Annotated in this window: 46 protein-coding genes and 1 pseudogene (1 of these 47 only partly in view); 19 read left to right on the top strand and 28 right to left on the bottom strand. The window is 70.4% G+C overall.

All coding sequences use genetic code 11. The features are described 5' to 3' along the window. The first annotated feature begins 54 nt into the window (after positions 1 to 54). A complete protein-coding gene (locus tag FOH10_RS12830) occupies positions 55 to 549 on the top strand; it encodes a phosphoribosyltransferase (protein WP_029927867.1) in 495 nt (164 codons plus the stop codon). A gap of 89 nt (positions 550 to 638) precedes the next feature. Here the strand turns inward: FOH10_RS12830 and FOH10_RS12825 are convergent, their stop codons facing one another. From FOH10_RS12825 to FOH10_RS12785, 8 genes are all read right to left on the bottom strand, one after another. Further along, positions 639 to 1,130, bottom strand: a complete 492-nt coding sequence (locus FOH10_RS12825) for a peptidylprolyl isomerase (protein WP_143980866.1) — start codon at positions 1,128 to 1,130, stop codon at positions 639 to 641. A 174-nt stretch (positions 1,131 to 1,304) separates the two neighbouring features. Beyond that, positions 1,305 to 1,691 carry an SMU1112c/YaeR family gloxylase I-like metalloprotein gene (gloA2, locus tag FOH10_RS12820; protein WP_143980865.1) on the bottom strand — a complete coding sequence of 129 codons (387 nt, stop codon included), beginning with the start codon at positions 1,689 to 1,691 and terminating at the stop codon, positions 1,305 to 1,307. Between the two features lie 51 nt (positions 1,692 to 1,742). Continuing rightward, positions 1,743 to 2,555 (bottom strand): VOC family protein, encoded by an 813-nt coding sequence (locus FOH10_RS12815; RefSeq protein ID WP_143980864.1) that lies wholly within the window; start codon positions 2,553 to 2,555, stop codon positions 1,743 to 1,745. Positions 2,556 to 2,772: 217 nt separating this feature from the next. Then, positions 2,773 to 3,501 (bottom strand): fructosamine kinase family protein, encoded by a 729-nt coding sequence (locus FOH10_RS12810; protein WP_244962073.1) that lies wholly within the window; start codon positions 3,499 to 3,501, stop codon positions 2,773 to 2,775. Positions 3,502 to 3,891: 390 nt separating this feature from the next. Beyond that, the gene (locus FOH10_RS12800; RefSeq protein WP_143980863.1) at positions 3,892 to 4,683 is read right to left on the bottom strand and encodes a helix-turn-helix domain-containing protein; all 792 of its coding nucleotides are present in this window, start codon (positions 4,681 to 4,683) and stop codon (positions 3,892 to 3,894) included. Positions 4,684 to 4,767: 84 nt separating this feature from the next. Further along, entirely contained in the window at positions 4,768 to 5,619 is an 852-nt protein-coding gene (locus tag FOH10_RS12795; RefSeq protein ID WP_186000819.1) for an RNA polymerase sigma factor, read from the bottom strand. Continuing rightward, the gene (locus FOH10_RS12790; RefSeq protein ID WP_039814434.1) at positions 5,612 to 5,908 is read right to left on the bottom strand and encodes an antibiotic biosynthesis monooxygenase; all 297 of its coding nucleotides are present in this window, start codon (positions 5,906 to 5,908) and stop codon (positions 5,612 to 5,614) included. The genes FOH10_RS12795 and FOH10_RS12790 overlap by 8 nt, the downstream gene beginning before the upstream one ends. A 97-nt stretch (positions 5,909 to 6,005) precedes the next feature. Next, positions 6,006 to 6,875 (bottom strand): NAD(P)H-binding protein, encoded by an 870-nt coding sequence (locus FOH10_RS12785; protein ID WP_143980861.1) that lies wholly within the window; start codon positions 6,873 to 6,875, stop codon positions 6,006 to 6,008. A gap of 243 nt (positions 6,876 to 7,118) precedes the next feature. On the opposite strand from FOH10_RS12785, the gene FOH10_RS12780 reads away from it, so the two are divergent. Then, positions 7,119 to 7,955: an SDR family NAD(P)-dependent oxidoreductase gene (locus tag FOH10_RS12780; protein ID WP_143980860.1), complete on the top strand. Its 837-nt coding sequence runs from the start codon at positions 7,119 to 7,121 to the stop codon at positions 7,953 to 7,955. Between the two features lie 10 nt (positions 7,956 to 7,965). On the opposite strand, the gene FOH10_RS12775 is transcribed toward FOH10_RS12780, so the two are convergent. Next, the gene (locus tag FOH10_RS12775; protein ID WP_425326140.1) at positions 7,966 to 8,532 is read right to left on the bottom strand and encodes a sugar O-acetyltransferase; all 567 of its coding nucleotides are present in this window, start codon (positions 8,530 to 8,532) and stop codon (positions 7,966 to 7,968) included. 260 nt (positions 8,533 to 8,792) lie between these two features. Between FOH10_RS12775 and FOH10_RS12770 the strand changes: the two genes are divergently transcribed. The 3 genes from FOH10_RS12770 to FOH10_RS12760 all read left to right on the top strand — a co-directional run bounded on the left by FOH10_RS12770 (position 8,793) and on the right by FOH10_RS12760 (position 11,257). Continuing rightward, positions 8,793 to 9,596, top strand: coding sequence for an SGNH/GDSL hydrolase family protein (locus FOH10_RS12770; protein ID WP_143980858.1), 804 nt, complete (start codon positions 8,793 to 8,795; stop codon positions 9,594 to 9,596). 312 nt (positions 9,597 to 9,908) lie between these two features. Then, positions 9,909 to 10,808, top strand: coding sequence for a TIGR03619 family F420-dependent LLM class oxidoreductase (locus FOH10_RS12765; RefSeq protein WP_143980857.1), 900 nt, complete (start codon positions 9,909 to 9,911; stop codon positions 10,806 to 10,808). Between the two features lie 59 nt (positions 10,809 to 10,867). After that, on the top strand, positions 10,868 to 11,257 hold the full coding sequence (locus tag FOH10_RS12760) for a nuclear transport factor 2 family protein (protein ID WP_143980856.1): 390 nt from the start codon (positions 10,868 to 10,870) through the stop codon (positions 11,255 to 11,257). Positions 11,258 to 11,262: 5 nt separating this feature from the next. On the opposite strand, the gene FOH10_RS35600 is transcribed toward FOH10_RS12760, so the two are convergent. From FOH10_RS35600 to FOH10_RS12745, 3 genes are all read right to left on the bottom strand, one after another. After that, complete coding sequence (locus tag FOH10_RS35600; RefSeq protein ID WP_244961936.1) at positions 11,263 to 13,233, bottom strand: DUF4153 domain-containing protein; 1,971 nt, start codon at positions 13,231 to 13,233, stop codon at positions 11,263 to 11,265. 105 nt (positions 13,234 to 13,338) lie between these two features. Further along, positions 13,339 to 14,391: a sensor histidine kinase gene (locus FOH10_RS12750; protein WP_244961934.1), complete on the bottom strand. Its 1,053-nt coding sequence runs from the start codon at positions 14,389 to 14,391 to the stop codon at positions 13,339 to 13,341. A 364-nt stretch (positions 14,392 to 14,755) separates the two neighbouring features. Next, complete coding sequence (locus FOH10_RS12745) at positions 14,756 to 15,442, bottom strand: response regulator transcription factor (RefSeq protein WP_029927883.1); 687 nt, start codon at positions 15,440 to 15,442, stop codon at positions 14,756 to 14,758. Between the two features lie 118 nt (positions 15,443 to 15,560). Between FOH10_RS12745 and FOH10_RS12740 the strand changes: the two genes are divergently transcribed. After that, positions 15,561 to 16,394, top strand: a complete 834-nt coding sequence (locus tag FOH10_RS12740; protein WP_143980855.1) for an SGNH/GDSL hydrolase family protein — start codon at positions 15,561 to 15,563, stop codon at positions 16,392 to 16,394. Here FOH10_RS12740 and FOH10_RS12735 read toward each other — a convergent pair. Further along, a pseudogene (locus FOH10_RS12735) lies at positions 16,391 to 16,675 on the bottom strand (arsenate reductase/protein-tyrosine-phosphatase family protein); the annotation flags it as partial. The gene FOH10_RS12740 and the pseudogene FOH10_RS12735 sit on opposite strands and share 4 nt — an antisense overlap. A gap of 69 nt (positions 16,676 to 16,744) precedes the next feature. Here FOH10_RS12735 and FOH10_RS12730 point away from each other — a divergent pair. From FOH10_RS12730 to FOH10_RS12715, 4 genes are all read left to right on the top strand, one after another. Next, positions 16,745 to 17,287 (top strand): hypothetical protein, encoded by a 543-nt coding sequence (locus tag FOH10_RS12730; protein ID WP_143980853.1) that lies wholly within the window; start codon positions 16,745 to 16,747, stop codon positions 17,285 to 17,287. 163 nt (positions 17,288 to 17,450) lie between these two features. Further along, positions 17,451 to 18,011, top strand: coding sequence for a copper chaperone PCu(A)C (locus tag FOH10_RS12725; protein WP_143980852.1), 561 nt, complete (start codon positions 17,451 to 17,453; stop codon positions 18,009 to 18,011). Beyond that, on the top strand, positions 18,004 to 19,209 hold the full coding sequence (locus tag FOH10_RS12720; protein ID WP_143980851.1) for a Dyp-type peroxidase: 1,206 nt from the start codon (positions 18,004 to 18,006) through the stop codon (positions 19,207 to 19,209). The genes FOH10_RS12725 and FOH10_RS12720 overlap by 8 nt, the downstream gene beginning before the upstream one ends. 100 nt (positions 19,210 to 19,309) lie before the next feature. Then, positions 19,310 to 19,645: a YnfA family protein gene (locus FOH10_RS12715; RefSeq protein WP_039809622.1), complete on the top strand. Its 336-nt coding sequence runs from the start codon at positions 19,310 to 19,312 to the stop codon at positions 19,643 to 19,645. A gap of 44 nt (positions 19,646 to 19,689) precedes the next feature. On the opposite strand, the gene FOH10_RS12710 is transcribed toward FOH10_RS12715, so the two are convergent. Further along, the gene (locus FOH10_RS12710; protein ID WP_143980850.1) at positions 19,690 to 20,310 is read right to left on the bottom strand and encodes a TetR/AcrR family transcriptional regulator; all 621 of its coding nucleotides are present in this window, start codon (positions 20,308 to 20,310) and stop codon (positions 19,690 to 19,692) included. 127 nt (positions 20,311 to 20,437) lie between these two features. Between FOH10_RS12710 and FOH10_RS12705 the strand changes: the two genes are divergently transcribed. Then, complete coding sequence (locus tag FOH10_RS12705) at positions 20,438 to 21,121, top strand: SGNH/GDSL hydrolase family protein (RefSeq protein ID WP_244961929.1); 684 nt, start codon at positions 20,438 to 20,440, stop codon at positions 21,119 to 21,121. Positions 21,122 to 21,401: 280 nt separating this feature from the next. Beyond that, positions 21,402 to 22,295: an oxygenase MpaB family protein gene (locus FOH10_RS12700; protein WP_186000818.1), complete on the top strand. Its 894-nt coding sequence runs from the start codon at positions 21,402 to 21,404 to the stop codon at positions 22,293 to 22,295. Positions 22,296 to 22,361: 66 nt separating this feature from the next. Here FOH10_RS12700 and FOH10_RS12695 read toward each other — a convergent pair whose 3' ends face one another. Continuing rightward, the gene (locus FOH10_RS12695) at positions 22,362 to 22,712 is read right to left on the bottom strand and encodes a hypothetical protein (RefSeq protein ID WP_143980848.1); all 351 of its coding nucleotides are present in this window, start codon (positions 22,710 to 22,712) and stop codon (positions 22,362 to 22,364) included. Positions 22,713 to 22,781: 69 nt separating this feature from the next. Beyond that, entirely contained in the window at positions 22,782 to 23,777 is a 996-nt protein-coding gene (locus tag FOH10_RS12690; protein ID WP_186000817.1) for a hypothetical protein, read from the bottom strand. 249 nt (positions 23,778 to 24,026) lie between these two features. Here FOH10_RS12690 and FOH10_RS12685 point away from each other — a divergent pair, with 249 nt between their 5' ends. Next, a complete protein-coding gene (locus tag FOH10_RS12685; RefSeq protein WP_063821433.1) occupies positions 24,027 to 25,019 on the top strand; it encodes a glycosyltransferase family 9 protein in 993 nt (330 codons plus the stop codon). Positions 25,020 to 25,034: 15 nt separating this feature from the next. On the opposite strand, the gene FOH10_RS12680 is transcribed toward FOH10_RS12685, so the two are convergent. Then, complete coding sequence (locus FOH10_RS12680) at positions 25,035 to 25,367, bottom strand: ArsR/SmtB family transcription factor (RefSeq protein ID WP_039809616.1); 333 nt, start codon at positions 25,365 to 25,367, stop codon at positions 25,035 to 25,037. A 183-nt stretch (positions 25,368 to 25,550) separates the two neighbouring features. On the opposite strand from FOH10_RS12680, the gene FOH10_RS12675 reads away from it, so the two are divergent. Both FOH10_RS12675 and FOH10_RS12670 read left to right on the top strand, forming a co-directional pair. Then, a complete protein-coding gene (locus FOH10_RS12675; protein ID WP_052373053.1) occupies positions 25,551 to 26,231 on the top strand; it encodes a M23 family metallopeptidase in 681 nt (226 codons plus the stop codon). Positions 26,232 to 26,411: 180 nt separating this feature from the next. Then, positions 26,412 to 27,494 (top strand): hypothetical protein, encoded by a 1,083-nt coding sequence (locus tag FOH10_RS12670; protein ID WP_186000816.1) that lies wholly within the window; start codon positions 26,412 to 26,414, stop codon positions 27,492 to 27,494. Here the strand turns inward: FOH10_RS12670 and FOH10_RS12665 are convergent. Next, positions 27,445 to 27,771, bottom strand: a complete 327-nt coding sequence (locus tag FOH10_RS12665; protein ID WP_029927897.1) for a hypothetical protein — start codon at positions 27,769 to 27,771, stop codon at positions 27,445 to 27,447. The two genes, FOH10_RS12670 and FOH10_RS12665, sit on opposite strands and share 50 nt — an antisense overlap. A gap of 189 nt (positions 27,772 to 27,960) precedes the next feature. Between FOH10_RS12665 and FOH10_RS12660 the strand changes: the two genes are divergently transcribed. Further along, positions 27,961 to 28,296, top strand: a complete 336-nt coding sequence (locus FOH10_RS12660; protein ID WP_029927898.1) for an RNA polymerase-binding protein RbpA — start codon at positions 27,961 to 27,963, stop codon at positions 28,294 to 28,296. Positions 28,297 to 28,323: 27 nt separating this feature from the next. Here FOH10_RS12660 and ctaD read toward each other — a convergent pair whose 3' ends face one another. The 6 genes from ctaD to FOH10_RS12630 all read right to left on the bottom strand — a co-directional run bounded on the left by ctaD (position 28,324) and on the right by FOH10_RS12630 (position 50,035). Next, positions 28,324 to 30,060: an aa3-type cytochrome oxidase subunit I gene (gene ctaD / locus FOH10_RS12655; protein ID WP_186000815.1), complete on the bottom strand. Its 1,737-nt coding sequence runs from the start codon at positions 30,058 to 30,060 to the stop codon at positions 28,324 to 28,326. Between the two features lie 102 nt (positions 30,061 to 30,162). Continuing rightward, a complete protein-coding gene (locus FOH10_RS12650) occupies positions 30,163 to 31,050 on the bottom strand; it encodes an ABC transporter permease (protein ID WP_143980847.1) in 888 nt (295 codons plus the stop codon). Between the two features lie 67 nt (positions 31,051 to 31,117). Continuing rightward, positions 31,118 to 32,104, bottom strand: coding sequence for an ATP-binding cassette domain-containing protein (locus FOH10_RS12645; RefSeq protein WP_143980846.1), 987 nt, complete (start codon positions 32,102 to 32,104; stop codon positions 31,118 to 31,120). Further along, on the bottom strand, positions 32,101 to 45,726 hold the full coding sequence (locus FOH10_RS12640) for a non-ribosomal peptide synthetase (RefSeq protein WP_143980845.1): 13,626 nt from the start codon (positions 45,724 to 45,726) through the stop codon (positions 32,101 to 32,103). The genes FOH10_RS12645 and FOH10_RS12640 overlap by 4 nt, the downstream gene beginning before the upstream one ends. A 424-nt stretch (positions 45,727 to 46,150) precedes the next feature. Further along, complete coding sequence (gene lnt / locus FOH10_RS12635) at positions 46,151 to 47,812, bottom strand: apolipoprotein N-acyltransferase (protein WP_244962072.1); 1,662 nt, start codon at positions 47,810 to 47,812, stop codon at positions 46,151 to 46,153. 627 nt (positions 47,813 to 48,439) lie between these two features. After that, complete coding sequence (locus FOH10_RS12630; RefSeq protein WP_186000814.1) at positions 48,440 to 50,035, bottom strand: amidohydrolase; 1,596 nt, start codon at positions 50,033 to 50,035, stop codon at positions 48,440 to 48,442. Between the two features lie 158 nt (positions 50,036 to 50,193). Between FOH10_RS12630 and FOH10_RS12625 the strand changes: the two genes are divergently transcribed. Further along, positions 50,194 to 50,688, top strand: coding sequence for an FxsA family protein (locus tag FOH10_RS12625; RefSeq protein ID WP_039809601.1), 495 nt, complete (start codon positions 50,194 to 50,196; stop codon positions 50,686 to 50,688). Positions 50,689 to 50,750: 62 nt separating this feature from the next. Here the strand turns inward: FOH10_RS12625 and FOH10_RS12620 are convergent, their stop codons facing one another. The 3 genes from FOH10_RS12620 to FOH10_RS12610 form a co-directional block, all read right to left on the bottom strand. Then, complete coding sequence (locus FOH10_RS12620) at positions 50,751 to 52,178, bottom strand: RNA-guided endonuclease TnpB family protein (protein ID WP_186000813.1); 1,428 nt, start codon at positions 52,176 to 52,178, stop codon at positions 50,751 to 50,753. 181 nt (positions 52,179 to 52,359) lie between these two features. After that, positions 52,360 to 53,022, bottom strand: a complete 663-nt coding sequence (locus FOH10_RS12615) for a response regulator (RefSeq protein WP_143980842.1) — start codon at positions 53,020 to 53,022, stop codon at positions 52,360 to 52,362. 31 nt (positions 53,023 to 53,053) lie between these two features. Further along, the gene (locus FOH10_RS12610; protein WP_143980841.1) at positions 53,054 to 54,283 is read right to left on the bottom strand and encodes a sensor histidine kinase; all 1,230 of its coding nucleotides are present in this window, start codon (positions 54,281 to 54,283) and stop codon (positions 53,054 to 53,056) included. A 124-nt stretch (positions 54,284 to 54,407) separates the two neighbouring features. Here FOH10_RS12610 and FOH10_RS12605 point away from each other — a divergent pair, with 124 nt between their 5' ends. Further along, positions 54,408 to 55,175 (top strand): TSUP family transporter, encoded by a 768-nt coding sequence (locus FOH10_RS12605; RefSeq protein ID WP_143980840.1) that lies wholly within the window; start codon positions 54,408 to 54,410, stop codon positions 55,173 to 55,175. A 180-nt stretch (positions 55,176 to 55,355) separates the two neighbouring features. Here the strand turns inward: FOH10_RS12605 and FOH10_RS35595 are convergent, their stop codons facing one another. Then, on the bottom strand, positions 55,356 to 56,756 hold the full coding sequence (locus FOH10_RS35595) for a TetR/AcrR family transcriptional regulator (RefSeq protein ID WP_244961928.1): 1,401 nt from the start codon (positions 56,754 to 56,756) through the stop codon (positions 55,356 to 55,358). 188 nt (positions 56,757 to 56,944) lie between these two features. Between FOH10_RS35595 and FOH10_RS12595 the strand changes: the two genes are divergently transcribed. After that, a protein-coding gene (locus FOH10_RS12595; protein WP_143980839.1) for a TldD/PmbA family protein crosses the window boundary here: on the top strand, positions 56,945 to 57,671 show its 5' portion. It continues 800 nt past the right edge of the window; the window shows 727 of its 1,527 coding nt (coding positions 1-727); the start codon lies at positions 56,945 to 56,947; the stop codon falls past the right edge of the window.

Here is a 57,671-nt window from a genome sequence, read left to right as displayed (position 1 = left end):
GGTGCCATATCGTGTAACGGCAATCCCACAGCGACAGCGAAAGGCGAGGAACGGATGGCGGAGCGGGAAGAACTCACCTGGGAGCTGTTCGGCGACGCCAGTCGCGAACTGGCCACCGCCATCGCCGACGACGGCTTCGAACCCGACCTCATCCTCTCCATCGCCCGCGGCGGCCTCTTCGTCGCCGGAGCCCTCGGCTACGCCCTCGACGTGAAGAACCTCCACGTCATGAACGTGGAGTTCTACACCGGCGTCGACCAGCGCCTCGACATGCCCGTCATGCTGCCGCCGGTCCCCGCGCCCATCGACCTGGCCGGAGCCACCGTCCTGGTCGCCGACGACGTCGCCGACACCGGCAAGACGCTCAAACTGGTCCGCGACTTCTGCAGCGACCACGTCAAAGAGGTGCGCTGCGCGGTCGTCTACCAGAAGCCGCACTCCGAGGTGGACTGCGAATACGTGTGGAAGCGCACCGACAAGTGGATCAACTTCCCGTGGTCGGTGCTGCCGCCCGTGGTCAAACGCGAGAAGCAGGTGCTCGACGCCTGAGCGCCGCCCGAACACCGAAGCGGCCCGGAACCTGATGGTTCCGGGCCGCTTTCGCGTCGAGGCGTCGACGCCGCGTCAACCGACGATCGTCAGACCAGCTCGGCCGACAGGATCGTGACGGCCTCGACCGGCACATCCTGATGCCCGGCCTTGGAGCCGGTGCGCACGCCCTCGATGGCGTCCACCACGTCGGTGCCCTCGACGACCTTGCCGAACGAGGCGTAACCCCAGCCGTCCTGGCCCGGGTAGTTCAGGAAGTCGTTGTTGTTGGTGTTGATGAAGAACTGCGCGCTGGCCGAATGCGGATCCATCGTCCGCGCCATCGCCACGGTGTACTTGTCGTTGCGGAGACCGTTGTTCGCCTCGTTCTCGACACGGTTCGGCGCCGGCTTCTGCGCCATATCGGCGGTCATGCCGCCGCCCTGGATCATGAAGCCCCGGATCACCCGATGGAACACGGTGTCCGTGTAGTGGCCCGCCTTGACGTAGTCGACGAAGTTCGCGACGGTCTTGGGCGCCTTGGCCTCGTCCAGTTCCAGGGTGATATCCCCGGCGGAGGTCTTCAGGAGCACTTTGGTCATGCAGGCCATCCTATGGGAGGCGCCCCTCCCCTCTCGTCGGGGCTGTGAAAGTGCTTGGGCCGGAACGTGCGGCTTGTTGTTTGGCAAGTTCAGGAGATATGAGGTTGGATTAAACATGTCTAGATGCGCATATTTCCATTTTTTAATTACGGAAATACCGCCACAGCTACGGACTCACGCTTCGTACAGCTCCAGCGGCAACTCGTCGGGATCGAAGAAGAACGCGAAACGCTTCCCCGTGTACTCGTCGACCCGCATCTCCTCCACACGCACACCCCGGTCCCCCAGCTCGGCCAGCGCCGCCGCCACATCCGGCACCACGAAGGCCAGATGCCGCAGGCCCGCGGCCTCCGGGCGCGAGGGCCGCGGCGGCGGGTCGGGGAAGGAGAACAGCTCCAACCGGCCGCCGTCCGGCAGCTCCAAATCCAGCTTGTACGAGCGTCTTTCGGCGCGATAATGCTCGGCCAGCACCCGCAGGCCGAGCACCTCGGTATAGAACGCCCTGGACCGTTCGTAGTCCGACGCGATGAGCGCCACGTGATGGATCCGCCGCAGTTCCATGCGCGCGACGCTATCCCACGGGTCCGACAACCACTCCCCTCCCCCGCCGGGTCAGGAGGCATTGCCTCCGATGCTGAAATGCGCGCCCGTCGGGTCGGCGACACCGGCCATCCGGCCGAACGGCGTATCCATGACCGGCGCGATCACCGAGCCGCCCAGCTCCACGACTCGCCGCACCGCCTGGTCGACATCGTCGGCGCCGAAGTAGACCCGCCAGCCGCCGGGCGAATCCGGCGGCAGGAAGGCGTGCGCGTCCATGACGCCCCCGAGCATCGGCGTCTCGGAGTGGATGGTGGTGTACCCGATATCGCCCTCCCCGGGAATCGCGACCCGGAAGGGGTCCTGCCAGCCGAAGACATCGGTGTAGAAGATCAGCGCCTTGTCGTAGTGCGGCGTCTGCAACTCGAACCAGGACGGCACGCCGACATGCCCGCTCCAGTGGCCGCCCGTGGCGATGCCGATCGCTTCGAAGCCGCGGTGCGTGCCCGGCTGCCACACCCCGATCCCCGCACCCGACGGATCACCGAGAATCGCCATCGTGCCGAGTTCCCCCACGTCCATGGCGGGCACCACGATCGACCCGCCCTCCCGCACCGCCTGCTCCGCGGTCGCACGCGCGTCATCGGACCGGAGGTACACCGTCCACTGGTCGGGCCCCTGAATCCCGTCCTCGGTCTTGCCCATTCCCCCGGCCACCGCCTGCCCGTCCTTGCGGAAGGTGATGTAGCCGCCGAACTCCTCCCCCGCCCGCTCGGCCGTCCAGCCGAAGAGGTCGCCGTAGAAGGCGATGCTGACATCCGGATCCGCGGTGAAGAGATCGATCCAGACGGGATCGCCCACGCGGAAGGTCGGCACTGTGGTCATGACACGCTCCTGAAGGTCTCGAAGGGCATTCACCCGTGTAGACGAGGCAGGTCGATGAATCTCATCGAGAATCGAGCCTGCTCCTCCTCTGTGCGTCTTGTATCGGCATGGAGACCGCCGCGTTCGATGCGACACGAGGTCGCAACATGTGTAGATGCGCATATTTCCATGTAGGTATTCTTGGATCTGCGAATATCAACGGGTCCGGCTCCGGCTGCTACGCCGCGAGGGCGGCTACCGCGGCATCGGCAGTCATCGCGCTGTACGCGCCGCCGAAGAGGACGACATGGATGAGCAGCGGGTGGAGTTGATGCAGCGGAATGCGTTGCCGCCAGCCCTCTCCCAGCGGTGCGTACTCGTCGTACGCGGCGCGGATGCGGTCCAGGTGCGGTGCGCCGAAGAGGGCGAGCATGGCCAGGTCGGTTTCCCGGTGGCCGCCGTGGGCGGCCGGGTCGATGAGCATCGCGTGGCCGTCGGTCCAGTGCACATTGCCCGACCACAGGTCGCCGTGGATCCGGCTGGGTGGTTCGGCGGGACCGGCGAGCGTGCCGATGCGGTCGATGACGGTTTCGATCAGGCGGACGCCGTCGCGGCCCAGGTGGGGTGCGGCGGCGGGTAGGCAGGGCGCGAGGCGGCGCTCGGCGTACCAGGGGCCCCACTCCCCCGCCGTCGGCGTGTTGTCCAGGGGCAGGGTGGCGATGCGGCCGGGCCAGGGCGCGCCGAAGTGGTCCGGTGTGGCGGCGTGCAGGGCGGCCAGGTCGCGGCCGAAGCGTTCGGCGGCGGCCGGGGACGCCGATTCCGGTGGCAGCCACGGCAGTACGAGCACGCGGGCGTCGACTGCGAGCACGGCGGGAACGAGACCGCCGGGATCCGCGGCGGCGAGCCAGCGCAGTCCGGCCGCTTCCGCGCCGAAGACGCCACTCCCCTCCCCCACGCCCGGCCTGATCGCGCCGCCGTCGGGTGCGTTGTGGCCCGGGACTCTCCCGGTCGAGCTGTCGTCGGGTGCGCTGTCATCCGGAACTCCCCCGGCCTCGCCGTCGTCGAGCGCGCTGTCACCGGGGACTTCCTTGATCTCACCGCCGTCGGGCGCGTTGCCACCGGGGACTTCCTTGATCTCACCGCCGTCGGGCGCGTTGCCACCAGGGACTCTGTGGTCCTGGGCATCGCCGTCCGGGATGTCGTCCGGGGCGTCGTCGTCGAGGGCTTTGACGAAAATGGTTCGGCCGTCGGCGGTTTCACCGCGATACAGGCTCCATGCGTGGCTGTGCCCGATCCGCCGCAGTGCGACGGATGCCCGCAGGAGGTCGGCTACGTGCGCGGTCACATCCATGGTGAGTCATTGTGCGGCGACGGCGATGCGGTCGCGCAGCAGGGTCGCGGTGGCCGGATCGGCGGGAAAGAAGGCTTCGATGGCGAGTTCGGCGACGGTGACGTTCATGGGGGTGCCGAAGACGGTGGTGATGCTGATGAGCGACAGGTCGTGGCCGTCCAGGTGCAGTCGCAGCGGGACCACGGCCTGGTCGGGATCGGGTAGCCCGGGGTGTTCCTCACCGCCCGGGTAGGCGCGCAGTTCGTCGCGCAGCGCGGTGAGTTCGGGTGCGCCGCTGACGTCGATCTGGCGTTGCAGGCGTTCGAGGATGTGGCCGCGCCATTCGGGGAGATTGGTGATGCGGGGGGCGAGGCCGTCGGGGTGCAGGCTCAGCCGTAGCGCGTTGACGGGTTGGGTGAGCAGTGCCGGGTCGACACCGTCGAGGAAGAGGGCGATGCCGGCGTTGGCGTCGACCATGTTCCAGGTGGCGTCGACGGCGAGGGCGGGGTGGGGTTCGTGGCCGGTGAGGATCTGGCGGAGCACGGTGCGGATGGGCGCCATGGCGGGGTTGTCGAGCGCCGGTTCGGTGTAGACGGGGGCGTAGCCGGCGGCGAGCAGCATGCGGTTGCGTTCCCGCAGGGGGATGTCGAGTTCGTCGGCGAGGTGCAGCAGCATGGCGCGGCTGGGGGTGGCGCGGCCGGTTTCGATGAAGGAGAGGTGGCGGGTGGAGGTTTCGGCGCGGCCCGCCAGTTCGAGTTGGCTGAGGCGGCGGGTGGTGCGCCAGTGCCGGAGCAGGTCGCCTGCGGTCTGCGTTGCCATGGGTTCGATCGTACGAATCGGTCAGCGGCGCGACCATTGCCCGGCGGGTGGGTGGGTGGCGGCGCGTGCCGTCACCCACCCGGTTCAGCCGGTGAGGGCGGGGCAGGCGCGTTGCAGGGTCTCCCAGACGCGTTCGGGCGCCCGGAATTCGGGGTCGGAGCGGTAGATCTCGGCGATGGCCGTGGCGGTGTCGAGTTGGCGGGCGGCGGTGTCGAGCGTGTCGGCGGGGATGGGTGGGTGCGCGCCCGGCAGGGTGCTGAAGGTGGGGTGGGCGGGGTCGAGGATGCCGTAGTCGATGCTGGAGTCGATCTGGCGGTCGCAGCGGCACGGGTTGGCGCGGTCGACGAGTCCGCAGCGGTCGGCGATGATGCTCCGCATGGTGCGGCGGGCGCGGGCCAGGCGCTGCCGGTAGGCGGCGCGGGTGATGCCCAGGGCTTGTGCGCCTTCGGTGTCGGGGAGGCCGATGAGGTCGCCGAGCAGGTAGGTGATGCGCAGGTCGCGGGTGAGGGCGAGCAGCATGCCGTAGGTGCAGGCGAGTCGGACTTCGCCGGCGAGCAGCCGGAAGGTGGCTTCGTCGAAGTGGTCGGCGGGGGTGGGGGCGAGGTTGCGGTCGATCCAGTCGGCGAAGGGTTCGGGTCCGGCGACGCTGAGTTCGATCGGGCCGCGCACGGTGCGCAGCAGGTAGCGCGAGGCGATGGTGTACACCCAGGTGGTGAGTTTGGAGCGGCCTTCGAATTCCGACAGGTGGGTGACGACGAGGATGAGGATTTCCTGGGTGGCGTCGGCGGCGGCTTCCGGGTCGGAGCTGAAGCGCAGGGCGAGCCGGTAGATCAGGTCCTGGAGTTCGCGGCAGAGCTGTTCGAGGGCGTCGGCGTCTCCGGCGACGGCCCGGGCGGCCAGACCCTCGAGGTCCGGCCGCCCCGCCGCCTCAGGCATCGGCGAACTCGACGGTCGCGTGTTCCATCGACACCATCTCCTTGATGAACGCGAAGGCGGCGGCGCATTCGGGCACCGCGCCGATTCCGGCCGCCGCGGCGTCGGCGGCGGCGCGGTCTCGCCATTCCACCACATCCATCCAGGTGCGTTCGTCGAGCCGGACGAGTCGCAGCGAGACGAAGCCGTCGAATTTCTCGCGCAGGGCGGTGAGCATTGCCGGGCGGGCGGCCAGCATGGTGTCGACGTCGGTGGGGTCGACGGTGAAGCGGGCCAGTTCCATGACGGTCATTCGGGTCTCCTCGTGTGTTGTGTTTCGGACACAAGGTGAGAGACCGGGTGGTGGCCGGGTGTGACAGCGGTCGGGTGGTGACGGTGGTCACATGGTGTCAGTGGGAGCGGGTGCGGTGGGCGGCGTAGTCGGCGAGGGTGATGGGCGGGTGGCCGCCGTACTGCTGGATGGCGGGGGTGACCTGGTAGAGGCCGGTGCCCTCGCCGAGCAGGCGGAAGATCTCCCAGAGTTTGGTGAGGTGGGCGGCGGCGTGTGGGCTGCCGTAGAAGTCGAGGGCCCAGCGGTGCCAGGTGTCGGGGTCGATGTCGCGGTAGCCGCGGCCGAGGGTGCGGGCGGCGTCGCCGATGGTTTGGATGTCGCCGGTGAGGAGGATGACCGGTTCGGCCTTGGTGGTGGGGTCGGCGAGTAGTCCGGCGGCGACGCGGGCGACGTCGGCGGCGGCGACCAGGGGCAGGGTGGTGGTGTCGGGGCCCATGGGGAGGGTGAGCAGGTCGCCGTCGCCGGTGTCGGCGATGCGGGCGAGGTTCTCGTGGAAGACGGCGGCGCGCAGGTGGATGGCGCCGATTCCGGCCCAGTCGAGGATTTGTTCGACGACCCAGTGTTGGCGCATGCGCGGGGTGAGTGCCTGGGGTCCGGCGGCGAGTTGGGAGACGGCGACGACGCGTTCGACGCCGGTCTCGCGGGCGGCGACGGCGAAGGCGCCGGCGGCGTCGACGAAGCCGTCGATGACGGGGTAGGTGAAGTAGGCGGCGCGGATGCCGTCGAGTGCGGCGCGGACGGTCTCGAGGTCGCGCAGGTCGCCGACGCGGACGTCGGCGCCGAGGGCGCGCAGCGGGGCGGCGCGTTCGTCGTCGGTGTGGATCAGGGCGCGGACGGGGACGCCGCGGCCGAGCAGTTGTGCGGTGAGGTGCCGGCCGGTGGATCCTTGGCGTCCCCCGGCGGCACCGGTGACCAGTACCGGCTCCATCGTTCTAAGGTACGGCCGGGTTCGGCGGGGGTGGGAGCTTTCGGGCAATGGGCCGGTTGGGTGGCGGGTCGCGGGCGCGGTTCGGTGGCGCGCGATTGACCGATCCCGCCGCCTCGAGTGCGGGCGCGCTGCCCCGCTGTCGCGTTAGAGTGTTGTGGGGCAATCTTTTTCGCAATGGGGCGGCTTCGGAATGCTACCGCGGTAGGAAGACAGCGCGGCGTCGATATGGCAGGGTGGGCGGGCATGAAAACGATCCTGATCACAGGGGCTACGTCAGGGATCGGTCTGGCTGCGGCGCGGCAGCTCGGCTCCCAGGGACATCATCTGGTCCTCGTCGGCCGCAATCCCGAGAAGCTGTCCGCGACGGCCGCATCGGTGCGGGAGTGCGGGGCGGGCGCGGTCGACACCCTCGAGTGCGATATGGGCAGTCTGGCGCAGGTGCGGCGGTTGGCGAAGACCGTGCAGGCCAACTATTCCCGGCTGGATGTGCTGGCGAACAACGCGGGCGGCTTTCACCTGCGGCGCACCGAGACCGAGGACGGTTTCGAGACCACGTTCGCGGTCAATCATCTGGCCGGTTTCCTGCTCACCGAACTGCTGATGGATCTGCTGCTGCACTCCTCCCCCGCGCGGATCCTGTTCACCTCCTCGGTCATGCACTACGGCTCGCAGGTGAAGCTGGACGATCTCGGGTTGCGGCGCGGATACACCGGGGCGCGGGCGTACGGGGCGTCGAAGCTGGCGAACATCCTGTACGTGCGGGATCTGGAGCGGCGGTTGCGGGGTACGGGCGTGACCGCCAACGCCTTCCATCCGGGCGCGGTCGCCACCCATATCTGGGATGAGGCGCCGTGGTTCGTCAAGCCCGCCATGGAGTTGGTCAAGCGCATTTTCATGATCACCCCGGAGCAGGGGGCGGAGGCGCTCACCTATCTGGCGACCGATCCGGATGTGGCGGCGGTGTCGGGATGCTATTTCCAGCGCAATCGGGTGAAGGCGCCCTCGCGCGCCGCGCAGGACGACGCGATGGCGCGGGAGCTGTACCGGGTGTGCGCGGAGCTGGCCGGATTGCCGGACTGAGGTTGTGACGTCAGAGTGTCCGGATGACGCGGCAGGGGTTGCCCGCAGCGAATACACGTTCGGGGATGTCGCGGGTGACGACGCTGCCCGCGCCGATCACGGTGTTCGCGCCGATGCTCACCCCCGGGCAGACGATGACGCCGCCGCCGAGCCAGACATTGTCGCCGATGGTGATGGGCGCGGCGGTCTCCCAGCGTTGGCGGCGCAGTTCGTGGTCGGCCATGGGGTGCAGGGCGGTGAGCAGTTGCGCGCGCGGGCCGATGGACACGTCGTCGCCGATGGTGACGGGTGCGCAGTCGAGGATGATGGCGTCGTAGTTGAGGAAGCTGTTGGCGCCGATGCGGATGAGTGAGCCGTAGTCGCATTGGAAGCGCGGCATGATCCAGGAGCCCGCGCCGATCTCGCCGAGCAGTTCCGCCAGCAGGGCGCGGCGGTGGTCGTCCTGGCCCGCGCCGGTGGCGTTGAACGTGTCCAGCAGGCGCTGGCAGTGCTGGCGTTCGGCGACGAGTTCGGGATCGTTGTCGCGGTAGAGCTCGCCGCGGAGCATGCGTTGTTTGTGATCACCCACGTCCGCCATCCTGCGGGAGGTTGCGCGATCGCGCAGAAACGCCTGGACAGGCGGGGTTGCCGGGGACGGGTTGGTCGCGGTCGGGAATTCTCGGGTAGACCGGACGAATCGGTCCGTCCTGTGGCGCAACGACTCTCGGCGCCGGGGGTGCACCGGAGGCGGAAGGGTCGCGGGGCGCGCACTTGCGCTTCCGGGCACGGACCGTCAGGCTGCGGGATTGGTCGGGATTGGGTGTCGAGGGAGTGCCCGGCCGTGAGATGAGGTGACGGATGTTCGAAGAGGCGGCCCGTAAGACCGGGGCGTGGCGTGGGAAGAACTATGTGGCGCTGGGCAGTTCGTTCGCGGCCGGACCGGGGATCGCGCCGCGTGCACCGGGGGTGTCGCGGCGGGTGGGGCGGTCGCGTGGGAACTATCCGCATCTGGTGGCCGCGGCGGCGGGGCTGGAGTTGACCGACGCCACGTGCAGCGGGGCCACCTGCGACCATATTCTGCGGGATTCGCTGTTCGGTATGCCGCCGCAGTTGACGGCCGTGCGGCCGGATACCGATCTGGTGACGGTGACCGTGGGCGGCAACGATATCGGGCTCACCCAGTATCTGCTGGCGCGGCGTGCGCCCGCACCGCTGCGGCTGCTGCCCGCGGTGGCGCGCGCCGCCGACGCCGAGGCGGCGCTGCGGCGGGTCGACGGTGTCGAGGAGCGGATCGTGGAAGTGCTGGAGGCGGTGCAGGCGCGGGCGCCGTGGGCGCGGGTGCTGGTGGTGAACTATCTGTCCGTGGTCGGGCCGGAGTCGCCGCGCGACAGCGTGGTGGACCGCACCTATCGGGTGCTCGCCGAGGAGTTGGCGGCGCGCACCGAGGCCGCGGCGGCGCGGGCGGGGGTGGAACTGATCGATGTGCGCACCCCGAGCCTGGACCATCCGCACGGCTCCCGCGATCCGTGGACCGTCGACTTCTATGTGCCGCTGCCCGGTCAACATTATCCCGGTGCGCCGTGTCATCCGACCGCCGCGGGAATGGCCGCCGCGGCGGCGCTGGTGCTCGATCGGCTCATCGACGTCCCGCCCGTGCGCTGAGCGGATCCGGCCGTCTGGCCGCATGCCGGGACGCCGACCGCTCGCCGGGCCGCTCGCCGAGTGCCGCAGCGCCGGACGATGAGCACCCCGAGCAGGCACGCCCGGGTAGCGGGGATCCGATCGGGTATCGCACCGCCGAGTACCCGCTGCCCTTCGGCGGCGACCCTGCGACCCCGGTGATAGGCAACCATCGCACGTCGGTGTGTACACGATGCCGCCGTCGCGTCCCGCCCGGGCGACGGTGACCGGCCTTGTCGGCACCGTGCCCGCGCACGGGACGTGCGGCGGCGCGGGCTCTGGTATCCAGGAGAGGTGAAAATCGGTTTCGCACTTCCGCAATACGGTCCGCAGGCCGCGGAGGCGGCGCGGGTGACCGAGTTCGCGGCCGCGTTGGAGGCGGCGGGGGCGGACAGTCTGTGGGTGGGCGAACGGCTCATCGCCGCCACGAATCCGACGGTGGGGTACGCGGGGACGGACACCATTCCGGCGGAGTTCAACGCGGTGCTCGATCCGTTCCTGCTGCTGGGACTGGCGGCCGCGGGCACCGAGCGGGTGCGGTTGGGTACGAATGTGCTGATCGCGCCGCTGTATCGGCCCGCGCTGCTGGCCCGGTCGCTCACCACCTTGGATATCGCGAGCGGCGGGCGGCTGGTGCCCGGTTTCGGGATCGGCTGGTCGCCGGAGGAGTACGCGGCGGCGGGGGTGCCGTTCACGCGGCGCGGGGCGCGGTTGGACGAGACGCTGGACGCGTTGGAGACCATCTGGACCACGGATCCGGCGAGCTATACGGGCCGGTATGTGAGCGTGCCGTCGCATCGCAGTGAGTTGCGGCCGGTGCGGCGGCCGCGGCCGCCGATCTGGTTGGGGGCGTTCAGCGCGGAGGGGTTGGCGCGGATCGGGCGGCGGGCGGACGGCTGGCTGCCGGTGCTGCCGGTGCCGGGTCCGCCCGGGTGGGGCGCACGACTGACCGAGCTGCGCGGCGTGATCGAACGGGCCGCCGCGATCGCCGGGCGGGACCCGGCGACCATCGGGACGACCGTGCGGGTCAATGTGGCGGCCGGAACCGATCCGGAGCTCATTGTCACGGCCGTCGAGAAGGTCGCGGCCGACACCGGATTCGACGACTTCTTCGTCGACCTCATGTACGTCACGCGCTCGGTCGACCGGATGCGCGATACCGCGCTCGCGCTGTTGGAGCGCCTGCGCGGGTAGCCGCGGCGGGTTCCCATTCGTCCAAGCCACCGGGGCGCGTGCGGCGCGAGGCTTGCCGGATGGACGCGCAGCGAGAATTCCAGTCGATCATGGACGAATGGGCGAGCGCCATCGTCGACAACGACGCCGACAAGATCGGCTGGTTCGCCACTCCGGATTGGCTGCTGTTGGGTCCCGAGGGCGGGATCGGGCACCGTGACCGGTTCCTCACGCTCGTCGCGGCGGGCGAACTGGTGCACACCGCGATGGAGCTCGAGGTGCTGGAGGTGCGGGTGTTCGGCGATGCGGCGGTGGTCATCACGCACGGCACCAATGCGGGCACCTGGCAGGGGCACCCGTTCGGGGCCGATGAATGGGCCACGAACGTCTTCGTGCGGCGCGACGGCCGCTGGTTGGGTTCGGTCACCGCGCTCACCCCGAACTACGCCGCATCGCCGCGCCGCACCTGAGCGAACTACCGGGCGTTGGCGCGGGACAGGTTCCAGTCCCGCCAGGTGTCGTCGTCGAGCCGCAGGACGATCGGCCCGACCACCTCGCGGCGCAGCGCGTCCGGCAGCCGGTCCGCGGCGGGCAGCACATCGGCGGACAGGTCGTTCAAATAGTCGGTGTCCAGGCTCTTTCCGGCTTCCCAGCGGTCGATATTGCGGTCGGCGATGAGCCGTTCCGGATTCATGATCGCCAATGCCAGCAGGGTGGCGGCGGCCGCGCCGACCGCCGCGCGCGGCAGCCACCCCTGTCGCAGCCGCACCAGACTGGCCAGCACCAGCAGGTAGACCGCGGCGATCCACAGTTCGAACACCTCCACCAGCAGTCGCAGCACGGTGAATCCGTACGCCTGCTGATAGGTCCACATGCGCGACAGCGCCGACGCCACGATGACCAGGGTCAGCACACTCACCGCCGCCAGCGCGGCCCGCAGCCAGGCCCGGTCGGCGGCGGTGTCGCGGGCGGCCCACCGTTGGACGACCGTGATGACGGCGAGGGTGAGGACGCTGACCGCCGACAGCTGCCAGAATCCGCTGCGCGCGTACTCGGCGTAGGTGAGGTCGGCGGTGCGCTGCACATAGTCGTCGCCGCCGAACAGCACCGCCAACTGGGTGCCCACGAACACCGCGAACAGGATGGTCAGCGCGCCCACCGGCAGCGCCCACTCCAGCCGTGTCAGCCGCCGCGACACCCGCTGCCGCACCACCGTGCCCGCGGCCGGGGGCGGGGCCGCCAGTAGGTACAGCGCACCCGCCGTACCCAGCGCCGCGAGCAGGAACAGCAGCACCCACCGCCACAGCTCGGCCGCGTCCATACTGGGCAGCACACCGTCCACCAGGGTCGCGAAGACCGCGTCCGCGCCGGCCAGCAGCGGTACGAACACCACCAGCAGTGCGACGGTCACCAGCGCCGACCACCACACCCGCTGCTGCGAGGACATCCGAGCCCGCCGCACCCGCGTCACCCCGTGATACAGCCACGGCACCGCGAACAGCATCGCCGTCAGCGGCACGGCCGCCATCTCGAACACCACACCGTGCGCGGAGCGTCGCACCACGGCCAGCGAGGCGACCACACCGGCGGTGAGGACACACAGGATGAACAGCCATTCCGAGGCGCGGAACGCACCGACCGCCAGCAGTGCCAGCGCGAGCGCCGACCACCACACCCGAGCCCCGAACCGGAACGGTGATGCGCCCGCCCCGACCTCGGGCTGCTCAGTGCCCGATGTGGGAGTTGTTGTGCGAATGTGGGTTTCAGCCACGTTCGATGAAGACGCCGCCCCGTCGGTGGTGCGAGTGGATGCACCGCCCGCGAGTGCAGCGGCAGGTGGGCGCTCGGAATCGGCAACCCGCACGGCGGACCCCGACGTTTCGGCTGGTTTCGGCTGGGCCGTGCTTGTCGAGGCGTCGGATTCCGGGGCGCGCTCCACGGCTTCGATCACCGTATCGGCGAGAGCACCATCGCCGGTCGTCCGCCGGGACCGGTTCGTCGAACGCCGCGCCGTGTAGTCCACCGTGACGATGGCGGCCGCGACGATCAGTCCGGTGAGCAGCCAGCCGATGCCCGGACGGTCCAGCGGGATGAACAGCGCCGCCGCCACACCGCTCAGGACCGTGGCGGACAGAACGCCCCGCGGGAACGCCACCCGGGCAGCGGTCGGGGGTTGCTTCGCGGCGGAGTCGACCGCGGTCCCGGTGACGCCCGTACCGCTGTTCGATGCGGGAGTGCCCACCGCGGGGCGATGTCCGGTCGCCGCAACGGTGGCGGACGGTGAGTCGGCGCGAGCTGCGTCCGCCGATGCGGCATGCCGCTCGACCGCCGCCGCACCGACGATCCGGTCTCCGTCCGATTCCGTCGTGGCGACGACGGTCGGCTCGGCGGCAACGGTCTCGCGGCCGTTGCCGGATGCGGTCGAGTCATTCTGTTCGACAGGCACTGTCGAGCTGTCGTCGGCTGGATTCTCCGGCATGGATATCCCCTCCCAGGGTGTGCGGGACCGCCCCGGACGCGAGGTTGCGGCGGGTTCGCGGTCGAGTGCGGGTCAGTTGGGTGTGGTGATTCGAGGGTCGGGCAGGGTGATGCGGATGCGGGAGCCCGGGTCGGCGACGGTGATGGTGCCGCCGTGCAGGTCCACGATCCAGCGGGCGATGGCGAGACCGAGGCCGGTGCCGCCGCCGTCGGTGGCGCCGCCGCGGGTGAAGCGTTCGAAGATGCGGGAGCGCTGCGCCGGGGGGATGCCGGGGCCGTCGTCGCGGACCTCGATGGTGAGCTGGCCGCGGCCCGGCCGCGCACTGACCCGCACTTCACCGCCGACCGGACCGTGCCGGATGGCGTTGTCGCACAGGTTGATCAGCACCTGGTGCAGGCGGGCCGGATCGGCGAGCACGGTGAGGTCGGGGTCCACGTCGACGGTGAAGCGGGTGTCGCGGTCGACGGCGGTGGCGACCACCTCGGCCTCGGCGACGACCTCCTTCACCAGCGGGGCGAGCGGAACCCGTTCGATATCCAGTCGCACCGCGCCCGCCTCCACGCTGGACAGCGCGAGCAGCTCCGAGACCAGCAGGCTCAACCGCTCGGTCTGGGCGAGGGCGGTGCGCAGCGTCGCCGGATCGGGTTCGGAGACGCCGTCCACCAGGTTCTCCAGCACCGCGCCCAGGGCCGTGATCGGGGTGCGCAGCTCGTGCGACACATTGGCGATGAAGTCGCGGCGCTGCTGGTCGGCGGCGGCGAGATCGGCGGCCATCTGGTTGAACGCCTCCGCCAACTGCCCCACCTCGTCCCGGGAGGTGGCGCGCACCCGGCGCGAATAGTCGCCCTGGGCCATGCGTTTGGCGGCGGCGGTCATCTCCCGCAGCGGGCGCGTCATCCCGTGCGCCAGCACCTGCGACAGGGCCAGCGCGATCAGGGTCGCGGCGATGGTGGTGCGCGGCGGCAGCCAGCCGATGCGCACCGCGAAGAACCCGAACGCCACCGCCCCCGAACCGACCATCAGAATCGCGAGCTTCAGCTTGATCGACCGCACCCGGTCCAGCGGGCGCGGCAGCCGCTCCCCCAGCCGGTCGGTGAACTCCCGCAGCCGCGCCGCGCTACTCACGACCGCGCCCGTTCCCGGCGCGGACGCGCGCACACCCGCGACTCCCCGGCGCGGCGGGGCGAATTCGCCGCTACAGGATCGTTTCCCCGCGGCGATGCGGCCGCGGCGGCGGTTGGGTCGGCAGCGCCGATGCCGGTGCCGCCGGTATCACGGAGCGATCCACCGGTGGCAGGGGTATCACCGGCCGCTCCACCCGTGGCAGCGAAATCACGGGGCGCTTTCGCGGTGGCAGCGGTCTCGGGGGGCGCTGCGTCGGTGACATCGCCATCGACACCGGAGCGGTAGCGCACGACGACCCGGCGGGTCACGCGCAGACGTGCCGGGTCGACGCCCCACCCGGCCGCGCAGCTCGCGCCGATGCGACTCATCGTGCCTCCAACGCGTATCCGACACCGTGCACGGTGCGAATGAGATCCGCGCCGAGTTTGCGGCGCAGGGCCTTGATATGGCTGTCGACCGCGCGGGTGCCGGAGGCGTCGGCCCACCCCCACACCTCGCTGAGCAGGCGTTCGCGGGCCAGGACGGCGCGCGGGCGGCGGGCGAGGTGCACCAGCAGTTCGAATTCCAGTGGGGTGAGCTGGGTTTCGGCGTCCGCGCGCCACACCCGCCGCTGGTCGACATCGATGCGCAGATCGCCGACCAGGATGGTGGCGCCGCGCTCGGCGGTGCGGTCCACGCGGCGCAGCAGGGCGTGCACGCGCGCGGTCAGCACCCGCATGGAGAACGGTTTCGTCAGGTAGTCGTCCGCGCCGACGCCGAGGCCGACGAGCATATCGGTCTCGTCGGCGCGGGCGGTGAGCATGAGCACCGGCACCGGCCGCCGCGCCTGCACCCGCCGGCACACCTCCAGCCCGTCGAAGCCGGGGAGCATGACATCGAGCACGATCAGATCCGGGTCCAGGCGTTCGGCGCTGCTCACCGCGGCCGGCCCGTCGTGGGCCAGGTCCACGGTGAACCCCTCGGCGCGCAACCGCACCGCGATGGATTCCGCGATCGTCGGCTCGTCCTCCACCACGAGGATGCGCCGCCCGCCCCGCTGCTGCTGTTCCATGCAGGTGACCCTATGCAGTCGCCGTGGAGATGGTTCGCACCGCATGTGAAGATCTTGTGGAGACGATGTCGCCCTCGCCTGCGTATTCTGTTCGCGCACCCGCTTCGAAGGAGCGACGATGGACCGGACACTCCACGCGCCAACACCCTTCACCCGCTTCGTCGCCCTGGGAGACAGCCAGACCGAGGGGATCGGCGACCCCGACGGTATGGGCGGATTCCGCGGCTGGGCCGACCGGTTCGCGGCCCTGCTCGCCGCGAGCACACCGGACGTGCACTACGCCAATCTGGCCGTGCGCGGTCGGCTGGCGGCCCGCATCCGCGCCGAACAACTCGCCCCCGCGCTGGCCCTGCGCCCCGATCTGGCCACCGTCATGGCCGGGATGAACGACCTGGTGCGACCGTCCTTCGCCATGGACGCGACCCTCGCCGACATCGAGGCCATGATCACCGCGCTGCGGGCGGTGGGCGCGCACGTGGTCACCTTCACCTATCCCGATATCGGCGCGATCACCCCGATCGCACGCCCGCTGTCGGGCCGCATCCGCGCCATGAACGCCGCCGTGCGCACCCTGGCCGCCCGCCACGCCGTCACCCTGGTGGACTTCGAACCGGTGGCCGCCACCACCCATCGGCGGGTGTGGGCCGAGGACCGCCTGCATCTGAGCCCGCTCGGCCACGACCTGGTCGCCCGCGCCCTCGCCGACACCCTGCGCCTGCCCGGCGCGGACAGCACCTGGCGAGACCCGCTACCCCCGGAGCAGCGCGGTATCGACGCCCTGCTCGCCGCCGAATTCCGTTGGACCGCCTACCATTTCGCGCCGTGGGTGGCGCGTCGACTACGCGGCCGCTCCTCCGGCGACGTCGTCACCGCCAAACGCCCCACCCTCACCCCGGTCCACCCGCATCCGCCCGCGGCCCAGCGTGCGGAGACACTCGACGCGCAACACTAGGTGCGTCGGTCCGCGACGGTGACACCGAGTTCGCCGAGCAGCCGCCGCACCCGCTGCTCGATCTCGTCGCGGATCGGTCGAACCGCGGCGACATCGGCACCGGCCGGATCGTCGAGCACCCATTCCTCGTAGCGGCGACCGGGATAGACCGGGCAGGCGTCACCGCAACCCATGGTGACGACGACATCGGCCGCCCGCACGATCTCCTCGGTCCACGGTGTGGGGAACTCGCCGGAGATGTCGATGCCGACCTCGGCCATGGCCGCGACGGCCGCCGGGTGTCAAGCCGGAAGACCGGTCGGGTCGGCCTGCGGTGAAGTCGACAGTGGCGAGGTCGGTAGCATGTTCGGGTGCTGTCACCGACCGATCACGCCGCGCGCCTGCGAGGGGCCGCCGTCGGTACGGCGTCGGGGGCGGTGGCCGTGGCCGCCCACGGGCTCGGGGGTGGGAGCACTGACGTCGGGGGGTCGGCGCTGGCGCTGTTGATCGTGGCGTGCGGGTTGATCGGCGTGGTGGTGGCCTCGGTGCGGCCGCGGGCCGGGGTGCTGTCGACCATGGGCATGCTGGCGGTCGGGCAGAGCGTCGGGCACGAAGCGCTGTCGCTGGCTCCGCAGCAGCATCAGCACGGGCTGAGCGCGGCCATGGTAGCGGCGCATCTGGTGGCGATTCCGGTCGGCGCGTTCGCGATTCGGGCGGCCGAGGTGGGGTTGCGGCGCGCCGTGACGAGCGTGCGCCGGTTCATCGTCGCGCTCGGGCCGATGCCGGTGGCACCCGGACGGGTACTGCCCGTCGCCTTCGATGAGCGGCCGGTACCGGCGCGACTGCTGGTGAGTTCCGGAGTCGGACGCCGGGGGCCGCCGCGTCGGATACGCCTCCCCCTCGCTCCCGCGTGACCACGCGGTCCCCACTCCGGATTCGGATGTCCCGCGCCGACGGCTGAGCGGCGTCGACTGCGATCACGCATCGGCGGCCCGCCCCCGCGGCGCGCTACCTCGTCGGATCGTGGCGGTTCTCGCCGGAGCGAATCACTCTTCCTTCGACGATCGGAGTTCCGTCATGTCCGTATTCCCCCCTGCCCGCAGCCGGGCGACCGGTAGGGTCCGCCGCCTGGGTGCGGTGGCCGCCGTCTCCGCGCTGGCCCTGCTGCCCCTGGGCTGTTCCTCGTCCTCCTCCGACGCCCCGGCCGCGTCCGCCGACGCAGTGCGGATGAGCGATCAGTGGATCAAGGCCGCCGACAGCGGGATGTCCGCCGCGTTCGGCGTGCTCGAGAATTCGAGCGATCAGGACGTCACGCTGGTGGCGGCGTCCAGTCCGGCCTCGAACACCGTCGAGATCCACGAGGTGGTCGCCGACGCCCAGGGCGACAAGACCATGCGCGAGAAGGAAGGCGGGCTCACCATTCCCGCGCACGGGTCGGCCACGCTGAAGCCGGGCGGTGAGCACCTGATGTTCATCGGACTGAAGGAGCCGCTGCGCACCGGCGCGGAAACGCCGATCACGCTGACCTTCGCCGACGGTTCCAGCACCACCGTCTCCGCGCAGGTGCGCGACTTCGTGGGCGGTAAGGAGAACTACGAGCCGTCGGGTGCGACCACGGCCCCCGCGCACGGTGGCTGAGCGGCCGCTACCGCGCCCCACCCGGCTGTCCCGGCGACGGCTGCTCGGCGGTAGCGCCGCGGCGGCCGGCGCCGCCGGGCTCGGGTGGGGCGCGGCCACGCTCACCCATCGCGACCACCACGACGATCCGGCGGCCGAGACGGTGCCGTTCTTCGGCGTCCATCAGGCCGGTATCGCCACCGCACCGCAGGATCAGGCGGCGTTCGTGGGATTCGACCTCGCCCCCGGGGTGAACCGCGAGGACATCGTCGGCCTGCTGCGGATCTGGACCGACGACGCGCAACGGCTCACCCAGGGTCGGCCCGCACTGGCCGATACCGAGGCGGAGCTGGCGGCCCGGCCCGCCCGGCTGACCATCACGGTCGGTTTCGGGCCGGGCCTGTTCACCGCCGCCGGGCTGGACCGGCAGCGGCCGGAGTGGTTGAAACCGTTGCCGCCGTTCACCATCGACCGCTTGGAGGACGCCTACACCGGGGCGGACCTGCTGCTGCAGATCTGTGCGGACGAGGCCACCACGGTCTCGCACGCGGTGCGGGTGCTGTGCAAGAACGTCACCTCACTGGTGCGGGTGCGGTGGGTGCAGCGCGGATTCCGCAACGCGTCCAAGGGCCAGACCATGCGCAATCTCATGGGCCAGGTGGACGGCACCGTCAATATCGCACCCGGCGTCGAAATGGACCGGCTGGTGTGGGACGACGGCGCGCGGCGGGCGTGGCTGGCGGGCGGCACCTCCATGGTGCTGCGCCGCATCGCCATGAATCTCGACACCTGGGACGAACTCGACGATGACGCCCGGGAGCTCACCGTCGGCCGCCGGGTGTCGAACGGCGCGCCGCTCACCGGTACCCGCGAATTCGACGAGGCCGATTTCGCGGCGGTGGACGACACCGGCATTCCGGTGATCCCGCCGTCCTCGCATATCGCCCGCGCCCATCACACCCACGACGGCGAACGGTTCCTGCGGCGTGGCTACAACTACGACGACGCGCCCGCACCCGGAACCGTCTCGAATTCGGGTCTGCTGTTCGCCTGCTTCCAGCGTGATGTCGACGCCCAGTTCCTGCCGGTGCAGCAGCGACTGGCCGAATTCGACGCGCTCAACCAGTGGACGACACCGATCGGATCGGCGGTGTTCGCCATCCCGCCGGGTGTGTCCGCACCCGGCGGCTATCTGGGCCAGCCGCTGTTCGAGGCGTGAGCCGGGTCGCCGCACCCGCTGCCACCATGCAGCGGGTGCGGCGACACGGCCCCGACCGTGCACACGGGCGCGGCGGCCTCGGACCGTACAGTGCGTGCCCATGACCGTTGTGCGTTCGATTCTGCTGTTCGGGCTGGCGGCGATCGCCGAGATCGGTGGCGCGTGGCTGATCTGGCAGGGTGTGCGCGAACATCGCGGCTGGGTGTGGATGGGGGCGGGCGTGATCGCGCTCGGCCTGTACGGGTTCGTCGCCACCCTGCAACCGGATGCGAACTTCGGCCGCATCCTGGCCGCCTACGGTGGTGTTTTCGTCGCGGGCTCGCTCGCCTGGGGGATGGTGGCCGACGGGTATCGCCCCGACCGCTGGGATATCGCGGGGGCGCTCATCTGCCTGATCGGCGTGGCCGTGATCATGTACGCCCCGCGCGCGGCCTGAGCGGCGGCGGTCCGGGGCGAGCCGATCGACCGCCGCTGTGAGCGTCACCGCTCCGGCGTCGCCCCGAGCAGTTCGTCGATGATCGCGCGCACGGTGGGGACGGCGGTCTCGTCGCCGAGGCGGGCGGCCACATTGGCGGCTCCGACGAGGGCGTCGAGCTGGAAGGCCAGCCGGTGCGGGTCGCGCCCGGTCATGTATCCCTGCTCCTGGGCGCGCTGGATCTCGCGCTCCAGCAGGGCGAACCAGTCGTCACGGTCGGCGGCGAGCGCATCGCGGACCGGCCCGGGCCGGGAGTCGAACTCCACGGTTCCGGCCACCCGGAAACAGCCACCGGGAAAGACCGGTTCCCGCACGTAGTCCAGCCAGTGGGTGATGAGGGCACGCAGGCGGGGCCAGCCCTCGGGTTCGGTGTGCGCGGGCCGCACGACGGTGTCGACGAACACCTCCCGCGCGGAGCGCACGGCCGCGAGTTGCAGATTCTCCTTGCTGCCGAACAGGGTCGCGACCCCGCTCTTGCTCAATCCCAGATCGCTGGCGAGCCGTCCGAGGCTCAGTCCCGTCAAACCCTCCGCGGAGGCGACATCGGCGGCGTGCCGGGCGATGGCCGCCCGTGCGCGCGCGCCCTTGAGCAGTCGCTGATCGGAGATCTCCGTCTGATCGGCCATGGCTCCATCCTTTCATCCCCTTGCGGAAATGAACGATCGGTCGTACGTTCATAAATACGAACGATCGTACGTTCTGTTTTCCTTCCCGCATCGAAAAGTCGCCCACCACCAGCAAGGAGATCACCCGATGAATCGACACGTGACGACCGAGGCCGACGACCCCATGGTGCTGTCGGCCGAGGCCATCCGCGATCTGCTCGCACCGCTGCCGTGGCGACGATTCGCCGTGCTCGGCGATTCCACCGCGGCGGGGACCGGCGATCCGTGGCCGGGTTACGAGACCCTGCCGTGGCCGGAGCGGCTCGCGCGGGCGCTGCGCGCGGCCCATCCGGAGGCCGAGTACCTGAATACCGCGGTGATGGGCGCGAGCATCGCGACGGTCCGCGACGGTCAGTTGCGGCGCGTACTCGACTTCCGTCCGGATCTGGTCCATCTCAGCTGCGGTGGCAACGACCTACTCCAGCCCGATGCCGATCTCGCGAGGGTGGAGCGCGATCTCGACGAGCTGTGCGCGGCGCTGACGGCCACGGGGGCGCGGCTGTCGCTGTTCACCTTCGCCGACGCCTTCACCGGCCACATGCGCGTGCTGCGACCACGTTTCGTGGCCTTCGCCGAGACCATCCGTCGCATCGCGGCACGGCACGAGGCCATGGTGACCGAGTTCTGGGACCATCCGGCGCGACGGCGACCCGACTGGCTCAGCGCCGACCGCATCCACCTCTCCATGGCGGGACAGGCGGTCGCGGCGACCGAGATCGCCAAAACCCTCGCCCGGCAGCACAGTTCGAACGCGGCCGGAAACCGCCGCTGACCTGGCCCTCCCGATCGAGGAGCCGACCGCAGCCGACTCGATCCGACCGACAGGGCAGCGATGCACACTGTGCAGCAATGCCTTTCGCGCACGTCCGCATCGAGTCGGCTCCACGTGAAACCACTCATGACCGGCCCGTTCTCACGTCCCGAATCCGGTGGGACAGCAAGGAATTCCAGGGATACGACACCCGACAGCGAACGGACACGGCCGCTTGACGCACCCCTACTCGTGAGAGATAGTGACAATAATTCTCTCATCCTCAATGTGGAGGTGGCCCATGGACCCGGACGCGCCGCGCTTCGGACCCGGATCGCTGCTGTACGAGACGTACGGCGACCGTCGCGGATATCTGCTCGCGCCCATGGAGGGCCTGCTGCAGCTCATGTATCCGTCGCTCGGCCGCGGCGTGGAGCAGCATTCGGACTTCTTCAACGAGCCGTGGGAGCGGCTGTTCCGGTCGGTGCCGCAGATCCAGGGCATGATCTTCGACGGACCCGAGTCGTTGCGCACCGCCGCCCGAATCCGCGACTTCCACTCCGATATCAAGGGCACCATGCCTGCCGGGGAGCGTTATCACGCGCTGGACCCGCACACCTACTTCTGGGCACACGCCACCTTCATCGACACCGCGTGGCGGGCCCGCGACCTGTTCGCGCGGCGGCCCTACACCCGCGAGGAGAAGGCCGCCGTGTACGCGGAGGGGGTGCGCTGGTGGGGCATGTACGGCATGTCGACACGCATCGTCCCGGCCACCTACGACGACTTCCTCGACTATTGGAACCACACGGTCGAGCACGTCCTGGAACCGACGCCGTCGGCCCGCGCACTCATCGACTACTTCGACAGCGCGGCCGATATGCCGCAGCCGTGGCTACCGACGGCACTGTGGCGGATTCTCGCGCCGAGCGCGAGCGAGGCGTGGCGGCATGTGCTGGTCGGCACACTGCCGCCGCACATCCGCGAGCTGTACGGCTACCGGTGGACCCGCGCCAACCAGCTGGCCTTCGACACCTTCCGGCACGCGGTGGCGCGCACCTGGCTGCTGCTGCCGGAGACGCTGCGCATCATGCCGCGGGCGCGGGCGGCCTACCGCCGCGAGGGCCGCACGGGGCTGCGCATCGCGCTGGATCGCGCGGCCGATCGGCGACAACCCCTGCGCGCGGCCGGTTAGCGGGCAGGATTCCGTCCGGCCCGGGGCCGTCGTGCCCCCGGGCCGGTCGGTGGAGCACGCCGTCGATCAGGTCCAGAGCGCGGCGATGAACACGTTCAGCACGGCCAGCCCTCCGGAGGCGTGGGTCATCCACGGCACCGCCTTGCCCCGCTTGGCATCGGCCCGCCCGATCTCGGCGAAGGCCGCCACGGCGAGCGAGACCACCAGCTTGATGCCGATCTTGGTCATATTGGGATCCTTGCCGAGCGAATCGATCGATTCGGCGAGGCCGACCAGGATGACCCCGGTGACCAGCTGGAGGCGGGCTCCCCACACCATCAGCTCGGACACCCGCGGCTGTCCGGCCGCGTAGCCGCCGACCACCGCGGCCATGCCCAGCAGATGTGCCACGACCACGAGGTTGTAGACGAAATCCATGGATACACACGGTAGTTGATCATCCGGGGTCAACGACAGTCGGTAGTACGCATGGGCGCGTCGACCGGATCAGGCGGTCACGGACGGACGGTCCGGCCTCCGCGCACCGGTACCGGCATCGAGGGACCGGCCGAGCGCCACGAACTGGTCGACGGCGTCACCGTGGCGCGCGAGGAACTCCGCGCGTGCCCGTCCGCGCCGGAAGGTGACCAGGGCCCGCCCGGTGTGCAGCTGCCAGGTGTGCCAGAACACCATCGGCACCATGAGGGCGACATTGACCGCACCCCACACGAGCCAGACCCGCTCGTCGAACCAGCCGTCCGAGGGCATGACGGTCGGGAAGATGTTGTAGATGCCGATCACCAGCATGAGTACCGGCAGGGTGTAGATGCGGGCCATGATGTACAGCTCCGGACGCCGCATGACCAGCGGGTAGATCTCGGCGACCGCGAGGATGCAGATGCTGCCCGCGAAATGCTCCTCCTGCGGCGGGTACCCGCCGTAGGTGAAGCACAGGTTCCACGAGGTGTAGACGAAGTTCCAGGCCACGGTGGTGTAGGCGATGAGTTCGGCGTTGCCGTTCGCGGTGATCTCCCAGAATCGCGGCGTGTACGGAATGGTGAGGCACAGCCCGAGGCCGACGGCGGCGTTCCAGTAGTTGCCGATCTGGGCGTCACGCAGGGTCGCCTCGGCGATATTGAGGAACAGGATGCCGTAGGGAAACCAGAGGAACCGCGGGTCGCGCAGCAGTTCCCACACTCGTCCGGACCGCTGTTCGGCCACCGCGACGCGCATCGCCCCCACGATGGTCAGCGGGATGAGCACGGACAGGATCTTGGCCCAGGAGAACCAGTTGACCAGGCCGATATCGCGGCCCGGCCCCCAGATCCACAGGGGGAAGGTGAGTATCGACAGCCCCCACACCCACATCGAGGCCCGGGGGTGCTGCTGCATATAGCGGACGATCGCCCACAGGATCGCGCAGAACACGATCATCGAGAACGCGGTGACCCAGGTGAACGGCGCCGGATTCCCGGTCACCGCCTCGGACGCGGCTGTCGTCATGATCGCCCTTTCGTGTCGTCCGGTCGATCAGCCCAGCAAACTACGAGCACAACCGCCTCCCCAGGGCCCAAGTGCTCCGGTACGAGACCGGAGGTCCCGTACCGGACTGCCGGGTCCGCCACAACAAGGCCGATGTCGCGTTTCGCGTCGGGTCGCGCCGGGTAGTCCACTCCAAGTGGCTCACATCGGTCCGTGTGCGGCGGGGGTGGGTCGGACCCATGGGCACCAGCGCGGTCGGAGGAGTTGAGGGTGGCGGTTGTACTCGTGCTACGCGCACGCGGACTGGGTGATCTCCTCACCGCGGTCCCGGCGCTGCGCGCGCTGCGCCGGGCCAGGCCCGGCGACCACATCGCACTCGCGGCCCCGCACCGGTTGAAACCGATCGTGGATCTGATCGCCTCCGTAGACGAGATGGTGCCGATCACCGGCCCGACCGGGATGCGCTGGGACGGTCCGCCGCCCGCCCTGGCGGTCAATCTGGACGGTCACGGCCCCGAGGGCCTGGTCGAGCTGGTCCGCACCAAACCCGAACGCATCCTCACCTACCGCAACCCCGCCTTCCCGGATCTGCCGGGACCGGAATGGGAACCCGATATGCACGATGTGGACCGCTGGTGCCATCTGCTCGAGACCGACGGGATCACCGCCGACCGTCGCAATCTGGGCCTGGTACCCCCGGTCGCCACCACCAGCCACCGCGACTGCGTGGTGGTGCACGTCGGCGCGGGCGCACCCGCCCGCCGCTGGCCGCCGGACCGTTTCGCCGCCGTGGTCCGGCATCTGCTGGTCCAGGGGCGCGAGGTGGTGCTCACCGGTGACGAGTTCGAGCGCGATATCGCCCTCGGGATCGCCACCCGGGCGGGCCTGCCGGTCTCACGGGTGCTCGCCGGGGAGCAGAACCTCATCGAATTGGCCGCCACCGTCGCCGAGGCGTCCCTGGTGGTGTGCGGTGATACCGGCGTCGCGCATCTGGCCACCGCCTTCGGCACCCGGACCGTGCTGTTGTTCGGCCCCAATCCGCCCTCGCGCAGCGGCCCACCGCCGCATCTGCTGGGCCGGCACGTGGTGCTGTGGGCCGGACAGCTCGGTGACCCCTACGCCACCAGCCCCGATCCGGGTCTGTTGAAGATCGGGACCACCGAGGTGATCAACGCGGTCGACAAGCAGCTGCACAAGCGGACGTGGCCCGCGCCCGGGATGGAACAGCGGCGCGGCCCGCAGGCGTATCGCCGGGTCGGCTGACCGGACGCGAGCGGCCTAACTCTCCCCGTCCGCCATATCCGCGCTGGCCGTGGACAGTGCCGCCGAGTAGGCGGCGATGGCGCTGGGCCAGAACTGCTCGAGATAGTCGCGGGCGTCGGCGAGCCCGCGCGGGTCCAGGGAATACAGGCGGCGGTTACCCGCCGCGCGCATCATCACCAGGCGGGCCTCGCGCAGCACCTTGAGGTGCTGGGACACCGCGGAGCTGCTCACCCCGGAGATCGCCGAGAGTTCGCCGACCGAGCGCGGCCCCTGCGGCAGGGCCTCGAAGATGGTGCGGCGGGTGGGGTCGGCGAGCGCGACCAGCACCCGAACTCCGTTAGCGGGCACTTACATAGTGTGCGCCGCGCACGGCGTGTCGGTCAAGATCGCCCGTTTCGGCATTTCCCAACGTCATTTCGAAATTACCGGCGTGTCGTTATCTGACTGTGACATATCAACTGGACTTTTGCGGCGCTGTGACGGTAACGACAAGGTTTCGGTTCCGGGGTTTGCCTCCCGTACGTTCGTGCCATGCCCGTAACCGTTCCGTTATCAAAGGGCCGCGCACTGCGCCGGTACCGGGCCGCTGCAACTCGTGCCGTGGCCGTCACCGCGATTGCCGGGGCCTCGCTGTCCGTGCTCGCCGCCGCCGACCAACAGGCCGACGGCACCCCCGCCGGGAAGCTCACCGCCGCGCCGCAGCAGGAGGCGCCCGCCCACGAGATCCGTCCGGTCGCCAATGTCGGCGGCATCGAGATCCCCGATTTCATTCCCGTTCCCCCGCAGATCGACGACCTGCTCAACGGGATGGCCCAGGACCACCGGCCGCGCACCGTGCGACCGGTCGCCGGCCCGCTCAGCTCCGGTTACGGCATGCGCTGGGGTGCCATGCACTCCGGTCTGGACTTCGCGGACGGCTTCGGCGCGCCGATCGCCGCCGTCACCGACGGTACCGTCATCGAGGCCGGTCCGGCCTCGGGCTTCGGCCTGTGGGTGCGCATCCAGCAGGACGACGGCACCATCGGCGTCTACGGCCACATGCAGGACATCCTGGTGTCGGTCGGCCAGCACGTGCGCGCCGGTGACGTGATCGCCACCGTCGGCAGCCGCGGCTACTCGACCGGCCCGCACCTGCACTACGAGGTGCACACCGACGCCGGTCCGATCGACCCGCACCCGTGGCTCGCCGCCCGCGGTGTGAGCGTCGGCTAGCAGCCCGCACCGATCCGCCGCGGATCGACAGCCGATGAGGGGCTGCCGAAACGATCGGGCGGACAGACGAATCGACGACGCCCCCGGTACCGCCGGGGGCGTCGTCATACCCGGGTACCAGAGGCGAACGGCTCCCCAGGGGGACCCGGCGCGCGGCGACCCGAACCTAGCGTCGGCCCCATGCCCAGTACCTCGCCCGCCGCTCCCCCGACACTCGGTACCCGCCGCCCGCACCGGCCGCTGCTCGCGTGCACGGCCGTCATGGCCGTACTCGTGGTCGTCACCCTGTGCGCCATGGTCGTCGACGACCGTCGACTGCTCGGCGAGTCGATCTGGTTGAAGCCCTGCAAATTCGGACTCGCCTTCGTCCTCTACACCGCGACGCTGGCCTGGTTGCTGTCGTTCCCGCACCGCGGCAGTCGCGTCACGTGGTGGATGGGTACGGCATTCGCCGTCACCGGCATCGTCGACGTCGGATTCATCGTGGTGCAGGCCGCGCGGGGCACCTTCAGCCACTTCAACAATCAGACCGATGCGGTCAACGCCATCGGACAGACCGTGTTCATGTCCGGGGTGCTCGGCCTGTTCGGCGCGAATCTGGTTATCGCGGTGATGCTTTCGTGGCAACGGGTCACCGACCGACCCACCTCGCGGGCCATCTCGGCCGGCTTGGGGATCGCGGTGCTCGGCATGGCGATGGCCTATCTGGTGGGCGGCACCGGCCCGCAGCGGGTCACCGACGCCTACGGCCGTCCGGTGGAGCTGGGGGCGGGACATACCGTCATGCCCGGCGATCCCCCGGTGCGCGACGGCGTGGGCGCGGGGGTGCCGGTGCTGCGCTGGAGCACCGAGGGCGGGGATCTGCGCATCCCGCACTTCCTCGGCATGCACGGCATCCAGGTGCTCATCCTGGCCGCCGTCCTGCTCGCCCGGTACGCGCCGCGGGTGCCGTGGCTGCGCACCGAGCGCACCCGCGCCCACCTCGTGGGCGTACTGGCGCTGTCCTACACCGGCGGCATGGTGGTGCTGCTGTGGCAGGCGCTGCGCGGACAGCCGGTGACCCGCCCCGACACCGCCACACTGGCCGCGTTCGCGGTGCTCACGGCCGCGACCGGGGCCGCACTCGCCCTGGTGCGCGCCCGGGCGCGGCGACCGCGGCCGGTGCTGCCCGAGATCGAGGCCGCGCCGACCGTACCCCTTCCGGTGGGGCGGCTCAGCGCAGCCGTTCGGCGTCCCGGGCCAAGGCCACCAGCTGGGCGGTGAGCGCGGTCAGTTCGGCCTGATCCGCACCCTCGGCGACGGCGGTGGCCACATCCTCGGCGGCGCAGCGGGCGGCGAACCAGCGGTCGGACAGATCCGACACCTCCTGCGCCGACAGCACCACCGAATCCTCGGGAATTCCGGTGCCCTTCACGCTGTTCCGATGTTCGTAGGCGCGCTGGCGGCAGGACTGTCGACAGTATCGTCGGCGTCGCCCGACCTCGGATTCGCCGATCTCCCGACCACACCACAAACACGACGACCCTTGGCGGCGCGACATGAGTCGAGAGAGTAGCGCTCAGCACCGCCCGGATGGGCGAGGGGCACGCCGATAACCCGGCCGATGCCGCAGCGAGTAGAATAGTCGGGTTCTCCCCACGGGAACCGAATCGTCCACCGAAGCGTTGATGCTCCAGTAAGGCGTCGACACCGAGTTAACGTTGCCGACAGGCGAGAAGGGACCGCACCCATGGCAGATCGCGTACTCCGAGGCAGTCGGCTCGGAGCGGTGAGCTACGAGACCGACCGCGACCACGACCTGGCGCCGCGTCGGATGGCGCGGTACCGGACCGACAACGGTGAGGAATTCGACGTCCCGTTCGCGGACGACGCCGAGATCCCGCCGACCTGGCTGTGCCGCAACGGCCAGGAGGGCGTGCTCCTCGAGGGCACCACGCAGGAGCCCAAGAAGGTCAAGCCGCCGCGCACCCACTGGGACATGCTGCTCGAGCGCCGCAGCAAGGAGGAGCTCGAAGAGCTGCTCCAGGAGCGGATGGAACTGCTCAAGAACCGTCGGCGCGGCTGACGCGTTCCGATTCGAAGGCCCCCTCGCCTAGGCGTGGGGGCCTTCGTCGTGTTCGCCGTCGCCCGCGCGGAAACGGCTGCCCGCATGCGATTCCACCCGCATGCGCTCGCGCATATGCGGATAGTGCAGTTCGAAAGCCGGTCGCTCGGAACGGATTCGGGGCAGTTCGTGGAAGTTGTGCCGCGGTGGCGGGCAGGTGGTGGCCCACTCGAGGGAATTGCCCGATCCCCACGGATCGTCCACGCCCACCACCTGGCCGTACCGGTAGCTCTTGAACACATTCCAGACGAAGGCCACCATCGACACGCCCAGCACGAACGATCCGATGGTCGAGATCGTGTTCAGCGCGGTGAAGCCGTCGTCGGGCAGATAGTCGGCGTAGCGGCGCGGCATGCCCTCGTTACCGAGCCAGTGCTGCACCAGGAAGGTGAGATGGAAGCCGATGAACGTGGTCCAGAAGTGGATGCGGCCGATACGCTCGTCCAACAGCCGCCCGGTGAGCTTGGGGAACCAGAAGTAGATCCCGGCGAAGGTCGCGAAGACGATCGTGCCGAACAGCACGTAGTGGAAGTGCGCGACCACGAAATAGGTATCGGTGACATGCCAGTCCTGCGGCGGGCTGGCGAGGATCACTCCCGACAGACCGCCCAGCAGGAAGGTGACGATGAAACCGACCGCGAACAGCATGGGCGTTTCGAAGGTCAGCTGCCCGCGCCACATGGTCGCGATCCAATTGAAGAATTTCACGCCGGTCGGCACCGCGATCAGGAAGGTCATGAGGGAGAAGAACGGCAGCAGCACCGCACCGGTGGCGAACATGTGGTGCGCCCACACCGCCACCGACAGTCCACCGATGGCGAGGGTGGCGTACACCAGCGCGACATAGCCGAACAGCGGTTTGCGGCTGAACACCGGGATGATCTCGCTGATGATGCCGAAGAACGGCAGCGCGACGATGTACACCTCGGGATGTCCGAAGAACCAGAACAGGTGCTGCCACAGAATCGCGCCGCCGCTCGCGGGATCGTAGATGTGCCCGCCCAGATGCCGGTCGTAGGCCAACGCCAGCAGCGCGGCGGTGAGGATGGGAAAGGCGAGCAGCACCAGCACGCTGGTGACGACGATATTCCAGACGAACAGCGGCATCCGGAACATGGTCATGCCCGGACAGCGCAGGCACACCACCGTGGTCAGCATATTGACCGCGGCCAGGATGGTGCCCAGTCCCGAGACGACCAGTCCCATGATCCACAGATCCGCGCCCACCCCGGGCGAGTTCGTCATCAGGCTCAGCGGGGTGTAGCCGGTCCAGCCGAACCCGGCCGCACCGCCGGGGGTGACGAATCCGGCGGTCGCCATGGTCGCGCCGAACAGGTACAGCCAGTAACTGAGCGCGTTCAACCGCGGAAACGCCACATCCGGGGCACCGATCTGCAACGGCAGCACCGCATTGGCGAACCCGAACACCACCGGGGTGGCATAGAACAGCAGCATGATGGTGCCGTGCATGGTGAACAGCTGGTTGTACTGCTCGGGTGAGAGGAATTGCAGCCCGGGCCGGGCCAGCTCGCCCCGCATGAGCAGCGCCATCAGGCCGCCGATGAGGAAGAACGCGGTCGCGGTGGTCAGGTACATGATCCCGAGCAGTTTGGGATCGGTGGTGGTGAGCAGTCGCCACAGTCGTGAGCCCTTGGGCGCGAGCCGCGCCGGATACGGCCGAGCGGCGACCAGCTCGCGCACCTCGCTCGACGAGTCGGTCGTCACGGGTCCCTCCTCGATCGACGCCGGTCTGCGCCGAGGTACCCATGAATCGCGATGCCAAACGATCACCGGTGTGCGAGCGGTCGCGCACGGCCGCCCGGTGCCTCAGTGGCTGGCGACCTTGCGGTACTGGAGCAGGGCCAGCGGGACCGCGACGGCGAGGATGCCGAGCGAGCACAGCACCGCGTATTCGATGCAGTGGTCGGCGGGCCAGCCGTCGGCGGGTACGAAGGTCGGGGGCGCGCCGTTGTCGAAGAGTTTGCGCCCCGCCGCCGACACGGCGGTGATGGGATTCCATTCGGCGATGGTGCGCAGCGGGCCGGGCAGGGTCTCGCCGGAGATGAACGCCGAGGAGATGAAGGTGAGCGGGAAGAGCCAGATGAGTCCGGCGCTCTGGGCCACCTCCACGCTGGGCGACAGCAGTCCGGTGAGGGCGCCGACCCAGGACATGGCGAAGGCGAACAGCAGGATCACCGCGAAAGCCAGTACGGCGTCGGCGATTCCGCCGTTGATGCGCCAGCCCACCGCGTAGCCGCAGCCGACCATGACGCTCAGGGCGAGGATGTTCACCACCAGATCGGACAGGGTGCGGCCCATGAGCACCGCCAGCCGCGACATGGGCAGCGTCCGCATCCGGTCGATGATGCCCTTCTGCAGGTCGTTCGCCAGCCCGACCGTGGTGAAGGCGGCGTTGAACGCCACTGTCTGCGTGAAGATTCCGGCCAGCAGGAATTCGCGGTACTGGCTGCCGCCCAGGGACGCGCCGAAGATGTAGGCGAACAGGAACACGAACATCAGCGGTTGGATGGTGGCGGTCACCAGCAGGGTCGGCACCCGCAGGATGGTGAGCAGATTGCGGTAGGCCACGATCGCGCTGTCCCGGAAAACCCGTGGTAGCCAGCCGACGACGGGATGTTCCGGCGCGGTGCGCCCCTCCTTCCCCTGGGCCGCGTCCTCGCTGGGCGCGGGTTCGGTTGCCACATCGACACTCATATCCAGTCCTCCTCGGCCACGACGACTTCGAATCCCCACCCGATCCCCCGATACCCCCTGCTGCCGGTTACGACAGCACTTCCTCCTGGACGCCCGTCGGGCGCGGCGCGGGCTGTTTCGCGGATGTGCCCGTGAGCGACAGGAATACGTCGTCGAGGCTGGGCCGGTGCACGGACGCGTCGACCACGTGCACGCCCGCGTCGTCGAGCCGCCGCAACGCTTCGACCATGGTGCGGGTGCCGTCGGAGACCACCACCACGACCTGGTCGGTCCCCTCGTCGTAGGTCGGTTCGCCGATGCCGACCTCGGCCAGCACCTTGCGCGCCGGGGCCGGATCCTGCCCCGTGGCCAGGGTGACGGTCAGCTTGTCGCCGCCGATGGAGGTCTTGAGTTCGTCGGCGGAGCCGCGGGCGATGACCCGCCCGCGGTCGATGACGGTGATCCGGTCGGCGAGCAGGTCGGCTTCCTCCAGGTACTGGGTGGTGAGCAGTACGGTGGTGCCGTCGTCCACGAGGTCGCCGATCACCCGCCACATATCGAGGCGGGCGCGCGGATCGAGTCCGGTGGTGGGTTCGTCGAGCACCACCACCGGCGGGCGGGAGACCAGCGCGCCCGCCAGGTCGAGGCGGCGCGCCATACCGCCGGAGTAGGTGCCCGCCCGCCGTCCGGCCGCGAATTCCAGGCCGAGCGCGCTCAGCAGTTCGCTGGCGCGCCCGGCGGCCTGCCGGTGGCTCATGCCGTACAGCCGCGCCACCATCCGCAGATTCTCGAAGCCGGACAGGTTGGCGTCCACGGCCGCGTACTGCCCGGACAGCCCGAGCCGGGTGCGGACCCGGGCGGGCTCCTTGAGCGCGTCCACGCCCGCCACCTTCACGGTGCCCGCGCTGGGGCGCAGCAGGGTGGTGACGATGCGGACCGTGGTGGTCTTGCCCGCTCCGTTGGGTCCGAGCAGTCCCATGACGGTCCCGGACGGGATCTCCAGATCGATCCCGTCCAGCACCCGCACCTTGCCGTAGTACTTGACCAGTCCGGAGATCTCCACCGCGAGACTCATCGGGTCTCCTCCCCTTCGGTTGCGTTGCCGCCCAGTTGTTCTCGCAGTACCGGGCCGATCACGCTGAGTGATTCCGGTGTGGTCATCCCGGAGTGGCGGCACCGCACCAGGTGGTCGTGCACCGTGCCGGTGACGTACGGCTGCCAGGCGTCGGCGCAGCGGTCCGGGTGGGCGCGGTTGATCTCGTCGTCGGCGGCGGTGAAGAACAGCATGTCGCCGTCGAAGACGCGCGGCCGGAAGCCGTGCGCCAGGGTGACGCCATTGGTGCAGCCGACGTAGAGCCGTTCCAGATGCTCGACGGTGAGCGCGGCGAACGGGCCGGGCCGGTTGCGCAGCAGTTCGGCCGCCTCCTGCAGGTTCATCCGCGGATCGATATCGGTATCGCCCCCGAGCAGGTCGCTACCGAACTCACCGATGATGTCGGCGATGGACGGGATGCCGCGTTCGAGCAGTTCGTCGGACAGCTGGAAGCTGTCCATCAGCCCGAGCAGCGCCACCTCGTCGCCCGCATCCTGCAACTGCACGGCCATCTCGTGGGCGATGAGGCCGCCCAGCGACCAGCCGAGCAGGTGGTACGGCCCCTCCGCCTGCACCGTCTTCAGCTGCGCCACATAGTGTTTCGCGGCCTCCACCACGGAGCTGTGGCTGTCCGCGCCGTTCACGTGCGGCGCCTGCAGGCCGTAGAGCGGGCGGTCGGCGGGCAGGTGTGCGAGCAGGCCCGCGAAGCACCAGGACAACCCGATGGCCGGGTGCACGCACCACAGCGGGGCTCCGGTCATGGTGGCTCCGGTCCGGATGGGCAGCACCGGTTCCAGCGCGGCCGACAGCACCGAGTCCAGATCGCCGTGCGCCTCCTGCAGCTTGTGCGCGATGGCGGCCGGACTGGATTCGCCGAACATGGCCTGCACCGGCAGCGCGATGCCGTCGGCGCGCAGATGCGCCACCACCTTGGTGGCGAGCAGCGAGTTGCCGCCCAGTTCGAAGAAGCCGTCGTCCACGCCCACCCTGTCGAGGCCGAGTACATCGGCGAAGGCCGCGCACAGCGCCGCTTCGGTGGGGTTGGTCGGGGCCCGGTAGCCCTCGCGGGCGGTGAACACCGGTTCCGGCAGCGCCTTGCGGTCCAGTTTGCCCACCGGCGACAGCGGCACCCGGTCCAGCAGCATGATCGACTGCGGGACCATGTAATTCGGTACCAGGTCGGCCAGGAAGGTGGTCAACTCCAGGACGGTCGGCGCGCTGCCGGCGCGCGGCTTCACGTATGCGACCAGCGCCGTCACGCCCGCCGGGGTGCGATGGCCGATGGTGTGCGCGAACTCCACCGCCGGATGTTTGGCCAGCGCGGCGTCGATCTCGCCGAGTTCGATGCGGAAGCCGCGGATCTTGACCTGATGGTCGGTGCGGCCCATGTATTCGAGATCGCGCACCCGCCCGTCGCGGGCGCACCAGCGCACCAGGTCACCGGTGCGGTACATGCGCTCACCGGGTTTGCCGAACGGATTGGCCACGAACCGCTGCGCGGTCAGCCCCGGCCGGTGCAGGTAGCCGCGCGCCAATGCCGGTCCGGCCAGCTGCAATTCGCCGGTGACGCCCGCGGGCGTCGGATGCAGCCGCCCGTCGAGCACGGTGGCGTGCACGCCCCGGATGGGTTCGCCGATGGTGATGGGCACGCCCTCGCCCATCGGCTCCGACATGACGGTGACGATGGTGGTCTCGGTCGGCCCGTACACGTTGTAGAGCTTGCTGGTGCCGTTGGCCCACCGGGTGACCAGATCCGGCGGCAGCGCCTCACCGCCCACCAGGATGTGCCGCATCTCGGTGATCCCGGTCGGATCGACGGTGCCGAGCGCGGAGGTGGTGATGAAGGCGTGGGTGATGCGCTCTTCCCGGAACACCTCACCCAGTTCCGCGCCGCCCACCACGCCGGGTGGCGTGATGACCAGGGTGGCCGCCCCGCCGAGGGCGAAGAGGATGTCGAGCATGGCGGCGTCGAAACTCGGGGTGGCGAAGTGCAGGATGCGGCAGCCGGGCCGCACCTCGAACCGGGCGGCGGTCTCGGCGGCGAAGTTGGAGATGCCGCCGTGGGTGACCACCACGCCCTTGGGGGTGCCGGTGGAGCCGGACGTGTAGATCACGTACGCCGGATTGTCCATGCGCAGCGGCAGGATCCGGTCCAGGTCCGTGATGGGCGCGTCGGAGGTGGCCAGCACCCGCCGCCGGAACGACGGCGCGTCCAGCACGGTCCAGTTGGCCCCGTCGGGCATGCGCTGCCGGTGCGCGGCCAGGGTGATGCCGATGACCGCGCCGGAGTCGGCGAGCATATGGCTGATGCGGTGTTCCGGATAGTTCGGGTCGACGGGGACGAACGCCGCGCCCGCCTTGGCGACGGCCAGCATGACCGCCACCGATTCGGCCGAGCGCGGAATGCCCATGGCGACCAGGGTTTCCGGTCCCACGCCCTGTCCGATGAGCACCCGGGCCAGCCGGTTGGTCCAGCGGTCGAGCGCGTCGTAGGAGATCTGGGTGCCCGCGGCGCGCACGGCCACGGCCTGCCGGTCGACATTGGCGGCGGCCTCGAACACCTGTGGGAAGGTGATGGGCCGTCCGGGGGTGCTGCCCCGCACCGGCGCGAGCGCCGACCATTCGTCGGAGTCGAGCAGTTCCAGATCGCCCACCGCGGTGCCGGGATGGGTGGCGGCCGCGCTGACCAGCCGCACGAAGCGCTCACCCAGCCGCCGCGCGGTGGCCTCGTCGAACAGGTCGGCGGCGTAGTTCACGTTCACCGTGATGCCGTCGGGTTCGCGCTCCGGGCTCCACGCCTCGGTGAGGGTGAACTGCAGATCGAATTTGGCGATGCCGGGGTCGGCGTCGTCGGCCTCGATGCGCAGGCCGGGCAGTTCGAGCACGCGCAGCGGCTGGTTCTGCACCGACAGCATGACCTGGAACATGGGGTGGTGGGCCTGGGAGCGCACCGGATTGAGCACCTCGACCAGCCGCTCGAACGGGACGTCGGCGTGGGCGAAGGCTTCCAGGTCGGTGTCACGCACCTGGTGCAGCAGCTCGGCGAAGGTGGCCCCGCCGCGAATCCGGCTGCGCAACACCAGGGTTCCGACGAACATGCCGACCATGCGGTCGAGCGCGGGGTGGCCGCGTCCGGCGATGGGCGTGCCGACGGTGATGTCGTCCCCGCTGGTGAGCCGGTGCAGCAGGGTGACCAGCGCGGCGTGCAGCACCATGAACATGGTCACGCCGTGCTCGGCCGCCACGGCCTGCAGCTCGCGGTGGGTGAAGGCGTCGATATGGCAGTTCACGGTGCCGCCGCGGTAGCTCGGCACCGGCGGGCGCGGCCGGTCGGCGGGCACCTGGAGCAGCTCCGGAATGCCGTGCAGGGCCGTGCGCCAGTAGTCGAGCTGACGGCTGATCACCGATTCCGGATCGTCCTCGCGGCCGAGGACGTCCCGCTGCCACAGCGTGTAGTCGGCGTACTGCACCGGCAGCTCCGGCCACTCCGGGGTCTGTCCGGCGACGTGCGCCCGGTAGGCGGCGGCCACGTCGGCCGCCAGGGGTCCCAGCGACCAGCCGTCCATGGCGATGTGATGCACCACCAGGACGAGCATGTGGTCGTCGGCGGCCAGGCGCAGCAGCTCCGCGCGCAGCGGGGCCTGGGTGCCGAGGTCGAATCCGGCGGCGGCGATGCGCTGGATCTCGGCGTGCACCTGCTCCGGGTCCGCGCCGCGCACGGGCAGCGCGATGGCGCAGGCGTCCGCGTCGAGCACCACCTGACTGGGTTCGCCGTCCAGCTCCGGGAAGACGGTGCGCAGCGTCTCGTGCCGCCGCTGCACCGCGTGTACGGCGGCGCGCAGGGCGGCTACGTCCAGGTCGCCGTGCAGGCGCAGGGCGACCGGAATGTTGTACGCACCCAGGGTTTCCGCGTCCCCGGAGGCATTGAAGCGTTCCAGGAACCACAGCCGTCGCTGCGCCGCCGACAGCGGAACCCGTTCCGGCCGTGTCTGTTTGCGCGGTTCGGGCCGCAGTTCGGCGGTACCGGCTCCGGCGTCGAGCTGAGCGGCGAGTCCGGCCACGGTCGGGGCCGCGAACACGGTGCGCACCTCGAGCCGGGTCCCGGTGGCGGCCGCCAGTCGTGCCACCAGCTGGGTCGCCAGCAGCGAGTTGCCGCCGATCTCGAAGAACGAGTCGTCCGCGCCGATGCCCTCACCGCCCACCAGCTCCGCCATCACGGCGGCCACGAGCCGCTCGGTGTCCGTCTCGGGGGCCCGGGAGACCGCCGCCACCACCGCCTGCGGTGCGGGCAGGGCGTCGCGGTCGAGTTTGCCGACCGGGGTGAGCGGAATGCGGTCGAGCGGGGTGAGGCTGCTGGGCACCATATGGGCGGGCAGCTGGTCGGCGGCGTGTGCGCGCAGGGCCTCCGGGTCGAATGCGCCGCCGTCGGCGGGCAGTACGAAGGACACGATCCGCGGGGTGCCCGCGATCTCGCGAACCTCGGTGTGTGCGAAGCGGATTCCCGGATGCCCGGTGAGCACGGCGTCGATCTCGCCGAGTTCGATGCGGAAGCCGCGCACCTTCACCTGGTGGTCGCTGCGGCCCAGGTAGGTGAGTTCTCCGGTGCCGGTCCAGCGCACCACATCGCCGGTGCGGTACATCCGCCCGCCTTCGGGGCCGTACGGGTCGGCCACGAATCGGGCCGCGGTGAGCCCGAAGCGGTCGAAATAGCCGCGCGCCACGCCCATACCGCCGAGGTACAGCTCGCCCGGCACCCCGACGGGCACCGGCCGCAGCCGTTCGTCGAGGACCAGCGCCCGCGCCCCGCGCACCAGGGTGCCGATGGTGACCGGATCGCCCGGCACCATGGGTCCGGCGATGCTGATGACGACGGTGGTCTCGGTGGGACCGTAGCCGTTGAACATCATCCGCCCGGGTGCCCAGCGCGCCACCAGTTCCGGCCCGCACGCCTCACCGCCGACCATGACGGCCCGCAGGTGCGGCAGCTCCCACCGGTCGCGGTCGATGGTGGCCAGCGCGGCCGGGGTCATGAAGGTGTGGCTGACGCGTTCGCGGTCCATGAGCGCGGCCAGTTCGTCGCCGCCGTACACATCGGGCGGGCAGATCACCATGGTCGCACCGGAGCCGACGGCCAGCAGCAGGTCGAAAACGGCCGCGTCGAAGCTGGGCGAGGAGAAGTGCATGGTGCGCGAATCACGGTCGACGCGCATGCGTTCGCGGATCTCGTCGGCGAAGTTGGACAGTCCGCCGTGGGTGACGGCCACGCCCTTGGGTCGCCCGGTGGATCCGGAGGTGTAGATGACGTAGGCCAGATCCCCGGTCCACAGCGTGGTGATCCGGTCCATATCGGTGATGGGACCGCCGTCCACGGCCTCGAATTCCTCGATCAGGCCGGGATCGTCGAGCAGCAGCCAGTCGATGGCGTGGCCGTCGGCGGCGGCCTCCAGCCGGGCGGCGTGATCGGACATGCTCACCCCGACCCGGCAGCCGGAGTCGGTGAGCATGTGCCGGATCCGGTCGGCCGGATAATTGGGGTCCACGGGCACGAACGCCGCCCCGGCCTTGGCCACCGCGAGCACGGTGAGCACCGATTCCAGGGAGCGGGTCAGGCCCAGCGCCACCCGGTCGCCGGGTCCGATACCGCGGCGGATGAAAGCGCGGCCCAGCCGGTTCGAGTAGGCGTCGGCCTCGACGTAGGTGAGTTCGGTGCCGTCGGCGCTGAGGAACACCCGGTCCGGGTTGAGGTGCGCGGTGGCGGCGAAGTAGGCCGCCAGGCTGCACTGCGGTTCCGGCGCGGGGCCCCACGCCGGGGCGAGCAGTTCGCATTCGGCATCGGTGCGGGCGTCGATATCGCGGATGCGCACCCGCGGGTCGATGCTGATCGCATCCAGGACGCGCACCAGCCGCTCGGCCAGGGTCTCGACCGTGTGCCGATCGAAAAGCTCGGTGGCATAGACGAATTCGTAGGCCCGCTGCTCGGCGTCGGGACCGGGCAGCACCCGCAGCTCCAGATCGAATTTGGCGCGGGCGATATCGAGTTCGGAGGCCTCGAGCGCCAGCCCGGGCAGTTGCAGCACCGGGCGCGGCGTGTCCTGCACCGTGAGTGCCACCTGCAGCAGCGGCCGCAGGCCGCCCGCGGTCGCGCCGAGCGCCTCCACCACCCGTTCGAAGGGCACCTCGGCATGGGCCATGGCCGCGAGTTCGGTATCGCGGTCGGCCTGCAGCAGTTCGCCGAAGTGCCGGTCCGGGTGCACATCCGAGCGCAGCACCAGGGTGTTGACGAACATGCCGACGAGGTCGTCGAGCCGGGTGTCGGTGCGTCCGGCCACCGGCGTACCGATGACGATGTCGCGCCCGCCGGTGACGATGCGCAGCAGCACCGCCAGCGCCGAGCGCAGCATCATGAAGGTGGACACCCCGTGCGCGCGGGCGATATCGGCGAGCCGCTGCTGCATGTCGCCGGCCACCTCGAAGCGCACGGCCGCCGCGTGCTGGGTCGGCTCGCTCGGGCGCGGCCGGTCGTAGGGCAGCGGCAGTTCCTCCGGCAGATCGGCCAGTGCGTGCCGCCAGTAGGCGAGCTGGGTGGCGGCGGCGCTGTCCGGGTCGGATTCCGCGCCCAGGCAGTCGCGCTGCCACAGGCTGAAGTCCGCGTACTGCACCGGCAGCGGCGACCAGACCGGGGCCGCGCCGCCGCGCCGCGCGGTGTAGGCGTTGGCCAGATCCCGGGTGAGCGGTCCCAGCGACCAGCCGTCGGCGGCGATGTGGTGCAGCACGATGCCGAGCACGTGCTGGTGGGATCCGGTGCGCAGCAGGCTGACCCGCAGCGGAATCTCCCGGGCGAGGTCGAAGCCGCGCTGGGCGAACCGGTCCAGTTCGGCGTCGACCTCGGCCGCGTCGAGCTCGACGGCCGCCAGGTCGGGCAGGCAGCCCGCGGCGTCCAGGACCACCTGGTGCGCGCCGTCGCCATCCTCCGGGAAGACGGTGCGCAGCACCTCGTGCCGCCGCATCAGGTCGGCCAGGGCCGCCCGCAGCGCCGCCACATCCAGGTCGCCGCTGATTCGCAGCGCGAAAGCGATGTTGTAGGCGCTGGATTCGGGGGAATATCTATTGAGGAACCACAGTCGCTGCTGGGGCAGCGACAGCGGGATGCGTTCCGGACGCGGGGCATGCACAGCCAGCGCCGCCCGTTGCGTCCGGGGCGCTTCCGCCAACCGCGCGGCCACCCCCGCCACCGTGGGCACCTCGAAGATGGCGCGCACCGGCAGCTCCACCCCGAACTCGGCGTGCAGGGCGGCGGTGAGGCGGGTGGCGAGCAGCGAATTGCCGCCCATGTCGAAGAAGTTGTCGTCGGCGCCCGCCACCGGCATGCCGAGGACGGCGCCGAAGGTCTGCGCCACCCGCTTCTCCGTGTCGGTCTCCGGCGCGCGCGAGGGTGTCGCGGCGGCGAAATCCGGTGCGGGCAGGGCCTTGCGGTCGAGTTTGCCGGACGGCGAGACCGGCATGGCGTCGAGCATCACCAGTGCCGCGGGCACCATGTACCCGGGCAGGCGTCCGCGCGCGGTCTCCAGCACCGCGGCGGTGTCGACATCGCCCTCGGCGGTGAGGTAGCCGACCAGGCGCGGCGTGCCGCGCTCGTCGGAGTGCACCACGGTGAGCGCGAAGGTGACGCCCGGGTGCGCGCGCAGTACATGGTCGATCTCGCGCAGTTCGATGCGGAAGCCGCGGATCTTGATCTGATCGTCGGCACGGCCCAGGAAGCGCAGCTGGCCGGTGCCGTCGGTGACCACGAGATCGCCGGTGCGGTACATGCGTTCGCCGCGGCGGCCGTGCGGATTGGCCGGGAAGCGCTGCGCGGTCAGACCGTGGCGGCCCAGGTAGCCGCGCGCCAGGCCGGGCCCGGACAGGTACAGCTCCCCCGCCACGCCGGGCGGTACCGGATGCAGTCGCCCGTCGAGCACGAACAGCCGCATACCGCGCACGGGCAGGCCGATGGGCACCGGACGCCCCGCCTCCATGGGTCCGGTGGCGGTGGCGGCGACGGTCGCCTCGGACGGGCCGTACATATTGTGCATGCGGCGGCCCGCGCCCCCGCGTGCCCGCGGATCGGTCCAGGTCCGGACCAGTTCCTCCGGGCAGGCTTCACCGCCGACGATGACGGCCTCGAGGTCGTCCAGATCCTCCGGAGGCACGGTGCCGAGCGCGGCGGGCGTGATGAAGGCGTGCGTCACCCGCTCCTCGCGCAGCAGGCGCGCCAGTTCCGCGCCGCCGTACATTCCCGCGGGCGCGACCACGATGGTGGCGCCGGCCGCGAAGCCGAGCAGCAGTTCCAGCACCGAGGCGTCGAAGCTGGGTGAGGAGAAGTGCAGGGTGCGGGCGCTGTCGGTGACCCGGAACAGGTGCATCTGCTCATGTGCCAGCGAGGCCAGACCGGCATGCGTCACCACCACGGCCTTCGGCGTGCCCGTCGATCCGGAGGTGTAGATGAGGTAGGCCGGATGCGCGATGCGCAGCGGGTGGTGCCGGTCGGCGTCGGTGAGCGGGGTATCGGGGAATCGGGCGCATTCGGCGGCCAGTTCCGCGGAGCCGATGAGCAGCCAGTCCACGTAGGACTTGCGGTGGCGGCCGCGGCTGCCCGGCCAGTCCGGCATGGCGTCGCGATATTCGGGATCGGTGAGCCCGAGCATGGCCCCGGAGTCGGACAGCATGTGCGCGATGCGGTCGGCCGGATAGTCCGGGTCGATGGGCACGTAGGCGGCGCCGGTCTTGGCGACCGACCAGACCGCGAGCACGCAGTCCAGGGTGCGCGGCAGCGCGATGGCCACCACCACCTCCGGGCCCGCGCCGTGTTCGATGAGCACGCGCGCCAACCGGTTCGAGCGCTCGTCGAGTTCGCGGTAGGTGGTGTCGACGCCCAGGTAGCGCACCGCCACCGCGTCGGGCACGCGTTCGGCGGTGTCGGTGAGCAGCCGGGCCAGGGTCACCGCCGGTTCGGCCGGAGATCCCATGATGGGCACCAGTTTCGCGGTTTCCCGGACGTCCAGCAGCGGCAGATCGCCGACGGCGACGCTCGGATCGGCGACACCCGCGGTGAGCACCGCGGTGAAGCGCCGGGCGATGGCCTCCACCGTGGCGTGGTCGAACACGTCGGTGGCATAACCGAATTCGGCGGTGAGCGGACCGTCCGGCGCACCGTCGCCGCCCGGGCCGGGCTCGTGCACGGTGAGCTGGAGGTCGAACTTCGCCACGTCCACGGCCATGGGCAGCACCCGCGACGACAGCCCGGCCAGGTCGATGCGCAGGTCCGGGGTGTTGTCGTAGGACAGCATGACCTGGAACAGCGGATGCCGGGCGGCGGAGCGCTCCGGATTCACCACCTCCACCAGGCGTTCGAACGGCACGTCGGCATTGGCGAAGGCATCGAGGTCGGTATCGCGGACCTCAGTGAGCATGCGATCGAATCCGGCCGCCGGATCCACCCGGGTGCGCAGCACCAGGGTGTTGACGAACATGCCGACGACATCCTCGAGCGCCGGATCGGTGCGGCCCGCGATGGGGGTGCCGATGGCGATATCACCGGTATTGCACAGCCGCGCCAGCACCGCGGCCAGCGCCGCGTGCAGCACCATGAACACGCTGACGCCGCGTTCGGCCGCCAATTCGGCCATGGCACGCCGGGTTTCGGCGGCGATGGTGAATTCGACGCGGCCGCCCGCGGTGGACCGCTGCCGCGGGCGCGGCCGGTCCAGGGGCAGGTCCAGCTGATCGGGCAGCTCGGCCAGGGCCGACCGCCAGTAGGCCAGCTGCCGGGCCAGTGCCGAGGCCGGATCGGATTCGTCGCCGAGCAGTTCCCGCTGCCACAGCGCGAAATCCGCGTACTGCACCGGCAGTGGCGTCCAGTCCGGGGCGTGCCCGGCGGTGCGGGCGGCGACGGCGGTCATGATGTCGCGGGCCAGCGGTGCGATGGACCAGCCGTCGCCGCTGATGTGGTGCAGCACCACCAGGAAGACGTGCGTGTCCGGGCCGGTGGCGTAGAGCGCCACCCGGATCGGGGCCTGGCTGCGCAGATCGAAGCCGTAACCGGCGTATTCGGTGGCCAGGGCGACCACATCGGCGTCGGTGGCGTCGATGGGGTCCAGGGTGAGCGGTATCTCCGAGGCCGGGTGCACCAGCTGGCAGGGTCCCTCCGGCGAGTCCGGGAAGGTGGTGCGCAGCGCCTCGTGCCGTTCCAGCACGTCGAGCAGACCGGCGCGCAGTGCCGAGATGTCCAGCGCCCCGGTCAGTTCCACGGCCAGGGGCATGTTGTAGGCGGCCGCGTGCTCGTCGAAGCGGTTGAGGATCCACAGTCGCTGCTGGGCCTGCGACAGCGGGATGTGCCGCGGTCGCGGCCCGGCCACCAGTCGCGGCGAGGAATCGTCGGGGCCGTGGTCGTCGAAGTGCGCGGCCAGTGCCGCGACCGTGGGGTGTTCGAAGAGGTCGCGGATGGTGAGCGTGCCGCCGAGCGCGGCGTTGATCCGGCCGACGGCGCGGGCGGCCGACAGTGAATTGCCGCCGAGGTCGAAGAAGCTCTCCCCCACACCGATCTCGTCGACGCCGAGCACCTCGGCGAAGATGCCGGTGAGCCGCTGCTCCACGTCGGTGCGGGGCGCGGCCGGGGTGGGCACCGGTCGCCGCGGCCCCGCCCCGGGATCGGGCAGGGCCTTGCGGTCCACCTTGCCGTTGGCGCTGAGCGGTAGTTCGTCCAGCGGAACCAGCACCGCCGGCACCATGTAGCTGGGCAGGGTGCGCTTGAGGGCGGCGGTCAGCTCGGAGGTGTCGAGTTCGGCGACGCCGGGCGCGGCCACCACGTAGCCGACCAGATCGTCACCGCCGCGACCGCGCCGGGCCACGCAGACCGCGCGGGCGACCCGGGCATCCGCCAGCAGGGCGGCCTCGATATCGCCGAGTTCGATCCGCAGGCCGCGAATCTTGACCTGGAAGTCGCTGCGGCCCAGGTACTCCAGCACACCCACGCGGCCGACCCGCCAGCGCACCAGGTCGCCGGTGCGGTACATGCGCGCGCCGGGGGTGAAGGGGTTGGCCACGAACCGGTCGGCGGTCAGGCCCGCCCGACCCAGATAGCCGCGGGCCAGCTGCACACCCGCCAGATACAGCTCACCCACCACCCCGGGAGCGACCGGCTGCAACCGAGCGTCGAGCACATAGGTGCTGGTGTTCCAGATGGGCGAGCCGATGGGCACATCGGTCGCGCCGGGCGCGCAGTGCCAGGCGGTGACGTCCACGGCGGCCTCGGTGGGGCCGTACAGGTTGTGCAGCTGCGGGGCATCCGGCCCGGAACCCAGGGCGGCGTGGAATTCGGCGACGGTGGCGGCGGGCAGCCCCTCACCGCTGCAGAACACCCGCCGCAGCCCGGTGCAGCCGCGCACATCGGTGTCGGTGAGGAAGACCGACAGCATGGACGGCACGAAATGCGCCGTGGTGACGCCCTTCTCGGCGATGACCCGGGCGAGGTAGGCGGGGTCGCGGTGGCCGTCCGGGGTGGCGATGACCAGCCGCGAGCCGATCTGCAAGGGCCAGAAGAACTCCCACACCGAGACGTCGAAGGTGGCGGGGGTCTTCTGCAGCACCACATCGCCGCTGTCGAGCGGATAGGCGTGCTGCATCCAGCGCAGTCGGTTCACGATGGCGGCGTGGCTGACGCCGACGCCCTTGGGCTTACCGGTGGAGCCGGAGGTGAAGATGACGTAGGCCAGGTGCTCGGCGCGCAGCGGGGCCCGCCGATCGGCGTCGGTGATCGGGCGCGGGCTGTGCCCGGACAGGTCGGCGGTGTCGATATCGAGCCGCTCGGCCACGGGCAGGTCCAGCGCGTCGCGGGTGACCGTGAGCACGCACAGCGGATGCGCCTGTTCCAGCACCTGTCCGATGCGCTCGGCCGGGTGGTCCGGATCGAGGGGCAGGTAGGCCGCGCCCGCCTTGACGACGGCGTACATGCCCACCAGCAGGTCGATGCTGCGCCGAATGGCCAGGGCCACCACGGTATCCGGACCCGCGCCGCGGGCGACGAGTTCGCGGGCGAGGCGGTTGGCGCGCTCGTCGAAGGCCGCGTAGGTGAGCGTCTCGCCCTCGAATTCCAGGGCGACGCGGTGCGGGCAGGCGGCGGCCCGGTCGGCGAAGAGTCCGGCGAGGGTGCCCTCCTGTCGGGCCACCCGGGTCGAATTCCATTCGCGCAGTACGCGATCGCGTTCGTCGTCGGTGAGCACCGGCAGGGTGGCGACGCCGGTCTCGGGTGCGGCGGAGAGGAATCGGTCCAGGTAGTCGAGGAAACGGCCGTGGTGGGTGGTGAGTTCGGCGGGACCGTAGAGCCGCGGATTGGCCTCGAAGTCGATGTGGGTGCGCCCGCCCTCCCCGTTGTAGAGGTTGATGGACAGGTCCTCGACCGGGCCGGTGGAGATGATGTTGAGCGAGCCGACCAGACTGCCGAAGCGCAATTCGCTGTGGAACAGCATGATGTTGACCATCGGCCCGAAGAAGCCGCGCGCGTCACGCGAGTAGCCGCAGTCGCGCCGGATGTCGTCGCTGCGGTAGCGCTGATGCCGCAGCGCGCCGGTGATCTGGAGTTCGACCGCGCGCACGGTGTCGGCGACGGTGCTCTCGTCGGTGAAGCGGATGCGCAGCGGCACCACATTGGACACCACACCGGCCGAGCGACGCAGCGCCACGGTGGTGCGGGCGGAGACTGGCAGGCTGAGCACCACGTCCTGGGTGCCGGTGACACCGCGCACGTAGCCGGCCAGCGCCGCCACGAACAGGGTGGAGGAGTTGGTGCCCAGGGCCGCGGCGGTGGCGGCGACGGTGTCCTCGAGCGCCGGAGCCAGGACCGCGGTCGCGAGCCGGCGGCCGGCGTCGGCCACGGTGGCGACCGCGCCCGCGGCGGACAGGGTGATGGGATCGCCCACACCGTCGAGCTGTTCGCGCCAGTACTCCCCGTCCTTGAGGAAGCGGGTGGTCTCGCGATAGCGGGATTCGTCGGCGTAGATGCCGGCCAGCGGGGTCGCGCGGGAGACCACCGGTTCGGTGTGGTTCTCCAGCGCGCTGTAGATCTCCGCGGTGCGGGTGACGGCGTTCATTGCGCCGTAGCCGTCGATGACGATGTGGTGGGCGCGCGAGTACCAGAAGTACTCCGAATCCCCGACCCGCAGCACCACATTGATGGTGAGCGGATCGTGTTCGATGTCGATGGCCGAGCTGGCGTGCTCGTTCATCCAGGTCAGCGCGGCCGCCCGGGGGTCGGGTTCGGCGCGCAGGTCGATGCGCGCCCAGCCGGGCCGCCAGCTGGGGTCGACCACCTGGTGCGGGATGCCGTCGATCTCCGCGAGTCGCACATGGCCCACCTGGGTTTCGGAGCCGAAGCGCTCGATGGCGTAGAGCAGGCGGCCGACATCGAGATCGCCGTGGATCTCCACGTATTGCGCGATGGTGAGCGGAATATCGGGCCGGATGCGCTGGGCATACCAGAGGGCCGATTGCGCGGGCGACAGCGCGAAAGGTTGTGCTGAGAATTCACCAGAAGAGCATTGGTCGACGCGATCCGTGGCCAATGAACTCATCAATCACTCCGTTCTGCCGCTGTTGACGCAACTCCCCGAGCACCGCACCCGACGCTGCGACTGCCACGCGCACGCGTGTAGTCGTAGGACGTGATCCACGCCCTATGATTCGGTGCATCCCGCCGACCGGACTGGTGGCGATCTCGAGTTGTCCGGCAACGAACCTCGTTGGCGGAGTGGATTATTGATTAGCTACCTCACCGCAAACTTCGCGAAAACCGTGATCTACCAGTATTGATAGGATTCAGAGTGCGCGATACCAGCGGCGCTACTGTGACTTAGCTAACATCAGGTGAAGCTGCGGCAGGCGGGTTCGGCGGGCGTCCCTCATACGCGCCGCCGCCACGAACGGCAGGGCTGTTCCGGCTCGGACCGATCACACCCCGCGCCGGGCACGGGCCACCTCGCGTGTGGAGCCGGACGGTTATCCGGCTGCGTCCTGGTCGGCCGGCGGTGCGGGGGTGGTCGTTCGCCGGCGGATCGCTGCCGCCACGAGTGCGGCCGCGGCCAGAATACACAAGACATACTCCGGCGCGGGGCCGATCCGCGTGGCGAGTGTCGTCTCGGTGCGCAGCGGCAACTCGGCCACCAGCGCCGCGGGCACGAACTGGGCAGTCTGCTGCTGGATTCGGCCGTCCGCGCCGATCATCGCGCTCACCCCGGTGGTGGCCGAGACCACCAGTGCGCGACCGTGCTCCACCGCGCGCACCCGCGACATGGCGAGCTGCTGGTAGGTCATCTCGCTCTTGCCGAAGGTGGCGTTGTTGGTGGGCACCGTGAGGATTTCCGCGCCCGCGCGCAGCGACTGTTCGAAGGCGCGGTCGAAGGCGACCTCGTAGCAGGTGGCGACGCCGATCGGCACGCTTCCGGCGGCCGCGGTCGGCACGTCCACCACACCGTCTCCCGCACCGGGCACGAAATATCCGGCGCGATCGGCGTATTCGGAGAAGTGCCGGAAGAACTCGCGGTAGGGCAGGTATTCGCCGAAGGGCTGGATGATCTTCTTGTCGTGGCGGTCGACCGGACCGTTCGCGCCATCCCACACCATGACCGAATTCGTGGTGGTGCGATCGGAGTTGACCAGCACCGCGCCGACCAGGATCGGCGCCCCGATCGACTCGGAGGCCCGGGTGATGAGCGCGGCGGCGTCGCCGTTGCGCAGCGGATCGATATCCGACGAATTCTCCGGCCAGATCACCACATCCGGGCGGGGGACGCGACCGGCGGCCACCTCGCGGGCCAATTCCTCGGTGCGCCGGACGTGATTGTCCAGCACCGCGCGGCGCTGGGCGTTGAAGTCCAGGCCGAGGCGGGGCACGCTGCCCTGGATCGCGGCGACCGTGATCGGCCGGTTGCCGTCCTCCGGGCCGGGCAGCGCGGTCCGGAGGATCACTCCGGTGAGTGGAATGATAGCCACAAGCACGGTCGCGGAAATAATCAAGTTCCAGGATGTGGGACGCCAAGCTCCCCATCTGGAACGACGCGGGGTGTTGGCCAGGGTGTTGGCCGGGGCCTCCGCACCCGCCCGCCACCGCCGCACCGTGACCGCCAGCGCGGCCAGTCCGGTACCGGTGAGCGCCACCAGGAAACTGACCAGCGGTGCGCCGCCGAGCATGGCGTACGGCAGGTACCAGCCGTCACCCTGACCGAAAGCCAGCCTCCCCCAGGGAAATCCGCCGAACGGGAAACTCGACCGCAGCCACTCGGTGAGCGACCATCCGGCCGCCACCCACAGCGGCCACCCCGGCAGCCGCCCGACCCACCGCGCGACCACGCCGAACAGTCCCACGTACACCGCGCACACCGCCGACAGCGCCAACCACGGCACCGGTCCCACATAGATCCCGGTCCACGGCAGCAGCGGCAGGAAGAATCCCAGCCCCGCGAGCATCCCGTACCCGAATCCCGCACGCGCACGCCCACTGTCGCGTACCACCAGCGTCAGCACGGCAATGCCCACCGGGGCCAGGAACCACAGCGTGCGCGGCGGAAAACTCGCGAACAGCAACAGCCCGGCCACCACGGCCACCAGCGAACGTGCCACCACCGGATGCCGCCGCACCACACCCCCGACGCGGCCACGCACCCCACCGAGGTCCACCGCGTCCGTCACCGCCCCACCGTCACTCACGGCCGTATCCTCCACGCAGCCGATCGAGTCCCGCTACCGATGGCCCGGCAGACCACGACCACACTGCCTACCGCCTCGGGTGGCACCGGTGCCCACCGAGGTCGCCCCCGCGTGCCGAGGTGAAGACGGTGCACGCGACGACCGCCGTCGAAATCCACGGTCCCGAGATCCCGATGCCCAGTGTGCAGGCGGTGCCCCCAGCCGAATGTCGCGCCCGGTCGACTCGCCTCGGCTACCGCGCCCGCGTGATCCTGCGGTTCGACGGGACACGGTGGCACCGACGACCGGACCGCAGCGAACCGGCTGCCACCACCGATGCTCACCGCCGCACCGGGCACGCCCGATGGGTGTCGACGCGTGGTTGCGCCGAATCCGGCAGGAGCGGAGCGTGTTTCGCCGGACCTGCGGGTGGGGATGACGCACGCCGCAGCCGTCGGACCCGCGACGGACGAGCGGCGGCGCGGCGGGGTGGACGAGCAGCTTTCGACGCAGCCGCGAGTGACGGTGCCATGCCGCGGGAAGCTGGGCCTCGGGGTGCTGTGCCGCAGGGGTCCATTCGCCCTGGATTCAATCGCCATGTATTCAATCGCCATGGATGGTGACCCCGCGGTGCACGGTGCGCAGGCAGCGCGGCAGCGGCGCGGTGGGGTCGAGGGGTGGGAGGCCGGGAACGCGGGAGCGGGGGTCGGTGGACCAGCGCTGGACGGAGTCGGCCGACGCGGCGACCACCAGGTCGTCGGCCGCCCAGACGGCGTAGGAGGCGGGGGCGCCGGGGACCAGGGTGCCGCTGACGCCGTCGCGGACACCCCCCGCACGCCAGGCGCCGCGGGTGGCGGCGGTGAAGGCGGCGCGCGGGGAGATGCCGTGGCCGGGGGTGCGGTGGTGGGCGGCGGCGCGGACGGCCGCCCAGGGATGCAGCGGTGTCACGGGTGCGTCCGAACCGATCGCGAGGGAGATGCCCGCGGCGGCCATGGCGGCGAAGGGGTTGAGGGTGGCGGCGCGGTCCGCGCCGAGGCGGGCGGCGTACATGCCGTCGACCCCGCCCCAGGCGGCGTCGAATCCGGGTTGCACACTGGCGATCACGCCCCAGGCGGCGAGTTGCGCGATCTGCTCGGCGTCGACCATCTCGGCGTGTTCGACGCGGTGACCGCGGGTGGCGACGGCCGGGCCGCCGAGTTCGGCGGCGGCGCGGGTGAATCCGTCCACCACGATATCCATGGCGGCGTCGCCGATGACGTGGAATCCGGCCTGGATACCCGCTTCGGTGCAGGCGCGCAGGTGGGCGGCCACGGCGTCGGCGTCGAGGAAGGCGGTGCCGCGGGTGTCGCGGTCGGCGTAGGGGGTGCGCAGCCGGGCGGTGTGCGAGCCGAGGGACCCGTCGACGAACAGGTCACCGCCGAGGGCGTGCACGCCGAGTTCCTTCACCAGGGTGCGGGCCTCGTCGGCGGTGCGCACGGCCTCGCCCCAGTACACGCGCACCTCGACACCGTGGGAGAACTCCAGCAGTTCGGCCACGTCCGCATGCCCGCTGATCTCGGGTCCGGCGCATTCGTGGACGGCGACGATGCCGTGCGCGGCGGCGTGGTCGAGGGCGGCCCGCCGGGCGCGGTCGCGCTGGGCGCGGTCGAGTCCGTCCAGCACGGCGGCACGCACCCGGTGATGGGCGTTCTCCCGCAATGGTTCTCCGCGCGTGAAGCCGGCGGCTTCGGTCACGCCGGGCACCGCGTCGAGCAGGGCGCTGGACACCACGGCCGAATGCGCGTCCACCCGGGTCAGATATACCAGGCGGCCGGGGGCGGCGGCATCGATCTCGGCCGAGGTCGGCGCTCGCCGCTCCGGCCAGCGCGTCTCTTCCCAGCCGTCGCCGAGGATCGCGCCCTGCGGCCGGGTGCGCGCGAATTCCCGCACCAGTTCCAGGCATTCGGCCAGCGACGCGGCCCGCGACAGATCGAGTCCGGTGAGCTGCAACCCCAGCGCGGTGATGTGCACGTGCGGATCCACGAACGCCGGTGCCACGAACGCGCCGTCGAGATCGACGACCTCCGCGTCCGGATGCAGCGCTCGCCCCGGCTTGTCCTGGCCCACCCACACCACGATCCCGTCGCTCACCGCCATGGCGGTCGCGTCGGGATTACTCGAACTGTAGATACGGCCACCGACAAGCAACTGGGTACTCACGAGTCTCCAGTCTGCCGCACGCCCCACCCGCACCCCCGACCAGCCTCCGGCCGTGCCGAGCACGGTCCCGCCCGGGTGCCCCGCGCCACAGTTCCATTCGGGAGAAATTTCGCGCATTCGGACGTTGTCCGGGTAGATCGTCCGAAAGGATCGCCCCCATGCCCGCACTGTTGTTCCTCGCCTATCTGGTCGCCGAGGTCGCCACGCTGGTGGCGTTCGGCCACCTCATCGGCGTTTTCCCCACGATCCTGCTGCTGATCGGCGGTTCGGCGGCCGGTCTGATCCTGGTGCGTTCGCAGGGTCGGCGTGTCTTCGAGCAGTTCCGCAGGGCCGCGCGCGGCGAGGTCGCGCCGAGTTCGGCGGTCGCCGACGGCGCGCTGGTCACGCTGGGCGCGATCCTCATGTTCGTTCCGGGTCTGCTCACCTCGCTGCTCGGCCTGCTGGCCCTGGCCCCGCCGACCCGCTTCCTGCTGCGCCCGGCGGTGGCCGCGTTCGCCGCCCGCCGCCTGGGCCGGGTCGCCGCCGCCGTCGGCCCGTACGGCTATCGCGGTGTGGTCGTCGATCCCGACGGCGAGGTCGTCGACGGCACGGTCGTCACCGAGTGGTACGACGACGGCCAGGGCACGGCCCGCCGCATGATCGACCCGCGCTGACAGCCTGTTGGGTAGCCCGGGTGTGGGGTTACTCGACAGCGCCCTTCTCGGGCGTCCGGCACTCACACCGCGAGCGGGCGAGTGCCGGTTCCCGCGTCTACCGGGCCGGTTACACCGACACCCGAACGGTGTCGGTCAGCGCCTTCCCGTCGGCGGGCGTTGGTGACCCGGCCCCCTGCTGGGAGGTCCGGGGATCGTGACACGCTCTGGTGGATGGTGGGCCAGTGTGCGAGGTTGATCGCCGCGTTCACATCCCGATCGATTCGTAGCCCACACGCGCAGGCGAATACTCGATCGGCCAAACACAGCTCCGGGTTGACGGTGCCGCAACGCGAACAGCGTTTGCTCGACGGGAACCACCGATCAGCAGTGACCACGATGCCGTGCCGCCACTGCTGTTTGTAGCGCAGGATGCGCGCGAACTCGGCCCACCCGGCATCACTGATCGCCCGGGCGAGGGTGTGGTTGCGGAGCATTCCGGCCACGTGCAGGTCCTCGACGACGAGCCGGTCGTGGGTCTTGACCAGCATGCCGGTGACCTCATGCAGAAAGTGACGACGAATCGCTGTGGTCTTGCGATGGTGCCGAGCCAGCCGCGCGTCGGCCCGGTCTCGGTTGCGTGATCCTTTCTGCGTGCGGGACAGTGCTTTTGACAGTCGTCGCTGCCGGGCCAACCCGGCAGCAAGCGGCTTCGGCGCGGTGACGCGGGCGACCTCGCTACCGTCGGTGGTGGCGGCGACCACAAACGCCGACAGTCCTCGATCCACTCCGACCCAGCCGTGTTCGTCGCCGGGGTCGCGGGGCCGGTGGTGGTGGGCGGGGTGCAGGTCGGCGGCTTCGGTGGCCACGCTGATCGACCACCGGCCGCCGCGCTGGGTGACGGTGGCGTAGAGGATTCTCGCGCGGCCCTTGGCCAGCATCCGCCGCAACCGGCGCGTGTCCTCCCGCACCCGCAGCACACCGAGTCCGGGCAGGGTGACCGACCGGGGGATATCGCCGTCACCGATCCGGATCGACGGACGGCCGTTCTTGGAGGGCTTGTTACGCAGCCGGAACGCCGGAAGAGTGCTCCGCTTGCATTTCCACCGGGGAAACCCGATCCGCTTGCCATTACGGCGACCATTCCGGGAGTTCGACCAGCCAGTCAGGGCGTGGCCGCAGTCGACGGCGGCTTCCTCGAACACCTGCTGGCACACCTGATCCCGCCACACCAAGCCGGTCACCCGCACCTGTGCCGTCCCGGCGGCGTCGACCGTGAACACCCGCCCGGCCGCCTCGGATTTCTTCCAGGCGTTGAACGCGTTGATCAGGCTGAACCGCGTCCACGGCACCGAATGCTCGGGATCGGTATCACGCTGCGTCAGAGCGGTTTTCACCAGGTGCAGGCATTGGTTGAACGCGAACCGCGCCGCGCCCGCGTGCCGGGCCAGCGTGGCGTGCTGCTCGGCAGTGGGCTCGAGCCGGTAGCGGAAGGTGGTATGCCTGCTCATCACCAGCGAGTGTGACATAGGCCACCGACAACGAACCGTGCGTCGATACGACCATCACCGGGCAACGCGGAACGATCAGTTCACCAACAGGCAGTGAGTAAGCATTCCCACACCGGCCCACCCGCCGGGCCTTTTCCATGCGGTGGGCCGTACGCACCGGCCCGGTTCGGGCGTCCGGACTTCACGCGCTGCCGGGGCGGACCAGTCCGGTTTCGTAGGCCAGCACCACCGCCTGCACCCGGTCGCGCAATCCGAGTTTGGTGAGTACCCGGCCGACGTGCGTCTTGACGGTGGCCTCGGAGAGGTAGAGCGCCGTGGCGATCTCGGCGTTGGAGCGGCCGGCGGCGATGTGTTCGAGCACCTCGCGTTCCCGGGCGGTGAGGACGTCCAGCACGCCCGGGTCGCGGCCGCCGGCCGGATCGTCGGCGATCAATCGGTCGAGCAGGCGTTTGGTGACCTTCGGGGAGACCACGGCGTCACCGGCGGCGACGCTGCGGATGGCGGAGATGAGGTCCTCGGGCGGGGTGTCCTTGAGCAGGAAGCCGCTGGCTCCGGCGCGCAGCGCGCCGAGGGCGTGCTCGTCGAGGTCGAAGGTGGTCATGACCAGAACCCGGCTGCCACACCCGGAGTCGATGATCTGCCCGGTGGCGGTGACGCCGTCGGTGACCGGCATGCGCACATCCATGAGCACCACGTCGGGCCGCAGTTCGGCGGCGTGGGAGATGGCGGTGGCCCCGTTGTCGGCCTCCCCCACCACCTCGATGTCGGGGTGCGCGCCGAGCACCATCTTCAATCCCGCGCGCATGAGTTCCTGGTCGTCGACTACGAGAACGGTGATCGGCACGTAGATCAATCTATCGGCCCGCGCCACCGATTTACTCGTCCGGTGCGCGTTCCAGCGGGATCGTGGCGCGCACCCGCCACCCGCCCTCGGGGCGGCGGCCCGCGCTCAGGGTGCCGCCGAGCACGGCCATGCGCTCACGCATGCCGACCAGACCCAGGCCGCTGCCGACGGTGGCCAGGCCGTTCGCGGGGGCGACGGTGGCGACCCCGCCCGCCGGGGTGTCGGTCGCTCGCGCGGTGTCGCCGGGCGCGCCGCCGGAGTCGACGATCTCGATCAGGACGTCGCTGTCGCGGCGCACCACCCGCACCTTGGCGCGCGGGTCGGGTCCGGCGTGGCGCAGGGTGTTGGTGAGCGACTCCTGCACGATGCGGTGCACGCCGAGGCTGATCTCGGGGCTGACATGGTCGAGTTCACCGCTGAGTTCGAGTTCCACCGCCAGCCCCGCACTGCGCATCATGGCGACCACCTTGGCGATGCCGGCGGTGCCGTGCTGCGGAAGTTGTTCGGGCGCATGCTCGGTGCGCAGCAGCTCCACGGTGCGGCGCAGTTCGCGCAGGGCTTCGCGTCCGGTGCCGGCGATGGTGGTGAGCGCCTGTTCGGCGGTGTCGGGGTCGTGGCGCAGGGCGTAGCGCGCGCCGTCGGCCTGCACGATGATGACGCTGACCGCGTGTGCGACCACATCGTGGAGTTCGCGGGCGATGCGGGTGCGTTCGGCGGCGACGGCGTCGTGGGCGCGCCGTTCGCGGTCGTAGTCGGCGACGGCCAGCCGCGCTTCCACCTCGGCGTCGTAGGCGTGACGCGCGCCGATGAATTCCGCGAGGGTCCAGCACAGGGCGTAGTAGACCGCGGTGAAGGCGGCGTCGGTGCCCTTGGGGGTGCCGATCAGGTAGTGAGCCACGGCGCTGTCGACGACGAGTCCGCCCAGGTACAGCAGTCCGTGGCGGCGGCCGACGTAGGCGACCAGCGTGTACAGCATGATGCCGAGGCCGAGCAGTGCCGGATGGACCGCGCCCTCGTTGTCGGCGACGGCCCAGTGTGCCAGCGAGGCGAAGTACGACAGCCCCAGCAGCGCGATCGCGGATCCGACCGGGTGGGTGCGCCGGAAGATGACCGGTAGCGGCAGCAGGACGCTGAAGGCGAGGTAGACGGCCTTGTGGTCGCTCTCGCCGACCCCGAGGATGTCGATAAGCAGCAGCGCGAGCGCCAGCATCGAATCGGCTACCTGGGGCCTGCCCCGCAACCACAGACTGAACCGACGCATGGGTCCACCCTAGGTCGTGCCGGGGACCGGCCGTTCCAGCACGCCGCCCACCGGTTGAAGAACCGACCGGTTCGAGCTTTTCGGTGATTTGCCCGAAGTGTGCGCGTTCTGGTTGGGTCGGCGAGTGAACGTTGCGGACTGGGCGGTACTGCTGACGGCGGCGACGGCGGCCGGATGGGTGGATGCGGTGGTCGGCGGCGGCGGACTGATCATCCTGCCGACGCTGTTCGTGGTGGCGCCGGGCATCGCCCCGCAAACCGCCTTGGGCACCAATAAACTCGCGGCCTTCTCCGGCACCAGCGCGGCGGTGCTCACCTTCGCCCGCAAAGTGCCCATGCGATGGCGCAGCCTGCTGCCCGCCGCCCTCCTCGCCGGACTCGCGGCGGCCTGCGGCTCCGCGGCGGTCGCGCTCATCGACCGGGAGCTGTTCATCCCCATCGTCATGGTGGTGCTGGTGGGTGTGGCGGTTTTCGTCACATTACGGCCGTCGATCGGCGTCACCATGGCCACCCATCCCCCGACCCGCCGCAAGACCATCCTGGTGATCGCCCTGGCCGCCGGGCTCATCGGCCTCTACGACGGTCTGCTCGGCCCCGGCACCGGCACCTTCCTCATCATCACCTTCGCCACTCTGCTCGGCACCGAATTCGTGCGCGCTGCCGCCATGGCGAAGGTGATCAACTGCGGCTCCAACCTCGGCTCCCTGCTCTTCCTCGGCGCGACCGGCCACGTGCTGTGGGCACTCGGCTTGGCCATGGCCGTCGGCAATGTGCTCGGCGCGGTCATCGGCTCCCGCATGGCCCTGGCCCGCGGCGCCGGCTTCGTCCGCGCGGTACTGCTGATCGTGGTGGTGGCCATGGTGATCCGCCTCGGCTGGCAGCAGTTCGCCTGAGCCACGGAAACATCAGACCTACCACGCGCGGCCGCGACCGGGCCGACCTCCCGCCCGGAGTCGACCGGCCACGTGACCGCGAGGCGCGGCCGACAGCGAGGGGCGAGGGTCTGCCGTGCGGGGGCCGTGGTGCGACGGACCCGCGCGAGATGTGCCCGCCGTGCCGCGGCCCGCATCGACTCAGACCAGAGCGTCCTGAGGTAGCGGCAGATCATCGGCGCTGTCGCTGGGCGCGTCGGCCGGGTGCCAGGGCGATTCCGGCTGCGGCTGGTCGGCGGTGTCGAGGCGGGTGGTGCCGTCCTCGGCCCGGTACACGGTGAAGCGTTCGGTGGGCAGCGGGCGGGCCGCTTCCAGGGCGCGCCGAAGGGGTTCCGGGCTCAGGCGGCGCACGGCATGCCGGGGGCCGGGCGACTCCGGACGAGGGGTGGCGGCCGACCGGTGCGCTGGCACGACAGTCTCGCGCGCCGCACCGGCGGACTCCCACGATCCCGCCGACTGCCCGGACGACACCGCGCGGGGATCCCGCGACTCCGCCTCATGTCGCGGCATGTCGGCCGCGGCCGCGCTGGTTTCTGCCCTGCACTCTCCGAACCCGGATCCGAACTCCCCCGCTGCCGCGGTGCGCTCGCCGGATTCCGTTCCGGACTCTCCGGATTCGGCCGCGCCGTCACGGGGCTCGGGCGTGTTGTCCCCGGATTCCGCCGCGCCCCGGGGCTCGGGTGAACCGTCCCGCGGTTCCACCACCCGCCCGCCGGTTCCCGCTGCGCGCGGCCGACCGCCGCGCGCAGACGCGTCCGACCCGATCGCGTCCGACCCGATCGCGTCCGACTCGATATCTCGGTCGGCCGATCCGGCGGTATCGCCTCGGGTATCGAGCCCGTGCGCCGTCGTCGCCACGGCGTCACCGGTCTCGGTGGCGGGCCGCGGTCGCGTCTCCGCCGTCGGGCCGGTGTCGGTGTGGCGCTCGTTCAGCCAGGGGGCCAGCACCTTCGAGGTGGTCTCCTGGATCTTGCGGTGCAGTTGCTCGCCGTCCTCCAGGCCCGGTTGCTGGAACAGAACGGTGAGGGCGCCGGAGACCGCGCCGACCACCGCGCCCACCAGGGCGGCGGCGCCGACGTCGTCGAGCTCGTCCGGGAAGGCCGCCCGCAACTGTCTGGCGATCTCCTGTTGTGAGGCCAGTTGGGCGTAGGCCGCCCGGCCGCTCACGGCGGGCACGGTGCGCGAGATCCGGGCGCGCAGCACCGAGATGCGCGATGCCAGGGTGTCGCCGAGGTGGTCGCCGGGATTGTCGCCCGCCGCGCGCAGGGCGCGCAGCAGCACCTCCACGGGACGTTCGCCGGGGCGGCGGGTGGCGATGGCCCGGACGGCGGCCTGGACCCGTTCGTCGGGTTCCGGGAAGAGCAGTTCTTCCTTGCTCGCGAAGTAGTTGAAGAACGTTCTGGTGCCGACCTCGGCGGTGGCGGCGATATCGGCGACAGTGGTCGCCTCATAGCCTCGGGTCTCGAACAGTTCGACGGCAGCCTCGAGCAGGGCTCGGCGGGTGCGTTCACGTTTGCGGTCACGAAGTGCGGATGGCGGCACGCGGGCAGACGCTACGGCATCCGAGCAGCAAAACGTGGCATGTCCACGGGTTTGTCGCGCGCGTTTCATGGTGTGCGACTTCGCAGTCCGTGCATTGTTGCAGCGTGTGCAGCTTCGCACGCTGTGTATTACGGCTCGCTCGCGGATGCGGTTGGCGCGTGTCGGATGTCCGGCTTAGCGTGGACCGGGTGAGCATCGCAACCAAGGCCGTGGACGACGAGTTCCGCGCACTGCCCCTGGCCGCGCTCGCCGATGCCGCCCTGTCGGCGGCGCGGTCGGCGGGCGCGAGCTATGCCGATCTGCGGGTGCACCGGCTGGTGTCGCAGTCCATCCGGCTGCGGGACGGCCGGGTCGAATCGGTGGGCGACAGTACCGATCTCGGCTTCGCGGTCCGGGTGATCGTGGACGGCACCTGGGGCTTCGCCTCGCACGCCGTGCTGAATCCGGAGTCGGCGGCGGAGGTGGCGCGCCGCGCGGTCACCGTTGCCACGACGTTGCGGGCATTGAATCGTGAGCGCGTCGAACTCGCCGCCGAGCCGGTGTACGACGGCGTGGAGTGGGTGTCGGACTACGACATCGACCCCTTCACCGTGCCCACCCCCGAGAAAACCGCGCTGCTGCTGGACTATTCGCGGCGGCTGCACACCGCCCCCGGCGTGGATCACGTGACGGCGTCGCTGTACCAGGTCAAGGAGCAGACCTTCTACGCCGACACCTTCGGCTCCCGCATCACCCAGCAGCGGGTGCGGCTGCAACCGCAACTCGAGGCCATCGCCGTCGACACCGCGGCGGGTGTCTTCGACACCATGCGCACCCTCGCCGCCCCGGCGGGTCGCGGCTGGGAGTACGTGACCGGCGCGGACGGCGTCTGGGATTGGGACGGCGAACTCGCGCGCATCCCGGAGTGGCTGGCCG

The organism is Nocardia otitidiscaviarum (assembly GCF_007362295.1).
Classification (GTDB): Bacteria; Actinomycetota; Actinomycetes; order Mycobacteriales; family Mycobacteriaceae; genus Nocardia; species Nocardia otitidiscaviarum.
Note: the sequence above shows the minus strand (reverse complement) of the source record. Positions and strands in the feature narration are given on the sequence as shown.

What these genes read in the sequence shown, in the direction of transcription:
- FOH10_RS12670 (WP_186000816.1), top strand. Translation starts at nt 26,412, where the DNA reads ATGCCCAGTACCTCGCCCGCCGCTCCCCCGACACTCGGTACCCGCCGC.
- gloA2 (WP_143980865.1), bottom strand. Translation starts at nt 1,691, where the DNA reads ATGGAACTGCGGCGGATCCATCACGTGGCGCTCATCGCGTCGGACTAC.
- FOH10_RS12770 (WP_143980858.1), top strand. Translation starts at nt 8,793, where the DNA reads ATGTTCGAAGAGGCGGCCCGTAAGACCGGGGCGTGGCGTGGGAAGAAC.
- FOH10_RS12825 (WP_143980866.1), bottom strand. Translation starts at nt 1,130, where the DNA reads ATGACCAAAGTGCTCCTGAAGACCTCCGCCGGGGATATCACCCTGGAA.
- FOH10_RS12705 (WP_244961929.1), top strand. Translation starts at nt 20,438, where the DNA reads ATGAATCGACACGTGACGACCGAGGCCGACGACCCCATGGTGCTGTCG.
- FOH10_RS12780 (WP_143980860.1), top strand. Translation starts at nt 7,119, where the DNA reads ATGAAAACGATCCTGATCACAGGGGCTACGTCAGGGATCGGTCTGGCT.
- FOH10_RS12795 (WP_186000819.1), bottom strand. Translation starts at nt 5,619, where the DNA reads ATGCCTGAGGCGGCGGGGCGGCCGGACCTCGAGGGTCTGGCCGCCCGG.
- FOH10_RS12650 (WP_143980847.1), bottom strand. Translation starts at nt 31,050, where the DNA reads ATGAGTGTCGATGTGGCAACCGAACCCGCGCCCAGCGAGGACGCGGCC.
- FOH10_RS12645 (WP_143980846.1), bottom strand. Translation starts at nt 32,104, where the DNA reads ATGAGTCTCGCGGTGGAGATCTCCGGACTGGTCAAGTACTACGGCAAG.
- FOH10_RS12660 (WP_029927898.1), top strand. Translation starts at nt 27,961, where the DNA reads ATGGCAGATCGCGTACTCCGAGGCAGTCGGCTCGGAGCGGTGAGCTAC.
- FOH10_RS12665 (WP_029927897.1), bottom strand. Translation starts at nt 27,771, where the DNA reads ATGTCGCGCCGCCAAGGGTCGTCGTGTTTGTGGTGTGGTCGGGAGATC.
- FOH10_RS12700 (WP_186000818.1), top strand. Translation starts at nt 21,402, where the DNA reads ATGGACCCGGACGCGCCGCGCTTCGGACCCGGATCGCTGCTGTACGAG.
- FOH10_RS12815 (WP_143980864.1), bottom strand. Translation starts at nt 2,555, where the DNA reads ATGACCACAGTGCCGACCTTCCGCGTGGGCGATCCCGTCTGGATCGAT.
- FOH10_RS12675 (WP_052373053.1), top strand. Translation starts at nt 25,551, where the DNA reads ATGCCCGTAACCGTTCCGTTATCAAAGGGCCGCGCACTGCGCCGGTAC.
- FOH10_RS12690 (WP_186000817.1), bottom strand. Translation starts at nt 23,777, where the DNA reads ATGACGACAGCCGCGTCCGAGGCGGTGACCGGGAATCCGGCGCCGTTC.
- FOH10_RS12775 (WP_425326140.1), bottom strand. Translation starts at nt 8,532, where the DNA reads ATGGCGGACGTGGGTGATCACAAACAACGCATGCTCCGCGGCGAGCTC.
- FOH10_RS12610 (WP_143980841.1), bottom strand. Translation starts at nt 54,283, where the DNA reads ATGCGTCGGTTCAGTCTGTGGTTGCGGGGCAGGCCCCAGGTAGCCGAT.
- FOH10_RS12695 (WP_143980848.1), bottom strand. Translation starts at nt 22,712, where the DNA reads ATGGATTTCGTCTACAACCTCGTGGTCGTGGCACATCTGCTGGGCATG.
- FOH10_RS12710 (WP_143980850.1), bottom strand. Translation starts at nt 20,310, where the DNA reads ATGGCCGATCAGACGGAGATCTCCGATCAGCGACTGCTCAAGGGCGCG.
- FOH10_RS12785 (WP_143980861.1), bottom strand. Translation starts at nt 6,875, where the DNA reads ATGGAGCCGGTACTGGTCACCGGTGCCGCCGGGGGACGCCAAGGATCC.
- FOH10_RS12640 (WP_143980845.1), bottom strand. Translation starts at nt 45,726, where the DNA reads ATGAGTTCATTGGCCACGGATCGCGTCGACCAATGCTCTTCTGGTGAA.
- FOH10_RS12620 (WP_186000813.1), bottom strand. Translation starts at nt 52,178, where the DNA reads ATGAGCAGGCATACCACCTTCCGCTACCGGCTCGAGCCCACTGCCGAG.
- FOH10_RS12625 (WP_039809601.1), top strand. Translation starts at nt 50,194, where the DNA reads ATGCCCGCACTGTTGTTCCTCGCCTATCTGGTCGCCGAGGTCGCCACG.
- FOH10_RS12760 (WP_143980856.1), top strand. Translation starts at nt 10,868, where the DNA reads ATGGACGCGCAGCGAGAATTCCAGTCGATCATGGACGAATGGGCGAGC.
- FOH10_RS12740 (WP_143980855.1), top strand. Translation starts at nt 15,561, where the DNA reads ATGGACCGGACACTCCACGCGCCAACACCCTTCACCCGCTTCGTCGCC.
- FOH10_RS12745 (WP_029927883.1), bottom strand. Translation starts at nt 15,442, where the DNA reads ATGGAACAGCAGCAGCGGGGCGGGCGGCGCATCCTCGTGGTGGAGGAC.
- FOH10_RS12830 (WP_029927867.1), top strand. Translation starts at nt 55, where the DNA reads ATGGCGGAGCGGGAAGAACTCACCTGGGAGCTGTTCGGCGACGCCAGT.
- FOH10_RS12800 (WP_143980863.1), bottom strand. Translation starts at nt 4,683, where the DNA reads ATGGCAACGCAGACCGCAGGCGACCTGCTCCGGCACTGGCGCACCACC.
- FOH10_RS12715 (WP_039809622.1), top strand. Translation starts at nt 19,310, where the DNA reads ATGACCGTTGTGCGTTCGATTCTGCTGTTCGGGCTGGCGGCGATCGCC.
- FOH10_RS12790 (WP_039814434.1), bottom strand. Translation starts at nt 5,908, where the DNA reads ATGACCGTCATGGAACTGGCCCGCTTCACCGTCGACCCCACCGACGTC.
- FOH10_RS12725 (WP_143980852.1), top strand. Translation starts at nt 17,451, where the DNA reads ATGTCCGTATTCCCCCCTGCCCGCAGCCGGGCGACCGGTAGGGTCCGC.